Genomic DNA, 57,671 nt, shown 5'->3' with positions numbered 1-57,671 from the left:
TGAACTTAACAAAACTCACATCAAACTTTTCTAGTTGATAGCGTCTTTTCCAACCTTTCAGAGGGCCACGGATACCTTCGGGTGCATATAAGATGATTTTATCTTGGGCCATAGCTGCCTCAAAATCATCTAATTCGGCTCGCACACCACCCAAAACCTGCGACCATTTAGGCGGTAGCCACCAAATAACCCAAGGATGATCGAATAATGCTGGACTTGCTACGGGTTGTACCACCCATCCTCTAGCTTCACTTAATAAATAACCCAAAGTCAAAAAATCCCAAGGGAAACTCATCCCTGCGTGATTCATTGCCACAATCAATGGCCCTGTTTGCGGCAAGTTTTCGACTTGTTTTAATTCTCCCCGAAAATAGTATTTGACGATGGGGCCGAGAACTTCTTTGCGAAAAGCTTGTTGATATTTGGGATCAAATTCACCAAGTTCTTTTCGGGGTGAACGGAAACCAAGACGCAACCAGCGAATCAGCATCGCTAGATAAAATCCGCCAGGAATTAAAAATAATCCATATTCTAGCCAATTCCAACCGTCTATATCGGTATGATAGTGCTGCCAATGGCGGTTAAATAAAATTAGCCAGCCTGGAGGATACCAAAGACAAAACCAATCAAACCAGCTAAATATATAGCCTTCACCTGGTGCATTTTCCAGTTGAGTATCGAGGAGGTTTTGGGAGTGTTGATTAATCAAAACGGTTAAAGTTCAGGCAAACATTTGATTAAAAGTGCATTATAGCTTTATAGTTTTGCCATTGGTATCTGACTCAGGTTAAGGGCATCTCAAACACTACTGACAAGAAGGTTTAGAGAAATTATCCTGTTGGCATAAGCAAGCAGTAATTACGTTGGGAGCATCCCAATTTTTCAAAACTTCACGGAACTAAGGCACAAACCCTTTATAACTGTCTTCCCCCTGCGGTTCGTTTCTTTATTCTCTTATTGCGCTCAAGAGAATATTTATAATGTAAAAAACTAAGTTGTGTATGAAGCACAGCAATTTAACGTTCCATAAATTTGCAGGAATGCCTAATGCTTGAAAATCATCAAATTGATTGGTGATTATACTATTTTGGCATTTACATAGCAATAAAATTTAATATTTATTTTATAGTTAGCTTCTTAGGTCGCACAATCTTACAACAGTGAACATTCATCAGAACTGTGGCAGAGGAGTTAAATCAGTGAATAACAAGTAATTGAGATTAATAAATGATATTGGTGTTTCGCCAAAAGATGAAATTGATAACAACTAATGATTATTTAAATTCTTCCTCAAGTTGGAGCCAGATGGCAAGACACTTGTCCTAATCTTCCTATTATGGAACTAAAAAAGCCACTAAAAATTTCAGATTTAATCCGTGAACTTCGGCAGCAACTGGATCTTTCTCAGGAAAAATTTGCAGCCAAGTTGGGAGTTTCCCTGCGAACAGTCAATCGTTGGGAGAACGGATCTACAGTGCCTTCACAGATGGCACTAAAGCTGATTGAAGAAATGTTACAAAAGATGGGCGAACCAGGCAAAAGACTACTGAACGAGTATCTCCTGAAAGCGGAGCAACGGGAGGACTCTTAAGATGATGCTGAAAGTATCCGAAAAATTTTTGATGATGCGCTCTTGGTTACTAACTTATGGCGTGATGATTCTGGCAGTCATAGCGGCGTTGATGTTGACGCAACTATTGCTACCAGTTTTTGATCCGAGCGTATTTACATTATTTTATGCTGCTGTGGCAGTCAGCGCCTGGTGCGGCGGTATGAGACTTGGAGTATTAGCGATCGCATTCTCTGTTACAACTGCGCTGTATTTTTTGCTGGAGCCAGTCTACTCGTTCGATTTTCTCAGCTTAAACGTTTTAGTACAATTAACCACATTCTCACTAGTATCCTTCTTAATTACCGCCCTCTCTTCAGAGTTGCGAACTGCCAGACGCAAGGCTGAGACAAGCCTGAAATTGTTGCAAAATAGCGAAATGCGGTTTAGCAGACTCGCAGAATCCAACATCATTGGAGTTATTGTCACTGATATAAAGAACGGCTCCATTATGGAAGCCAATGATGCTTTTCTAAAAATGGTCGGCTATACGCGAGAAGATTTGGCGGCTAACCAAATAAAGTGGCGTGAGATTACCCCGCCTGAGTATCTTCTATCGAGTGAGCGTTCAGTGGAAGAAGTAAGAACGACCGGAGTATGTAAACCCTTTGAAAAGGAATATATCTGCAATGATGGCACAAGAGTTCCCGTTTTGCTCGGTTCTGTGCTTGTAGAAGACAGCGAAGAAACTGTCATTGGCTTTGTTGTTGATTTGAGCGAACGCAAACAAGCCGAACAAATCTTGCGGGAGAAGGAAGAACGTCTGAGGTTAGCTAACGAGCGTTTTCAGTTAGCAGCATCAGCAGTCAATTGTCTTATTTATGACTGGAATGTAGAACAGGATACTGTTGAAAGAACCGATGGGTTAACCCGGATTTTGGGCTATTCTCTCGATATTGCAGAACCAACAGGTAATTGGTGGCGTAAACTTGTCCATCCAGAGGATTTGCAGCGCGTACAAGAGGAGTCGGCGATCGCTTTGGCAAATAGCGATCGCTACACTGCTGAGTATCGAATTCGCAACCAAGATAACCAGTACATCTATGTACTGGATCAAGGAATAGTGGTGCAACGGGATGCTGATGGAAAACCAGTACGCATTATTGGCAGCACTACAGATATTAGCGATGTCTACGACGAGCTTCGCTTACGCAAGCAAGCCGAGAAAGCAGTCCAAGAAAGTGAAGAACGACTCAGGAGTTTTGTCAAAGCAAATATAGTTGGCATTATCTTTGGTGATGTGAATGGTAGTATCACTGAAGCCAACGACGAGTTCTTGAGAATTGTTGGCTATACCCAAGCAGATATCCAGGCAGGCAGACTAAAATGGAGTGATATTACGCTTCCTGAGTATCAATATTTAGATGAACTGGCTATTGCCGAGGCAACAGTAAAGGGAACCTGTACACCTTATGAGAAGGAATGTATTCGCAAAGATGGTTCTATTGTCCCAGTTGTGGTTGGCTACTCTCTTTTAGGAGAATCTGGGCAGAAATCAGTTGCATTTATTCTTGATATTAGTGACCTCAAACAAGCTAAAAAAGCGTTGAGTCAGAGTCAAGAGCAATTTCAAGCTTTTATGGACAATATTCCCGCCGCAGCATGGATTACCAATGCAGACGGGCGTATACTTTACCTCAGTCCAACTTACCTGAGTATATTTGATGTAGCAACCAAAAAAGCGATTAATAAAAACATTTTTGACCTATATCCAGCCCAAATCGCTCAACCCTTACTTGATAACATTAGAATAGTTGCCCAGACGAATCAGGTTGTTGAAACCATCGAGTCTGCTCCACGCACAGATGGGACTCTAGGGGAATTTTTGGTATATAAATTTCCCATTGCAAATGCGACAGGGCAACGTCTAGTGGGAGGGGTTGCAGTTGACATCACCGAACGCGAACGCATCCTTCGTGAACGCCAGCTTGCAGAACTTGCTTTGCAAGAGCGCAGTGAAAGACTCAAACTGCTCTCTGAAACCACCAGTGATTTGCTTTCAACCGAGCGTCCGTTGGATTTAATGAACAGTTTGTTTAGTAAACTTTCGGCGCAAATGGATTTGCATTTTTACTTCCACTATCTAATTGAGACGCACGAAAACCAGCAAAAACTTCGGTTAGTAGCTTGGAATGGTATCACTGATGAAGTATTTCAAGCAATTGAATACCTGGAATTTAATCAAGGGATGTGCGGACTAATAGCGCAAGAACACCGTCAAATTGTCGTCAATGATGTGCTGAACTCTACTCATCCAAATGCCCACATCCTCCAATCTTTGGAAATCACAGCATACGCCGGTCAACCGTTAATTGCTCAGGGAAAGCTACTTGGTGTCCTCTCCTTTGCCAGTCGCACCCGTACCCACTTTACCTCTGGGGAAATTGCGCTACTGCAAGCAACCTCCGATCAGATAGCGGTTGCTCTAGAACGCGCTGAGTTAATGACTTCATTACAGCGACGCAAAGAAGAATTGATCCAAGCGAACCGGATTAAAGATGAATTTTTGGCGGTTCTTTCCCACGAACTTCGCACGCCGCTAAACCCGATTTTGGGATGGTCAAAGTTACTGCAAACTAAAAAGTATGATGAAGCAACCACCACTCGCGCTCTCGAAACCATTGAGCGTAATGCCAAGCTTCAAACCCAATTAATTGAAGACTTACTGGATGTCTCTCGCATTTTACAAGGTAAACTGAGTCTGAATATTGCTCCTGTAAATCTGGAAACTGCGATCGCATCTGCAATAGAAACTGTACGTCTAGCCGCCCAAGCCAAATCTATCAATTTGCAATTTACGATTTTAGATTTTGGATTAGAAAATTCTCACAGAAATTTAGAATCTATCGATTTTGACAACCAATCTGATAATCTCCAATCCCAAATCCAAGTTGCGCTCCCAGCACCCCAAAGGTGCGATGCAAAATTTTTAGTAACTGGTGATTCTGGTCGATTGCAGCAAGTTATCTGGAATTTACTTTCCAATGCGATTAAGTTTACACCCCAAGGTGGAGAGGTAGAAATTAGTTTACAGTCTGTTGGTTCTCAGGTTCAACTTCGAGTCAGTGATACAGGTAAGGGAATTAGCCGAGATTTTTTACCATTCGTATTTGACTACTTCCGACAAGCTGATGGTGCAACTACCAGAAAATTTGGGGGATTGGGATTAGGATTAGCTATTGTTCGTCACATCGTCGAGCTACATGGAGGCACAGTTAAGGCAGAAAGTTTAGGCGAAGAACAGGGAGCAACTTTTACAGTCATGCTACCAACGATTAAGATTCACCCAGATAGCCACCAGATTCGTATACAACCTGATGATTTACCCAATCTAAATGGGGTAAAAGTTCTGCTTGTGGATGATGAGCGTGATACGCGAGAGTTAATTGCTTTCATTTTGGAGCAATCTGGCGCGGTGGTAAATCAAGCAGCATCGGCTGTGGAAGCATTACAAACTATGCCTCAGTTCCAACCAAATTTGCTGTTAAGCGACATTGGAATGCCCGAAATAGACGGCTATATGTTGATGCGCCAAATCAGAGCGATGTCAGCAGAACAAGGAGGGACAATTCCAGCGATCGCTCTTACAGCTTATGCTGGTGAGGCTGATTACCAACAGGCAATCGCCGCCGGATTTGGGCAGCATATCACCAAACCTGTAGAGCCAGCTAAATTAGTTCGAGCGATCGCAAACTTGATTTTTAGTCGTAGCAATCTGTAAACTAATTTATAATGACAAATATGTCTCTAAAAAGCTAAATTGGGGCAAATTCAAACTTTAATAAATCCATCGTCCTTCCTGACGGGAGTGAACTAAAGCAGTTTCCTTGAGGGTTTTCAGGTGAAAAGATAGTTTCGACTGATTTACCCCCAAGGCTTTGCACAAATCACATACACATAATTCTTGCTGTAGTAGCAGTTCCAGTACACTAATTATGAGTGGATCGCAAAGAGCATAAAAGCCAGCAGCAATTAAATGAGGAATAGTGGTAGCAGGGCTTTGCATGAATTAAATTTCGAGAAGAAATGCTATCTCTATTGTGAAGCTGAGACTACAGCTTCAGGTTGATAGCGGATACCAGCTTGCTTGAAACGATGTAAAGCTTCACCCAAGCGATCGCAATCAGCAATCAAACTGATCCTTACATAACCCTCACCCGCAACCCCAAAAGCATTACCTGGAGTCAGAACAACGCCAGTTTGTTGCAACACGTTCAAGGCAAAATCTGTGGAACCCATACCAACGGGACACTTCACCCAAAGATACATTGTCGCCTTGGTTCTGGGAATATCCCAACCCAACTCTCCTAACCCGTCAATCAGGAAATCGCGGCGGGTACGGTAGCGTTGTTGTACCTCGTGCAAATAGACATCTGGCAATTGCAAGGCGGTTTCGGCTGCTTTTTGCAAGGCGGAAAAAATACCGTAATCCAAGTTAGTTTTTAGTGTCCGCAAACCTTGAATTACATGGCGGTTCCCCACCACAAAACCAACCCGCCAACCAGCCATATTGTATGTTTTAGATAAGGTGTGAAATTCTACACCAATATCTTTCGCGCCGGGAATTTCTAGCAAGCTAGTGGGTTGATAACCATCAAAAGCTAACTCGGCATAACATAAATCATGCACCAGCAAAATTTCATATTTGCGGGCAAAAGCGACGATTTCTTCAAAGAATTCGCGGGGTGCTGTGGCAGCAGTGGGATTGCTGGGATAGTTAAAATAGAGAATTTTAGCTTGTCTTGCAACCTCATCAGGAATTGCAGCTAAATCAATTAACCAGTCATTCTCTGGTTTAAGAATCAAACTGTGGATTTTGCCACCTGCGATCGCCGGGCCGCGAAAATGGGCAGGATAAGCTGGGGAAGGAACCAGAACTAAATCACCAGGGTTAACGTAGGCGATCGCTAAATGGGTTAATCCTTCTTTAGAACCCAGCAATGGCAAAGCTTCGCTATCGGGATCGAGAACCACACCATAACGGCGATGATACCAATTAGTGATGGCACGACGAAAACTAGCAGTTCCCTCAAAAGGAGGATAACCGTGATTTGCGGGATCTTTCAAGGCTGCGATCGCCGCTTCAACAACTGGTGCTGGTGTTGCACCGTCGGGGTTTCCCATACCCAAATCAATTAAATCTAACCCTTGTTCCCGTGCTTTCGCTTTTAGTTCATCTAAACGGGCAAATACATAAGGTGGTAGTTTTTGTATACGTTCTGCTGGGACAATCCAATTTAAACTCATTCTTCAACCTCGTCACTGATTCCCTTGGGCGAAACTCGATTCATGTCTTTACTATCTATAGGTGCAGTGGTGGAAACCATTGCTGCCATCAACTGTTCTGGCGCGACTTTAAATGGTAGTCGATGGATGTCAGAATTAGGAACTAGAGCAATTTCGGCGGCTGTTTGTAACTCACCTAATGTAATATTGCCCAATCCCAAATCACTTAATTTTTGGGGTAGTCCAATTTCTGTATAGAACTTTAACAACTGTTGTCGTGCTGATGCTGCTAGTTGATTGCCTTGTAGCATTTCTTCTAAACGCAGTTGCACCAAAATTCCAAAAGCAACTTTTTCGCCATGAATACTGCTATGTCCTGAAATATGAGTTAAACCATTATGCACGGCATGGGCAGCAACTGTGCGACACTGCGCCCCTCCAAGTCCTCCAACTACCCCAGCTAATAAAACACTTGCGTCTACGACTTCTCGCCAAACTTCACTACCTGGTTCCTTCAAGGCGGCGGCTGACTTTTGCAAGAGGATATCTCGCAAAACTCTTGCTTGTTGCACCGCAGCAATAATTAAAGTGTCTTGCAAATGCCCACTGCTAACAGAGGCTTCATACCATTTAGCGATCGCATCACCAATTCCAGCTACTAATGTCCGTTGTGGTGCAGTTTTAATCAAGTCATAATCGAGTATCAGTAAATCAGGACAACGAGACAACCCGACATCGTAGAGAAATGCCCCATTTTCCGAATAAACATTCGACAAGGCACTCCAAGCTGCACAGGTAGCCCCTGATGTCGGAATTGTCACCACTGGCAACTGTAATTGCTGCGCGAGTAATTTCGCTGTATCTAAGGCTTTGCCCCCACCAACACCAATAATCACATCAGCTTTATGTTCTTTTGCCTTCTTCTGTAAAGATTTCAGGCTAGCTTCGCAGCAATCTGCACCATAAGAAGCTTGGACAGGATGTAACTGTTGCGTTTCTAAAACTGGTTGCAAATTCTTTCGACTAATGGCGAGAGTAGATTCACCTGCCACAATTAAGGGACGACTTCCCAAAGAGGCAATCTCTGCTGCGGCTGCTTGCAACACCCCAGAACCACGGATGACTTTTGCCGGGGCGACTGTGAGCGTAAATAATGAACTAGAGGTTTGAGTAGACAAAGAAGGTTGAGTATAAAGTTGATTAGACATATAATCTAGTTTGTCAAAACCTTGATATTTCTTAATCTAATAGACTTGCAACCAAAGATACTTGTTGCCATCTGGCAACAAACTTGCATCTGAGCCAACTAGGTTTTAACCGATCTAATCGCTAATTGGTTAAGCCATTTAACGACGTTGCTTGAATCTGTGATGTCCATTAGCCTGAAATTCCGAACTATCAAAGTTTTGAATAACCGTATGATTAACTAACATTACCACTCTCAGATTCTCAAGAAAAGTGATTGAGAACTGAATCGTCTGTCGATAGTCATTTCAGCTATGGATAGATGCGTTAGGGTTTACAGATCGATGTCCGCTCCCACGCCGTTTCCTTTGGCTGCAAAAAATTGTAAAAATGTCAATAGTGGCAATTACAATAACAACTGACAAATCACAACTGTTAGTATCCATTACCCGCAGGCTGATCGATCTTTTTCCACAGTAGAATCACGAAAGTGTGAATATCTTAATCTAATAATAACTATTAATGTATCGGTAAATACAAAAGAAATTATGTCATTCTGATAACAAGCATTGGGCATTGGGAATGGGGCATTGGAAAACTCTTTCCCATTCCCCATTCCCTATTAGCTTAAGCGTTAGATTTTGGCAATTGGGCGAACTTGTCTGTGTAAATTTCCACAGTCACTGGTGAATTTTGATGAGAAACGAGCGATCGCTTGGCCTCACCCAAGTAAACTGGTACAGAAACCCCTGTTTCCGGGTGGATAATCACGCGGGCGCGAACTGTCAACTTGTCGTCTTCCCGTGTACCTGAACGACCATAAGAAAATAGATTACTAGCTGCTTGACGTAAAGTTGCTTCTAATTGCGTAGGTGTAATTTGAGGTGATGTAGTAATAACCGCTTGTGTTGAGCCATTGTCATAAACTAGAGTGTACTTCGTTGCTCCTGGAATCACAGCCCGACTCAAGGGGACTATCGACAGTGCAAATAAACCACCTGTCAGCACCAGCATAAAGCCAGTCGTACCCACCAGCCGAAAGCGGATGCCCCATTTGAGAATAAAAGCCAAAACTGCTAAGGCAGCGAATGCCAAGGTAGCTATACCTGACCATTGGGTGTACTGAAGAAAGTTAGCTGTTGTGAGCATAAGGTAGGTTATGGATGCGTCTTTTTTTTTCGTCACCGACATACCCATTTTACTGAGAGCTTACACCATAAGGGTTATTGTAGTCTTTGATGGCAATCAGAATATTGGGTGCAGTATTGCCTCATCAGAGACAATATGGGAATTTATAGATGTTTGTAACTTAGTTTGAACACTATCAATAATTCCTAGCCAATCAGCATCTCTATTCCACTCAGAGCGAATCCTGGTTTTAGTTTCCGCATCGTAGAGATTGCAAAAAACCACATTCTCTTTTCCAGCAATTGCAGCGATAATCAGGGGCTTGGAAAAATTCTGGACTTGGGATATAGCTAAAAGGAAAGAAAGTTTTAGTAAAGTTCGTTTCTATCCCAGTCCTCACAACATAAATTTCATCTGCTCTCACAACGATGTGTAATTTAACGTTGTCCTTTCCCTTAAATTATGTCGTTTTTAATTTAAGTTCAGATATATAACCAATTAGCCCTGTTTTGTGGACAGGAATAGTTGTATCGTTATTGATATCGTAGTTATACCACAAGTAAGATTGCCCGTTCAATTCTCCGCTTTTCATATCCAAATAAATAGGTTCTGGCGGGTTACAAAGACCTAATTTCATTTCAGTAACCATGTTTTACATTCATTTGTGAAAGCTCAAATTATTTCAGATATTCCGTCAGATCAATAGGTTTTTAGTTGTGCTTAACTGAAGAAAAATAACAAATATACAAAAGGGCATCTACAAGAGATGCCCGTCATGCAAGAAAACCCCAAAGGGTTGTCCTTACACCTTCCCAACAATCAGCAACATCGAGTGTGACTAATTAAGTGCTAGTCACACTCACATAGTAATCTTATTAACTAAAAACTCAAAATGTCCCCAGTGCATACACTGAAAAAGAACTAATAGCTATTATCCACGTCTAACTAATTTGGATGAGATTCAAGTCTGTATTGTTGCTTATAACGATGTACTACTCCAGAAATGGCAGCCAAGATTAACCATGAGAGCGCATTCAAACGAAAATCGAAGAGGGTTACATCTACTGTATTCAATAAAACCCAACCAATAAAGGCCAGAAGATAACTGAAAAATATCAATCTATCTTCTGTATTTATATATTTAGACTTTCGTAATAATTGCACGCCTGTAATCAAAATCCAAGCAAGTAAGCCACAAAATAAAAAAGTACTAGGAAAACCAGTTTCAGCAGATAACATCAAAAACAAATTATGGGGATGACCCAAGGGAATCTGCATCTGTGCTTTGTAGAGTCCACTAAAACTGCGTAATCCCCAACCAGTCCAAGGATGTTCCTTGGCTAAAGACAAGGCAAACTCCCATTGAGTTTTTCGCATTAAAGCGACTGGTCTATCTGGATACATATCGTCATTTAACCTTGCCCAAAAAAAGGCAGGAACTACCCGGCGAAAAAATTGAGCGACTGGCGAGGGAGCAAAAGCTGCCAAAAGCACGCTAGAGACGATGGCAGCGACACCAGCTACAAGAATGCGCCAGCCTTGGTAGAGTGCATAAGCTAAACAGGCAAAAATAGCGATCGCCCAGCCATTGCGCGAGTTAGTGAAAATCAAGGTAATGAAGTTTGTAATCACCGCTACGGTTAAGAAGATCAAGGGGAGTGAATTCTTCCTAATACCCAATCCTCGATACAATTGCCATTGTTCTAGCCACAACCCTAAGCTAAGGATGAAAACTATTGTTAGATAAGCGGCAAAGGTGTTAGCGTGCAAGAAAAGTGAGGCTATGCGACCTGGTGGATTTCCTCCTGGTGCGATCGTCCAACTCAATACAACCCACAAAATCTCTAATTTCAAACTCCAGCCTAAAAATAACTGCCCCAAGCCAAGAATTATTACCGGCATGGAACCGATTACTATAACCCAAGCCATTTGCCGCAATTGGACAAAGGTTTGAATGAGAGCGCTATGGGCAACGAAAAGTAAAAAGAATGGTAATAAATTAAATAAGCCAAGGAAAGCTGCTGTTTTGTCATCGGCAAATCCAGCACTTACGATTAGCAACAGACTCAAAAGGGCAAATCCCCAGTTGAGGGGGCGGCGATTAATTTTGTGGGATTGTTTCAGCCAAGTTATTAATGAGACAAAACCAATAGTCACAGCCCCCAACAATGGACTCAATGGGAAGATTAACAATGCCCATAGAGAGTAATTCCAAGAAGATCGCCAGCGAGACTTGAAATAATCAGAAACCTTGTTCAAGCTGGCTCCCAACATTCCTCACGAGTGAGGCGAATTTGAGCTAAGGCGAAAATAGTAGGAATGATCCGACCATAGTTAGTGGCGATCGCTCTCCACCCTAAATCTGCAAAAAACCAAGTCCACATCATTGGCCCAATCACGGCAAACATCGTGCGGGCTGCCCCATAACGAGCTGCACTCACTGTCATACCCCGTTGCGCCATTTGCATAGCTACATAGCTTTGAAATTGCGTTGCAGCAGCTTCTGTGCCTGTAATCGCCGCTTGTTTTGCTACTTCATAAGTAGCAAAGTGGATGGCAAATTGACGGGCAATTTGCTTAAGTACAAGTGGTTGGAGAAGAGAAGTAACCGCGATCGCACCACTGCCTTTGAAAAGCAAACCCAAGGGGTCAGGCTGTAATAAAAGTGGTAGCGGTTCTTTTAGTTCTGATTGCACAAGGTGACGCTGCACTCTGAGAGTCAATTTTTGCTTTTCCTGTTCAGGTAATTTTTTCCATACCTGTCCTAAGAGATGCAAAAATACTTCTGCTTCTAAATCAATAGTTGGCAGCTGATGAGAATAGGGAATTTTTAGATACTTACATACTTGAACTAAGGCTTGTCGGTAAGTTACCTGGCCTGTGCGTCCTCGTAATACTGTCATCCCATCTGCCGCCAAAAAGCGAAAGCGTCCCTCTAGTGCATCTAACCAAGCTTTACGGTCTTGGCTTTGCACTTCGATGGGTTCGGGTGTGTGTACATAGTCTAGGGGATTGAACTTACGACTAAATAAAATTGCCGTTAAATCTTGCAATTCTTCTTCGGTCGCTAACTCTAGCGCCGCCCTCATTTCATCCAATTTCCCTTCCTCCCTTCCGTGCAGCTTTCTGTACCTTATTCTACTATTAGCTTTCAGCAGTCATTAGTAGTAATTTTGTCCTTTGATAATAACCTAATGACCAATAACTAATAACCAATGACTAAGGATTATGGACTCATGACTGATATTGCAGTGATTGGTGCCGGAATGGCCGGTTTAGTCTGCGCCCAGCAATTAAGTCAAGCTGGATATTCGGTGCTAGTGGTGGACAAGTCCCGTGGTTTGGGAGGAAGATTAGCTACACGCCGCTTGCATGGAACTTGGGCTGATCATGGGGCTTGTTACCTGAAGCCAAAGGGTGAATTATTTAGACGTTTTGTGGAGATATTGCGATCGCGCCATATCCTCGAAGTTTGGACGGAGGAGGTTTACGAACTCACAGCAGGCGCTCCTTTATCTGAACCCAAAAACCGTAGTCCGCGATATGTTGCACCTGGGGGAATGAGTGCGATCGCTAAATCCCTCGCCCCAGGTTTAGAAATATTACTGAATCAGCGTGTCATTGCTATTACCCCAACTCCCGAAAATAGTTGGCGGATTACTCTTGAATCTAGTAACGAAGAATTAACTGCAAAAGCTATAGTTGTCGCCATTCCTGCACCCCAAGCGGTGATGCTGTTGGAATCTTTAGGTGAAGGTGTATTAGATACAGCCTTTCTTGATAACTTGCGTTCTGTAGAATTTTATCCTTCCATTAGTGCGATCGCTGGATATCCTCTCACATCCCAACCACTCCCTAAGTGGAAAGCTCTAACTTTTGTAGATGATGCTGATTTAGCATGGATTGGTTTGGACAGTAGCAAGCGTCCTAACCCTCAACAACCACATTTTGTAGTGCAAAGTAGCGCTGATTTCGCCCAACGCCATCTAGAATCCCAGGATTTAGAACCTGCTGGAAAGCTAATGCTGCAACGAGCAGCTGAATCGTTGTCCCTTCCTTGGCTGAATACTCCCGAATGGATGCAGGTACATCGTTGGCGTTATGCCTTTCCTAGCCGTCCTTGGCACGAAGCTTTTTTGTCTGCCGAAACTCCCTTACCTTTAGTTTGCTGTGGTGATTGGTGTGGCGGCAATCTTGCAGAAGGTGCGATGCTTTCTGGATTAGCGGCGGCAGATGAAATTAATCATCAGCTGCGTCATCTACCTTTAGACAATGTGAACTTTTTCAACGTTTTTGTCTGATCATTTCATCAGTCGCTAGACTGATTTTGCGCTCTCGTGAGTCGCTATTTGTCTGACTTACTAAAGCAATGTGCAACAGATAAGTTTTTTAGATGAAACAGTAAATCTCACAGTAAAAATAAAATGTGATATAAATTACCAACAAAGCTTAACTTCATTAAAAACTTGTTCCTAATTCAAGATTTTTATTGCCGTTAATTTTGATCCCCTAGCCTTGATGCTGCGTTTTATGTAGATTTATGCCTTTTTGCCAGAAATTTGAAATAATTAGGATTATAAATATAAAATGTCGCTAACCTACCAGCATATTGGATGCTGTTTTAATAAGTCATGCTGTGAATCAGTATAAACTTTAACTAAAATAAGCAAATCCAAATGTCTGATATTAAACCAAGATAAAAGGCTAGTTACAGGGTTTATTGCATTTATCAGTTGAATTACTTTTAACTGATTTTCATCTAAAAAATTTGTTGTCTCCACCAATCATTGACTGGAATTAAAAAAGGAGTTTAAAAATTATGAAAACGGTAGTTAATTTAACACAGCAATCAGTAGTAGGAGAGATTGAAAGCGTTTTGGATACATATCCATACCATCCATATCAAAAAGCCTTTGCGATTCCTGACTTACGCCAAGAGCTAATTGCTTTCGTCCTCACCCGTCTTCCCTCTTTTGACGGCGCTATCTCTGAGGGACATATTTCCCTAGCGGAGGCTGAACAAGGAAGCTTGGCCTATTACAAATTGCCTCGTAAACCCTTAGAGCAGCAACTCCATCTACAGAATTTGATTCACCAAGGCATTTGTTTAATCGTTCAAGAAAAGTCAGATTGGATTAACGATCATGTTTGTGAAATAGTTCAGCCAGCTTGTGAAGCCTCTCACTGGTTTGGTTAATAGTTCCCAGTGAATTTTTAATTTTTGAGCTAATCTAACGGTGTTTAGTCGTGGGGTTAGCTCAATATTTTTGTAAGTATCCTGCTCTTGAGGTGTAAACTTTGACAATTAGGTTCCAAGGACATTCCCAGGACATGAGAAAAATAACTGCTCTAATGTTGGTAAGTATGACGGTGACTGTCGGCGTGGGAGTATTAACGCCCAAAGTTACTAATGCCCAATTATTTTATCCACCAGCAAGCGATCGCCATTCATTAATGGTAATCGGTCAAGGAGTAGTGAAAGTGCCAGCAGATACAGCCGATATTGAACTGGTATTCAGTAGCGAAAGTAGCAATGGTGAGTCAGAAACGCAACCATCATCTCTACCGCAAACCCGCCGCATTTCCTCACCCTCCAGTCCCTCTTTGTTGGAACAACAAGACCGGGCTGCCTCACCGACTCTACTCTTAAATTACAAAACAGTAGCAGAATCTTCACCAAGCAAAAAATCACTAACTAAAGCAACTCTCCAGCCTGTAGTTAATAGCCTAGTTGCTAAAGGGATTAGTGCTGATAAAATTCAAGTGCAAATTAACCCGAATTCCAGCGAAAATAACGCCAAAATACTGGTGAGGTTAGAAAAACCAACACGTGATCGCGTCCAGGAAATTGTTGCTACAGTGAACAAAGCAACAAGCCAACTTGACAATCTTTCCGTTAAGAGTGTGGGCGTTGAGTACGCAGTAAATGACTGTCAGGCTTTGCAGAGTTCAGTTTATCAATCAGCGATGAAAGATGCTCAAAGTCGCGCTCAGGCTTTAGCAACTGCTATGAGTGTTAAACTTGATGTTCCTTCTGTAGCCGAACCATTTTACACATTATTTTATCCCTCATGTAGTTCTAAAACTGGAGTTCCTTTACCATCATTTGCTAGTTTTTTATTATCACCGACTTATAATCCAGATGCCCCAGCAGAAGTTGAGATGAAAAAGGATATTTTTGTGACATATACAACCAAGTAAGCATTTAAATTTAAGTGTGTCGCACTTTAATTTAGTCAAGATTGATAAGTGCGATCGCTTAACTATTTTCTTCTGAGCCGAATCAATAACTCCAATAATGAAAAAACTCCAGAAATGTTTGTGACAAATCTGGAGTCAGGAAAGATACGCATTTACCTATACCAAATTTTCACCGTGAGAGTATCCTACGTCATCAGGGTATACACTCAAATACAGTAAAGAATGTCTGAGGATTAACTGCTTTGTTTACACAAATTTTCTGTTTGAATAGGACTTACGCACGAGTTACGGAATAAGGAACCGCAGAGGCGCAGAGAAGCCAGTGCGCCCTTGCGGTTCCCCGACTTGTTCGCGCAGCGTCTCCGACAGGAGAAGCAACTGGCGCGACACAGAAAAATGAGAGTTTGAAAGATGAGATTTTGCGTAAGTCTTATTGAAGTAACGCAAAACAGCCCCAGTAAATCTGAGGCTGCTTTGCGAGAGTTGTTTGCTAGGAGGGGGGTACATCAACAAAGTGATGCCCTATGTTAAATATAAATAATTCAGTATGCATCCTTATTCAGCCGTCTTTTGGCTTATCAGGATGATTTGAAAAATTGCGTAGGCGCAGCCTGTCGTAGACATCGCTTTTGCAAAAAGAAACTCCAGATGCACTTAAGGCATTCTGGAGTAGTAACAGGTTTCTAACATCAATCAATTTTTACATCTGCGATCGCCTGATGTCCTTGGGGTATATACTCAAATGTATTTATGTCTATTCATCCGCAAATAGAACAGCAAATTACCTTCTTTTACACCCATAATCTCAATGCCTCTACACAATTCTACGAGCAAATGCTGGGCTTGGAGCTATGGCTTGACCAAGGAACCTGTCGAATTTATACTGTTAGTGGTTCTGGATACTTGGGATTTTGTCAAGCAAGCGAAACATCGACTCCTCCAGATGACAAGCAATCAAGTGTCATTTTTACCCTAGTAACGCCGCAGGTGGATGAGTGGTTTGAATATCTCAAAGAACGTGGTGTCAAATTTGAAAAGCCACCTACACTAAATGAAAAGTACAATATTTACCACTGTTTTTTTCGCCATCCCAGTGGTTATTTGATTGAAATTCAACGTTTTGAGACTAACCATAATAGGACTTATGCAAGAACTCTCTGAAACTCTTATTTCTCCGTGTCGCGCCAGTTGCTACAAGTCGGGGAACCCGCCCAAAGCACTGGCTTCTCTGCGCCCTCTGCGGTTCGTTTTTTCATGATTTTGCGTAAGTCCTGCATAAAAAAAGACATAACTTATTTAGTTATGTCTAAGTATTCAATTTACAGGGCAGGATTTGTACAGATTGAACTTTTGGATTTACTGGGGTAGATGACATCGATTAATGCGGTATGACCATTATCGAGAGCTATCTACCTTTTCTTCTATCGATTTATCAGAGTGAGGCACGCGATTTATGCAGCCATCGATAATTCTTTACATTTCTTTATAATTAGCCACAAGCACTGGTGATTTTTATATAATGGTCGCTTAATCGCTGACAAAAAACTATTTGCATTAGTCCTAATAATAGGTATTTAACCGGACTTGATATTGTATAACAGAAGCTAAAATATAATCATTATCGCAAATGTATCATGTTTTTTAGCAAGATTACTTTTTAAAGTATCTTGTTTGCCAATTTTGCTATTTATATAGTTATTATTTTTAAAGTATCGATATTTAATATATCGATTCGCTAAATATTCTCTTGGGGTGACTGCATGACAACCAAAAAAGTTACATGGCTACGTACAACATTGCAATTCAAAGGTTCGGTCATGAAAGCAATCTACAAACATATTTTATTCTGCGGAGCTTTCGGATTTTTTATTTCTCTTCTTTACCATTTTGAAATCCCTGTATCCCAACCGATTTTAGGAAGTGTTATTCCTAGTATTGTTTTAGGTTTATTACTGGTATTTCGTACAAATACTGCTTATGAGCGATTTTGGGAAGGGAGAAAATGTTGGGGTTCTCTAGTAAATAATATCCGAAATCTGGCCCGGCAAATTTGGGTATCTATTGACGAAATAGCTCCAGAAGATAAAAACAATAAAATTACAGCATTAAATTTATTGGTAGCTTTTGCTGTGACAACTAAATTACATTTGCGAGAAGAAAAAGTCAATAGTGAGTTAGAAGATTTAATGCCATCTAGTAAATATATCAAATTGAAGATTATGAATAATCCTCCTATAGAGGTTGCTTTTTGGATAGGAGATTATTTACAAGAGCAATATCATCGCAAATGCCTTAACAGTTACCAGCTAACATCTATGCAAGAATTATTAAACAATCTTGTAGATAATTTAGGCGCTTGTGAGCGGATTTTAAAAACACCTATGCCATTAGCCTATGCTATTCATCTGAAGCAATTATTGTTACTATATTGTTTACTACTACCCTTTCAAATAGTGGCTACTCTGGGTTGGTGGACAGGTTTAATTTCAGCTTTAGTTGGTTTTACAGTATTTGGGATTGAAGCAATCGGCTTGGAGATAGAAAACCCTTTTGGTTATGACCCTAACGACTTACCTCTAGATACGATTTGCGCCACAATGAAACGGAATATAGACGATTTAATTACTCTGACTCCAAATGCGCGTAGACGCGAAGCGGCTTGTCGTCAGACATCGCACCCAGGTAATTTGACTTATGAGAAAAGTTGAGACTGTTTATAAAACAATTAGAATGTTTACTTAGGAATTTTAATATTCATGAGATTCATCTGTTAAGCTTTTTGATTTGCTGCTGCAAATAGTCTCGCCAATCTATAGGTAAAGCCTCAACTTTTACGGCGCGGTGTAATAGTTCTAAGTCGTCTATCTCGCGTGCATACAATCGGGTAATATCGGCAATAGTGACATTATTTGAGTCTCGACAGATTAACTCAAAAGTATCACCATTCCCTATTTGGCCCTCTTGTAGCACCGAAAAGTAAAATCCTGTTAGGCGGCTGTCTAAAAACTGTTTAACTATATCAGCACGTCCAAACTTGATTCCCAATTTATAACAAGGCATTCGAGGTTGAGTCACCATTACTTCTGCGCTACCAATCTGGAAGCGATCGCCAATATTAATGTCATCTTCTAACAGCCCGACTGTAGTCAAGTTTTCACCAAACATTCCCCAGGGCAAATCTATATCAGGTAACTTGCGCCGCCAATAGTCGTAATGCTCGAATGGATAAGCATAAACTGCTTTGTATTTGCCTCCGTGGACACTCAAATCAGCTTGTCTATCTCCATCTAAGTTGAGCGATTGCATCATTACCCGTCCCTCAACTGGTTCTTTAAAAATCCCCGTTGTAACTGTTTTGCCCTTCCAAAGTACTTCACGGGGAAGCCCTACATTGACTGAGATAACTTGCATAAGTTAATATCTCCTTTTGCAAAAATTGGATTTTTAATTATATAAAGCAAACTGTACAAAACTCAGCACTCTTCATTTTCCACTTTCAGGCTAGGAATTGTTGGCAAAGAGTTAATAATCTTATAAGTAGCGCTACGCCCAGTCGTAGGTGTAGCACAATACTTTTCGGTTAAGGGGGAAAGGGGAAAGGGAAAGGGTTTGAATTTCCCTTTCCCCATTGCCCTTTAACCTTTCCCCAGACCAAAAGAGAGATTGATTGGGTTTAACCGAAAAGTATTGGGGTGTAGCACATCGCATCGACTCATTCCTCCCTACCCTCCAGCTTGTTTCGCAGTACTATATAAACGCGAAACTATCTCTTCATTGGTGGATGTGCAATGATGCCTGTACGTCAAACTTTATCAAAGCCTGATATTCAACTTTCTTACTTAGAGTGGAACCAAGGTCAAGAACCCTTACTGCTGTTACACGGGTTAGGCGACCATGCTCTAGTGTGGTCTAGCTTAGGAGATTATTTAGCAGCAGACTACCACATAATTGCACCAGATATGCGCGGACATGGCGAAAGTACCAAGCCAGAGAGAGATTATACTTTTGAAAGTGCGATCGCAGACCTCGAAGCACTTATGGATCATCTAGGATGGACATCTGCCCAGATTGTAAGTCATTCGTGGACAGGTAAATTAGCCGCTATCTGGGCAAGGCAAAACCCAAAGCGTTTGCGGAGTATAATTCTCGTCGATCCCATTTTCATCTGGAAAATGCCCAGCCTTCTCAGGCTAACTTTTCCGATGTTGTATCGCTTCTTACCTTTTCTCAAAAGCATGGGTCCCTTTGCCAGTCATGAAGAAGCCGAACAACAAGCACGGCAGTTAAAGCAATATCAAGGATGGAGTTCCTTGCAGCAGCAAGTTTTCCAAGCAGGGATAGAACAAAAACCCGATGGTAGTTGGGGTAGCAAATTTACCATCGCTGCCCGCGACGGGATTTTTGAAGCAGTTATGCAAGTGCCTGGTTTTACAATCCCCCTTGATACCCAAGCCCTCTTTATCCAACCAGAACAAGGACTTAATCGCCAAGATTGGCAAATCCAGCCCTACAAAACCTATCTCAAAAAACTACGCGTCTGCCAAGTTCCTGGCAATCACTGGCCGTTTTTGACACAACCAAAGGCATTTAACCAAACTGTTGCAGCTTTTTTGGCAGAACACAGATAGAAAATCTCATGATTATTAGACGGGATTATCATCCGGCAACAGAAGAATGAATAGGAAGGATGTCTAGCGATAAGCGGCTATGCATCTGCACTCCCTTTAAATCAGTTATTAGTTATCAGTCATCAGCGTTCAGTGATTATTGATAACTAATTAGGACTTACACCAAACTACAATGCTGTAGGGGTAATATCCTGCGGCGGGTACTCCGTTGGAAAACTCGTAGATTAGCCACTTTGCGTCTACATGAATTGCCCCTAGCTGAAAATAAGGGTTTTGGCTATTGTTTGCGTAAGTCCTACTAATAACTGATAACTGTTAAAGTACGGATAAGCCACTCATGAGCCTTTGTATCAATCCCGTTTGCCCTACACCAAATCACCCAAATAATGAACAAAACCGCTTTTGTCAAAGTTGTGGTTCCCATTTGGAATTGCTAGGGCGTTATCGGGTGACGCGCCTGTTGAGTGACAAAACAGGGTTTAGTAAAGTTTATGAAGCATACGAACAAGATACTCCTAAAATCCTCAAAATACTCAAGGAGGATTTATCAGGTAACGCCAGAGCTGTAGAACTATTTCAGCAAGAAGTAACTGTGCTGGAACAACTCAACCATCCCGGCATTCCCAAACAAGATAGTTACTTCCAGTATCAAACCCGACATGGTTTAGTGTTGCATTGCATTGCAATGGAAAAAATCGACGGGTACAACTTAGTACAGTGGCTAGAGCAGCAGCAGAATCGCCCCATTTCTGAAGACCAAGCTGTAGCTTGGCTAAAACAATTAGTGGAAATCTTGGATTTAGTGCATCGTAAACAATACCTGCATCGAGATATTAAGCCATCTAATATCATGATTAGATCCCCCCTTGGGAAGGATTGGGGGGAATTGGTACTGATTGATTTTGGCACAGCCACTGAAATTGACAGAACCGACCCATACCAACTTAGCAATGGCGACGGGATGACAGCACTTATGTCATCTGGCTACAGCGCTCCCGAACAAATGAATGGTCAAGCAGTACCGCAATCAGATTTCTTTGCTTTGGGACGCACCTTTATATTTTTGCTAACGGGACACCATCCCTTAGATATGTATGATGTCCAGCAAAATGTATTGCACTGGCAAAATCATGCCATCGATATCTCACCCTTACTATTAAATTTAATTGATTGGCTCACGGCAGCAGATATAAAAAAGCGTCCTGCTAATGCCCAAGAAATTTTGCAGCGCCTAGAACACATTGAAGAAGGCAAAAAGTTCTGCTCAGATGAGGATTCAACCCCACCTGTTGCGCCAGGTTCTCGCAGAGTAGAGGAGCCACTTGCAGAAGTGGAGGATTCAGAGCCAATCTCACTGTTGTCGGAGCAGGAACCAGAAAATAGTATTCCTCCTGCCTCTGTTGTTGAAACGCAGCTAACAGAAACTACTCCTGAAAATATTAATTTAGTAATTGATTTGAACACAGAAGAGTTGTCCCCGCAAATTCCTAAAACTTTATCATCGCCAGAGAAAGAGCCAGAAGAAGTACCACTACTAAAATTTTTTGCAGGGTTGCTAGTGATATTAGGATTACTTAGTATAGTGGCTTTAGCAATGCGAAACTCAAAATTTTTGGTGAATTCAAATTATGGGCAATCTCCTGAAAGGAGAGGTAAAATTGATTATTTTTCTTATCAAGAAGGTAGAGATAGCCAGGGGAGGAGAGCCGAATTTAATATAGCTGTTTTATCACTAGAATATAAATGGCTTTTAGGTAGCAATTTTCAAATTAAATATAATGATGAAATTATTAGTATAGACCTTTTAAAGTTGAACTTAGAACAAGAAGGCATACAAAAGATAATGGATGAACCCAGAGAAATTATCTCTGTAGGTACAGTTGCTTGTAAAGGTAATATAGCAGTTCAACAGCGAATGGCTCTAGAACGTTCTAAACAAATTCAATTTTTAGTCAAAAAATTATTTATTAATACACCAAGCGTCAAAGGTTATAGAATATTAAATTTAGGACAATTTCAACGGAGTAATTGTCAGTCAAATCAGGATTTAACTACATATCAGAGAAGTATTATAATTATTGGCGTGAAAAATAAATCCGCAGGTGTCATTCTTGATGAAGCACTACGGGATAGGTTAGAAAAGAAACCTTTTGCTGATTTTAAGTTAGAAGATTATTCCTTGGGGACGGCAGAAAAATTTAGGACGATACCAAGTAATTTATTACAGTTCAGATAAAACCAAAACACTTGTAGAGACGGCGATTTATCGCGTCTCAAAACCCAAAATTTTTGCCAGTTGCCCTTAACCCAACGTGAGTTCGACAAGTCTTATTTGACCTCTCCCCCAACCCCTCTACGTGTCGGAGAGGGGAGCAAAAAGTTGAATTTTTCATTGCTCCTCCCTTTCCGTTTTCCAGAGGCAGGCTGGGAGTGAGAGGTTCATCGAACTCACGTTAACCCAAGCGTATTGATTTATATTTATAAAATAAATAGCATAGCAAAGTATATAAATGTATAGATTTAGCCAATCATAATATATCGCCACTTTAGTAATGATGAATCCTTTATGCTCCCATCCCAGAATACCTCTTCAAACCCGCACGCCAAAGTAAGCGATTCAGACCCAAAAACACTAATATCCAACCAAACATTGACCAAAATCCTCGCCCTATATCCACAGGTAGCCCTACCAAAAGACTCGCAGGAAAATCAATCAAATACGGAAAAGGCGTAAACATTACTATTGCCCGCACAGGTTCTGGAAAAACCTCTAAAGGTGCTATCAAACCAGATAAAAATAGATAAAACAACAACCAAAAGTTTTCTAAAGCACTAGCCCGTTCTGTCCAAAAAGCGAACATGGCAAAGGTGTACTGAATCGTAAACCGCAAAGTAAAAGCTAGCGCCACCGCCAATGTGAACAGCAAAAATCTACTCAAACTTGGTACCCAAAAAGCTTGGGGATAAAGAATAAAAAATAATGCCACTAATAAAAAGGCAAACGATAGCCTAGCAAATCTTTCAGAAATATGTCCTGCAACATGATGCCATACTGGGTCGAGTGGTTGTAGCAACTTGGGCGAAAGCTTGCCTTCCACGACTTCTTTTTCAAAGTCCCAAATTACCCAAACAACTGTTAATTGTCTAACGATGAAGACCGTGATAAAGTAACGGGCAAAATCTACAGGTGATAGCCCAAACTGCCCGCCTTGTGCTGCCTGTATCCAGATACCCATGAGGATAATCGGCAAAGACCCAGCCAAAACCCATAAAACTAGTTCTGCTCGATACTCAACCATATAGGCGTAGTATACAGACAGCAAAGTTAGGGCTTTTCTAATCATCTTTTTCATTTATAGTGCATTCTCCCCTCGGCAACTCTATATTCTGGCAGCGATCGCTACACAACACCTGCCTGAAAAACTCGCCCAATTACTTCTTCGACAGGCGGTTCAGTGACAGTTAAATCAATTACCTCCAAATCCGTCAAAATCTTAGATACTGTGCGGGTAAGCGCCTCTCTAGATACCATAAAATGCACCGATCGCCCTTCTAAGAGTTGCACATCCCCGTATGTCATAAGTTTTTCCATTGGTAGAGGTTGGGCTAATTCTATATGGACTTCTCGGTAAGGAGCAAAACGTTCTAATAGTCCATCTAAACTACCGTCATACATCAGGCTTCCTTGGTGAATCAACAGCACTCGTTGACACAAAGCTGTAATATCAGCCATATAGTGACTCGTCAACAACACTGTAGCCTGATAACGCTGATTGTAGTCGCGCAAAAAATCGCGTACCGCCACCTGAGCATTTACATCTAGTCCCAGAGTCGGTTCATCTAGGAACAATACGTGGGGACGGTGCAAAAGTGCTGCTAGCAATTCTGCCTTCATCCGCTCACCCAAAGATAGCTTCCGTACTGGTTGGGTAAGTTTGCCTTCTAAGGAAAGCATCTCTGTTAATTCTCCTACCCGCCGTTGAAACTCTTTATCAGAGATGTTGTATACAGCAGCATTAATTCTCAAAGAATCCAGCGCGGGTAAGTCCCAAATTAGCTGCTGCTTTTGCCCCATCACCAAGGTAATTTTTTGCAAAAATGCTTCTTTACGCTGAAACGGAATTTGTCCAGCTACTTGAACTGTACCGCTAGAGGGATGAATCAGCCCCGTGAGCATTTTTAGTGTGGTGGTTTTTCCAGCACCATTTGGGCCCAAAAACCCCACTACTTCACCGGGGGCAATTTCAAAGGAAACATCCTGCACTGCTTTAATTGAGCGGTAGGTACGGCGGAAAAGATGGGTGATTGTTCCTTTAATACCTGGGCTTTTAACTGCGACTGGATAAGATTTACTCAGATTTTTAGCAACGATGATTGACATATTTTTTATATTAGAACCACGGATGTATACAGACACACGTAAATCATCTGTGTTTAACTAAGACTGCTTGCAGCGAGGCACAAGGTGTCAATACTCAAGCCCCTACTTTTAAGGTTTGCTCCCCCTGCTCCTCTTCTCCCCCTGCTTCCTCTGCTCTCTTCGTTGACTTCTGGATTCTTCTACTGTGGTTCCAAATAGGAAAGCAGGGATTTTCGGCACTGACATATCATGATTGACTGTGATGAAGAAAGGGAAAAGGGGAAAGGGAAAGGGAACCCCATACTTAAAAGCAGAGGTTTCAAATATAGACACTGCTAAGTTATCGCACTACGTGCCTTAAAAATCTTGTTTTTTTATTCTCCATATTTAAAAATAGGGGCTTCATACCTTTTGAGGAAAAGAACATTAGTGTATTGCCTTTCCCCCTTCCCCTTTTCCCCTTTTCCCCTTCTTGGTGAGCATTACGCACAACAAATAGACTTTACCGCAAACGTCCCGATCGCAATGTACTGATAATTAACCACAAACCCAATAAGCTAGCAACGGCAAAAAGGGAGGTGCTTAAAAAAGATAGCTGACTTGTCTGCGCTCTAGTGGAAATAATTGCTGCACCCATAATCAGCGAACCTACTAGTATACTAAAAGATAGTCGGTTAGCCGCATCGTCCATAGTGCGCCGCACGCCATCTAAACCCCGCAGCGATAGATTCCACTGTAAGGTTTCTGAGGTAACTCGGTCTAATAACAGTTCTATTTGGCGAGGAGATTGGAGAGACAGACTTTTAATATCTAAGGCTGTCCGTAATAGCGATCGCACTGGATTATCGCCCAGTAATTGCCGACGAAACAAGTCTGTAATTAATGGTTTAACTTCATCGAAAAAATTAAGCTCTGGGTTGAATGTCCGCGCTACACCCTCTAAATTCGCTAGGGTTTTGGCATACAAACCCATATTGCTAGGTAATCTAATTTTATTGTTACGCGCAACTTGTAAAACCTCATAAATTATCTGACTGAAGTTGATTTGCGTTAAGCTGACATTGTGATACTTTCGCAACATGCGATCGTAATCATTTTCTAACCGTGACAAAATAACTGGTTGAGCAGAATCTGATAACTGCAAAGTTAACTGAGCGCACCTTTGAGCATCTAAATCAACGATCGCTAACAACATCTCTGTTAATATCTGCTGTGTGCGGGGATCAAGTCTTCCCACCATGCCACAGTCTAAGAGAGCAACTCGCCCATCTTTAAGGTAAAACAAGTTTCCCGGATGGGGATCAGCGTGAAAAAAGCCATCAATATATAGTTGCTGAAAAAATACCCGAAATAACAAAGTAGTTATTTCTTTACGCTCTACGGCGGGGTCTTTACCATTATTGTTATTGTTTAAATCCGCCGCCAAGAATGGTACTCCATCTAACCATTCCATCACCAGTAATTTTTCTGTGGTCAATTCCCAGTTAATCTCTGCAACCACTATTTGCGTGGGATCAAACCAGCGACTTTTAGATAAGTTGCGCCGCAGTTGGTCTGTAAAACCCGCTTCCCGTGTAAAATCTAACTCGGCTTCTAGGGCTTTGGTAAATTCTTCAGCGATGGATTTGATTTCGTAGGTTTGCCCAAATTCAGTCCGCGCCACTAAATCGGCAATACCTTGAATTAAAGCAATATCTTGAGCAATAGTCAGATCGATTCCCGGACGTTGTACTTTTAGAGCCACTTCTCGACCATCTGCTAATGTAGCGCGATGTGTCTGGGCAATTGATCCCGCCGCTACGGGGATCGGGTTAACTATCTTGAAGGTTTCTGCTAGTGGACGTTTTAATTCTTTGCGAAGGATTATTTCTATCTCTGACCAAGGAACTGGTGGTACTTCGTCTTGTAGGGTTGATAGTTCCTCAATGTAGGCAGCGTTCAGTAAATCTGGACGTGTAGACATTAGCTGGCCAAGTTTGACGTAAACTGGCCCCAAGTCTACCAAGATATTTTTTAAAACCGCAGGTGTAGGTAACTGTGGTTCATCAGCTTTGCCACCAGTGAGTAACCTTCGCATATAGTCCCAACCATTGCGAAGGAATACTTCCAGAATTTCTCGTTGACGGGGAACAGTTTGGGTGAGGAACATTTTTGTAAATAACTGCAAAGACGCAGGGAGTTAAAGAGGTAAACAACAGGGGATGACAATACAACGGAAGTTGGCTTTAGCTTTTAAAGTTTTGCTAGCTGCGCCACAGTCTTGGAATCTTTTTATGGATGATTGTATAGCTTCGTGGAGTTTCTGTTCACTCAGCATTCGTTTGACGTAATTAGAGCAGGAATCCCCACCGTGTAATAAGCGATGGGAACAACTAAATCCTTTGGAAGGAGAAATATATTTTTGATAGGCTGTAATAGACTCGATTGCCATTGTCTTGGCGAGAGGCTTAAAGCTAATAATGTTCATAACTGTCAGATAAAATAACAGACAGTCAAGTTATAATAGGAAAACAGACTTTTTAGCCTCTGCCAAGGGTTCTAACTTTCTTTTACAGCAGGTCAGTAAATCGAGAATCGCTTTGGATAATTTTAAGGATCTGCTTAATTTCCTGGGTACGTTCTTTTTTAACAACGAGGGTGACATTGCGATCGCGCACAATCACCACGTCCTCTAAACCAATTGTAACAACTACATCCTCTGGATTTGAGGCATAAATAATCGCCCCCTGCGTATCTAGCCCTACGTGGGTAGCGAGTTCCACATTGGGATTCTCTTCTGTTTTGAGTAACCGCTCGATCGCATTCCAATCTCCTAAATCATCCCAACCAAAATCAACTGGCAAAACGTATGCTAGAGTTGTCTTTTCCATTAGGGCATAGTCTATACTCTTCTTAGGCAACTGGGGATAGATATCAGGACCCTGTTGTTCTAAAGGTTCGATAATTTCTGGAGCATGGGTATGTAGTTCCTTGAGAACAACCCCTGCCCGAAAAACGAACATTCCACTATTCCAGCTAAAGCGCCCCGTAGATAAAAAAGTCTCTGCCGTTTCGCGGTTGGGCTTTTCAGTAAAGCGGTTGACGTGATAAGCTGGCAACTCATTAAAGCTACCTATCTTTTCACCTTGTTCAATGTAGCCGTAACCGGTTGATGGAAAAGTAGGCTTGATCCCCAGTGTAACGATCGCTGCTGTGCTTGCTGCCAGTTGCGTAGCCGCGCTTAATGTGTGTGCAAACGCTTCTTCGTCAGCAATCCAGTGGTCAGCAGGGAAAAAGCCAATAACAGCGTCTTCTCCATAGCGCTGTTTGATTTCTAAACTTGTCCAAGCAACGGCTGCGGCTGTGTCTCTGCCTTCCGACTCAATCAGTAAGTTTTCAACTGGTAGATCGGGTAGTTGTTGTCTTACCCCTTCAGCTATCTGACTAGAAGTTACGACCCACAAGGAATCCCAACTGCCACCGAGTTTTATCAATCGATCGGCGGTTGCTTGTAATAAACTTCTAGAGCTACCATCAAGACTTAAAAATTGCTTAGGTCGGTCTTTGCGGCTCAGGGGCCAAAAACGTTCACCTTTACCACCAGCTAGGATTACGGGGAACAATAAAGTATTCATGTTGTCATACACGCCTACCGAAGAACATTATAAGTTTACAGTGAGCCTTTCCACTGGCAATATCTGTAGCTTGGATTAACATACTTTTAGGGAGTGGTTGAGTGGGGAGATAATTGTGATAAAACAAGTCGAATGGTCGGAAAATCCGGTTACATCTCAGCAAGTAATAGAATTCGAAACGGAGATGCGATCGCAGCAAATTCAACGCACGGAAAATCAGGTAACGCCTGTACCAGTAGCCGATTCAGAGGAGGAGGATGTCGAACTAAACCAGCGAGCCAATCCGAATCGTAGCGTCGTCGAATCTGTGGGCGCGATTCCCAATCAGCTTTACGAGAGACTGGGCTTAACCATGCCTCGTTGGTTGTTGTGGATCATGACGGTTGTCATCGGCATCATCTTATCTGGGCTGCTAATCTCGACGTTAGCACTGTGGACTCCTTTGTGGAGCAATCTCGATCGAACAGATGAAGATTTAGGAACCAATATTAAAGATGAGTTAAAAATACCTTTACCAGGGGAGTTGTGGAGCAAACTTTCCCAGTATCAGCTTTCACGACCCATGAATATCTTAATTATGGGGATTGAACCAGTTAACGGTACTGTAGATGGTTCACCAGAAAGCTTTGCTGGCAAAAGCGACTCCATGCTGTTAGTACGGCTTAACCCTGGTGAAAAATCTGTAAGGGTGCTTTCCATTCCTAAAGATACGATGATTGCCATCCCCGAAAAGGGAGAGAAGGGATTAACTAAGGTATCTGATGCCAATGCTAAAGGCGGCCCAGTCTTGGCAGCACGGGTAGTTAGTCGTACCTTAAACAACGCCCCAATCGATCGCTACATCCGTATTTCTACTAGCGGCTTGCGGCAGTTAATCGATCAGTTAGGTGGGGTAGAGGTCTTTGTTCCCCAATCAATGACGTATAAAGACTCCAGCAGTCGACTGTCAATTAATTTAGTCAGTGGCTGGCAAACCCTCAACGGGGAACAAGCAGAACAGTTTGTGCGGTTCCGCGAACCAGGTTTGGGAGATTTGCCAAGAGTGCAGCATCAGCAAGCACTAACCGCAGCATTGCTGCAACGCTTAAATAGTCCTACCATCTTACCGAGGTTGCCTCAATTAACTCGCTTAATGCGAAAATACTTTGATACCAACCTGAAGATGGAAGAAATGATGGCGTTGGTGAACTTTGGTCTCAACCTAGATCGAGATAATTTCCAAATGACGGTGCTGCCTGGTACGTTTAGCCGCTTTAGCAAAGACCCTGATAGCTATTGGCTAAATATGACTGGACAACAGAGCCTGTTGAATGATTATGTTGGGGTAAATGTACCTGGTCTGAAACCAGATATGCGTCAGGTTCCTAACCTCAAAATTGCTATTCAAAATGCCTCCAATCAACCTCAGCTAACTGAAAAAGTTATTGCTTATCTGAAACAGAAAGGCTTTACTAATATTTACAAAGTACCTGATTGGCCAGATACCCAACGTCAAACTCAGATTATTGTCCAAAAAGGCAATCGGCGAGTTGGTGTTGATTTGCAAAAAGTCTTAGGCTTGGGTCAAATTGAGGTGTCAGCGATTGGTGATTTAGAATCTGACCTCACAATTCGGATTGGTAAAGATTGGAAATAGTCATTGGTCATTAGTCATTGGTCATTAGTCATTAGTCATTAGTTAAATGACAAAGGACTAATGACAAAGGACAAATAATAAAGTTATGAAAAAGATTTTACTACGCTTTTTGGGTTGGATTGTAATTTTGATACTAGCATTTTGCTGGATAATACTTAATCCCAAACCGGCTTTTGCTCAACTCAACACAATTAACTACAACAATATAAATTTAGAAAATCGTGATTTTTCTCATGCTGATTTGGCAGGAGTGACTTTTGTAGCAGCAGAAATGCGGGGGACAAATTTCCAAGGAGCGAATTTAACCAACGCAATTCTCACTAAAGGAGTTTTGTTAAAAGCAAATTTGGAAGGCGCGAACTTGAGCGGCGCTTTAGTCGATCGCGCCACTATGGATGGTGCTAACCTGAAAAATGCCATCTTTACTGAAGCAACTTTGACCCGCAGCCGCTTTTTCGATGCCGAAATTACAGGTGCTGATTTTACCGGCGCTTTGATTGACCGTTATCAAGTATCGCTAATGTGTGAAAGAGCCGATGGGGTAAATCCGGTTACGGGTATGTCAACGCGAGATAGTTTGGGTTGTAAGTAAAGAATCTCAGCGTTGAGCATAAAAAAGAGATATTTTACCGATTGAGTGAGAATTGTCAAAAACCGTCGTCTCTAATTACTGCTAGGAATTTCAATCAAAAACTCTGTTCCTTCTCCCGGCTTAGAAGAACATTTAATTTGACCATGATGTTTTTCAACTACTATTTGATAGCTGATAGACAATCCTAACCCAGTACCTTTACCTGGTGCTTTAGTAGTGAAGAAGGGATCAAACATGTGCGATCGCACTTCTTCTGGAATTCCCAGACCATTATCAGCTATTCTAATTACAATCTGGTTATTAACGGTTTGCGTACTAATCCAGATAGTCAAAGGTATCATTGGACACCGTTGAGATAACTTCAAATACCTTTGGTGTATAGCTTTAAACTTTTCCTCTAATGCATCAATACTGTTACTCAACAGATTCATAAACACTTGATTTAATTGTGAGGGATAGCATTCGAGCAAAGGTAAAGTAGCATATTCTTTAACAATCTCAATAGCTGGGCGTTCATTATTGTTTTTGAGCCGATGCCCTAAAATCAGCAAAGTACTATCTAATCCCTCATGAATATCTACTGCCTTCAATTCAGCTTCATCTGTACGAGAGAAGTTTCGCAGTGATAGTACAATATCATGAATTCGCTCTGTTCCTATTTTCATTGAATCAAGAGTTTTGGGTAAATCTTCGATGATAAAATCCAAATCATTATTGTCAATTTTTTCTTGAACAGTTGGCGGTAGAGAGGAGTTTTGACGGTAAATTTCCACTGTATTCAGTAGTTCTTGAATATATTCATTTAAATGTATAAGATTGCCAAAAATAAAACTCACAGGATTGTTGATTTCATGAGCGACTCCAGCAAGTAGTTGCCCTAAACCTGCCATTTTTTCACCCTGAATTAACCTGGTCTGAGTTTGTTTTAATTCTTGCAGGGCTTGAGTCAGTTCTAAGGTTTGACGTTTGGTTTGTTCTAGTAATTCTGCTTGCTGAATAGCAATTCCAAATTGCACAGCTACTTGAGCTAGTAAATTGATTTCTTCCTCTTTCCAGTAGCGCGGTTGCGAATTTTGATAAGCAACTAATAATCCCCATAATTTTTCGCCTTGTCGAATGGGAACAAAAGTTTCGTTGCGCGGCAGTTCATTATCATCGTCTGTGCCCTCAAAGGTTTTTAGAATCATTGGTTGGGCTTGTGCAACAGGTTTCCAACCATCTTTAAAGGAATCTGCCACAAATTTACCGCTCCAATCTGCGTTGAAGCGGTAGATTGCAACTCGCTCGACTTCGAGCAATTCTCGCACTGCTTGAGTAGTGGTTCTAAAAATAGTTTTAATATCAAGTGACTGGCGGATTTTATCAATAGTTGCAGCCAACAATTCTTGCCGTTCCATTGCTTTCTCCCGTTCATTAGCTTCTGCTAACTGGACAACCTGCATTTGAACTTGCTTTAAATAAGAATCCTGTTTTAATGCGACTCCCAATTGCTCGGCTATTTGACTGGTAAATTCAATTTCAGAGGGTTGCCAGTAACGAGAAGCGTTGCATTGGTGAATACACAGCAATCCCCAAAGTTCACCTTTTTTCAATAGAGGTGCGACCAAATTTGCCCGCACTTGAAATTTTTCTAGAATTTGGATGTAGCAACCTGGAAACTTTGCTTGATAAATATCAGCGATCGCATTTACTCGACCCTGTGCATAAAGGGATACAAAATTTTCACCAAAGCAATAATCATAAACTTTTTCTGCTATTACCGAGTTACACTCAGGTACAACATCCTCAGAAATAAATTCTCCTTCCCAATCTTTTTGTGGGTCAAACCGAAAGACTGCCACTCGGTCTGCTTGCAGCATTTTCCGCGCCTCGGTGACAGTTGTTTGGAAGATTGTATCTAAATCTAGGGACTCTCGAATTCGAGTAATCACGCTAGTTAATGTCTTTTGTTGCTCTGCTTGGTACTGAGCGTGTGCCAGCAACTTATAGTGTCGCAGTGCCACACCAATTTGTGTGCCGATTTTGGTCAGTGATTCGACTTCATAAGATTGCCACTGTCTAGGTGAGACATTTTGGTAAGCAGCAATGACTCCCCAAAGTTGATCTCCTTGGAGAATAGGGGCAGTTGCAAAGGCTTTTGCCTGGAATTGCTCCAACAAGGTTACATGACAGTCTGTTAATCCGGCTTGGTAAATGTCATTGACTGTAAATGTCTCGTTGTCAACATAACGTCCGCCTTGTGTCTGTTGTAAATAAGTATCAGCGATCGCAGGCTCAATACCAACTAAGGGAGCCCAACCTTCAGCAAATGATTCAGCAACAAAGTTACCACTCCAATCGGCATTAAAACTAAATATGGCAACTCGGTCAGCTTGCAGTAGCTTGCGTATTTCTTGAGTTGTGGTTTTAAAGATGGTTTCAATATCAAGGGGTGAGCGAATTTTATCGACAATCTGAGCAATTACTTGGTCGCGTTGAACCGCTTGAGCCAATTTTGCAGCTTGTAATTGCACTTCGTGAAGATGCTTTGCTTGTTGAATCGCAACTGTCAGATGGTCAGCAATTTGACGAATAAATTCAATTTCCGATTCTTTCCAGTTACGAGCCTCACTGCACTGATGAATGCAAAGCAATCCCCACAGTTCTTTCTGGCGCGATAAAGGGACAACAAGATTGGCCTTGACCTGAAATTTACTCAAAATTGCGGCATGGCAATCACTCAGTCCGGCATTATAAATATCGGCTACTGCTTGGACTCGACCTTGTTGATAACTGGAAGCAAATTGTTCTCCAAAGCAATGGTCGTAAACTTTTACTTCTAACGCCGAAGTCCAACCAGGCGCAACATCTTCAGAAACAAATTCTCCTTCCCAGTCTTTTTCTAGGTCAAACTGGAAAACAGCTACACGGTCAGCATTGAGCAGTAGACGCACTTCTGTAGCGGTAGTTTGAAAAATCGTTTCTAAGTCAAGAGACTCCCGAATTCGCACAATTACACTCGCTAGAGCCTTTTGTTGATCTAGTTGCTCTTGAAGTTGAGCGCTTGACAATAGAAGTTGATTTTCTGTGAAATTTGAATTGGGTTCCATTGCTCTGGATTTTATCGTTTTTATACAAGGGTTCCTAATACCAAACTTCATGAGTCAGAAACAGTTCAAAACTGCAAATTTTTACAGTTTTAAACTATTTCCTAGAAGCTGGCTATTGTTATAGTTCCCCTTTCTGGATCTATCCTCGTAATGGTTTAAAAAATAATTTTGGCTTGTAATACAACGAAATATATGACTAATTCAAGGTTTTTAGTTAGCGGCTCTAGCCTGTACTAAGAGATAATTCGATTAATTTCCCATTGCGATCGCAGGCATCGCACTTAAAATAACTATAAACTAATGACTGATTTGCCAAAATTTACCTGACAGACTGCGGAATTTCAGGTTAAATGTTTTAAAGTATGCACTCTGTAAGAGTTGTCGGGTATTATTCGTGACACAACAAGACCAAAAACCCTCTCGTTCTTTCGCTGGAATTGCTGGCATTGTTGCCGCAGCCACATTAATTAGTAAAGTCTTCGGTTTAGTGCGGCAGCAAGCGATCGCTGCGGCTTTTGGTGTTGGTGCTGCTGCTACCGCCTATAGCTACGCCTATATTATCCCTGGCTTTCTATTGATCTTACTCGGTGGTGTCAATGGGCCATTACACAGTGCAGTTGTCAGCGTTTTAGCCAAGCGACGGCGAGAAGAAGCGGCTCCCCTTGTGGAAACCGTGACAACGCTGGTGGCTGGATCGCTGTTGGTGGTGACAGTTGCTCAAGTTTTATTTGCGGATGCGATCGTTGATATAGTCGGTCATGGTTTGGAAGAGACAACCAGAGCGATCGCTATTCAACAACTCCGCATTATGGCACCAATGGCTTTATTTGCCGGTTTAATTGGCATTGGCTTTGGTACTCTCAATACAGCCAATCAATATTGGTTACTTTCCATTAGTCCTTTATTATCGAGTATTACCGTTGTTGCCGGACTTGGTATCCTGGCGATGCAACTGGGCAAGGACATTATTAAGCCGGAGTACGCTTTAATCGGGGGAATGGTCTTAGCTTGGGGAACTTTGGCAGGAGCCATTCTCCAGTGGTTAGTGCAGCTAATTGTCCAGTGGCGGTTAGGATTAGGCACATTACGCCTGCGGTTTGATTTTAAATCCCCAGGCGTTCAAGAAGTCATTAAAATCATGACTCCGGCAACAGTTTCCTCTGGAATGATGCCAATTAATGTCGCCACTGACCTTTATTTTGCTAGTCCTATCCCTGGTGCTGCGGCAGGATTTAACTATGCGAATCTATTAGTTCAAACTCCGTTAGGGATTATTTCTAATATCATTTTACTGCCTCTGTTACCGATATTTGCCAAACTTGCTGGCCCCGAAAATTGGCCAGATTTAAAATTACGCATTCGCCAAGGACTGCTACTCACTGCCTTTACCATGCTACCGCTAGGGGCGCTGATGGTGGCATTATCTGTACCTATTGTGCAGATGGTATATGAACGCGGTGCTTTCAAGCCAGAAGCCACAGAGCTAGTTTCATCCTTGCTAGTCGCTTACGGGATTGGAATGTTTGTCTATTTGGGACGTGATGTTTTGGTGCGGGTGTTCTACGCTTTAGGCGATGGACAGACACCTTTTCGCATTAGTATTTTTAACATCTTGCTCAATATCTTATTAGATTGGTTTTTCGTTAAACCTTTTGGCGCTCCCGGTTTGGTATTAGCAACAGTGGGTGTAAATTGTAGCTCAATGCTGATGCTGTTGTGGTTGCTCGATCGCAAACTCAATGGTTTACCTTGGCGTGAGTGGGGTTTGCCGATTTTGGGTTTGGCTGCTGGTAGCGTGGTAGCTGGGGTAGCAAGCTATGGGACATTGGTTGGTTCTCAGCAATTACTGGGTAAAACGGGTTTACTGATTCTGGTATTGCAATTGTGTGTATCTGGCTTTGTGGGGATTGCGGTGTTTACTGCGATCGCTTCCTGGATGAGAATACCAGAGGTGAATATTTTTATATCTCGCCTACGTCAACGCTTTTTGAAAAAATAACTGTTATTTAAATAGAATTCAGGAGTCAGGAGTCAGAATGGGCTAAACCCTAGCTATCCGCTAACAGCATGAACTTGGAGTCAGAGAAAGCGGATAGCGCAGCGTAAAGACAACAGGGTAGTGGATCTGAATCTTCCACTTTCTTGTTCTGAATCCTGAATTCTGACTCCTAAATTCTGAATCCTGTTAGCGGTAGCGAGGGCGTTTAGCCCATTCTGAATTCTTCAATTAAATATTTCAGTTGTTACACCCAAGTGGGTGAGAAATAATTCAGCCATTTGGGTGAACCAGGTGTGCGAGGTTACATTTTGTAAAAAAAGAGATTCTAGTACTAGAGAACATTGATTTTACCTAACTCTAGTGAGAATAATTCTATGAAACTTACAAAATTAGCTGCCTCTGCACTTGCTGTTGCTTCCATTGTCCTCTCCGCAGGAATTGCTTCTGCTCAAACAGCTGGTACAAACGGTAATTATATTGGTGCTGGTGTTGCAGTTGGTGCAACCAGTGGCGGACAAGGAAACGATGAATCACAAATTGGCGGTAATATTCAAGGACGTTACGCCCTTCCCAATGCACCTGTTTCACTGCGGGGTTCTGTACTGTATGGTGGTGATGCTGCTGCAATTATGCCCATCGTGACTTACGATGCGCCGATCGCCAGAAACACTAACGTTTACTTCGGTGGTGGTTATTCTTTTGTAACTGACGAAGGTCAAAAAACCCCATTGGGCAATCAGAATGCACCTGTAGTTACCCTTGGTATTGAATCAGAAGTTAGCAATAATGTCATTGCTTATGGCGATACTAAATGGGGCATTGATGCCTACAGAAATAGTGATGCTGATGCTGTCAGCTTCCAAGCTGGATTAGGCTATCGCTTCTAGTGATTACGAGCTAGGAGACAGCCTATTCGCAAGCTAAAGGAATGATGTTTACCAGCCGTAATAGAATTTATTCTGTCATATCTGAGCATCCATACTCAGATATGACATATTTTTAATCATTTTTATTTATGATTTTGATAACCAATTATATTGGCTATTATCAATAGTTTTTCTTAAAGTTAAATGGCCAATTTTAAATATGCCTAAAAGATATTACTCATGGAAAAGATTAATGCCATTCCAGAAATACTGGGTGAAACAACTGATGTAGAATCTTGGCTAATTCGGGCTGGGCTAAGATTTTCAGACTTAGGTAACGATGCCGCCAGTATTGCCATCCGTAAGCAATGGCGAGAATATCAAGCCGCAGTTCAAAGATGCTGTGCTGTCCTACACCAACCACCTTCACGTGTTCAATTAAGCGGCGACTATGCCAACCTGAGAATACCTGGGGGTGCATCAACCCATTGTGCGATTCCTCATACCGATTCTATGTGAGGCTGCACTTTAAATTCGATGCGGATTTATTCTTCCACAAGCAGAAATTTTAGCAACTTGATGATGGTTATTCAGGAGTCAGAATTCTGACTCCTGCTTATTAATTATTCTGTTGCACACCGTTTACTACTGGCTTAACTTCAGAAAATGGATCAGTGCCGCCACCCCAGTTAAAATCACTAATTCGGATGCTAAAGCCGCCTAATTCCAACACTGGATTGTAACGCAAGGTGATGCCATAGGTGCGACGGCTATATTCTAAAATGTAGTCGGTACTAGTTTCTCTACCAGTATCCAAGTTAACAGATGTTTGAAAGCCTAAGCGAAAAGGGCCGTAGATTTGCTGTGATATCCCAGCAGTCAAAACTTTGTTATCAACGGAGCGATCAAACAAAAAGGGTGATAATCCGTTATTTAAGCCTTGAGAGAAACTAATATTAAAAGCGGTATAGTCGAAAAAAGGGCGAGAAAAATGACCAACTTGTCCTTGTAAACCAATTCTCGCAGTTAGGGTGCTTTGGTTATCACCATTGCTGTAATAACTCGTAGTGCCCGTAAGTCCAGCGATCGCTTGCAAGTAAGGAACTACAGGGTTAGCCGTGTATCGTAATCCCTCTGTGGCAGTGGGCGGTAATGGTTTTCCCTGCCACAGTAACACCCCAGTACTGAGGTCAGCACTAGCTTGGAAACGACCTAGTGAAATGCGATCGTTTTCGCGTATGGGTTCTAGTAAGTCTTGGCGATCGGTATTGGCATCGATATACTGAGCGCTTCCCTGATAGGTGAGGTTGATGCCACTTTTTCCTAAAGGAATCACAGGAGAGGTAATAATACCCCCAACACTGCTCTGGACAGTTTGAAAGCCGAGAGTACCGTTGTAGAGGCGATCGCGGTAATTATATTGCACATTCAAGAGATGGGGAAGGGAAGTGCCTATTATCTGACGCAATCCCAAATTCACCCGCAAATTGTCTTCCACCTTGTCTAAGTCAAAACTGGTTAACTCCCCAGTTCCTTCAATTACTGCTCGTGGACTCAAAACAGAATTTATCTTTGTCTTGACAGCAAACAATGAGCCTAAGTTACCTATACCTTCTTGCACACCTCTCTGTACTAGTAACTGAGGCGTGATTGTCCAGCTTGTCTTCTCTGTATCGATCACTGGAAAGCCACGCTCAATATACAAACCACCCCGCTTATCTCCATCATAGCCGGGAGAAACGATTGCAGGTGTAACATCCCGCTCCCGGCGGTCAATCGTCTGCTGATTCACCGGAATTGGTAAGGAGATTCTTTGATCCAATACCAAACGCTGTCGCTGTGTTCTAATGCGGTCTACCAAGGGTGTTTCTCGTGTCAGAGTTACTGTATCTGCGCGTAACTCTAGTTCTGGAGGCGAAAAAGGATCGTTGGTGATACGGACATCCCTTGCTTGCCAGCCTTGCGGATAGAAGTCAATGTGTTCAGCTTCAAATCTGAGCCGATTGACTACACCTCCTGTTTTCGGGGGTGAGAGGTTGCTAGCATCAGCCTGACCCCCGACTGTAAAATCAATTCCTCCAGGGCTGCTTACACCAGAAAGGGGCTGATTGGCTCTAATGCGATCGCTAGGCGGACGTTTTGTTACTCCACCAGCAGTTGCATCTATGGGTGAGAAAGCAAAATCTGTTTGTGCTGAGGGCACATAAATTTCTCCTCTACCATTTAAGAGTTCTCCATTATCTTGAACAAAGTTATAGGTAAAGCGTTGTCCACGCAGTATTTGATCGCCCCTGGTTAAAGTTACGTTGCCTTCCCCGGCAGCAATTAAGTTGTCTAAATTAACTTGCAAGCGATCGGCATCCACCACCGCGCCATCAAATCGCACAACGACATTTCCAACAGCTGTAATAATTCGCCGTTGCTCGTCATACTCTTGCCGATCTGAAGTGACTTCTACAATTCTCGGTTTGGCTGGCGGTTTGCTAGTTGGTGCTTGTGGCTGATTGGTGGTATTTACTGGTGGTGTAGATGTTGGCGCTTGAGTTTGTGGTTGGACTTGGGAACTGAATTCTACAGTGATGGGCGTTGAAAGTTGCTTTGTCGGATTACGAGACTGGAATTTTATAAAATTTTGTACTGATTGAGAACTTGGTGCAAGATCGGCAGCAGATAGAGAGATACTGTCTCTTTGGGAAGACTGTGACGCAGTAATGTCACTTAGCTGTTTTTGCTGGGCTAACTTCTTAGCTAAAATTTCCGCCTTGGATTCGACTAACTTATTGCTGGTTGTAACCTTTGGGACAACTGGAATAGAAGGCGGAGATTGGGCGACGAGGGGACTTGGAGAAACCCTATAGTTAAATCGTAGAGAGTCCAAAAAGGTTTGTTTTTCTCTAGCAATAGAATTGGGATTTAGCGTAGACCGAAAGCGGCTTGTCGTTAAACCTCGCTCACCGAGTTTTTGAGAAGGTTCAAGTTTTGCATTTAGGGAAGGCTCCACTCCAACTTTTTTTGGCAATGCAGTGGCTTCTGTTTGCGTCTCCCGTTTGCGTAATGCCGCTCTTAGGAGAAGCTCTGAGCGGCGGCCTTCGACGCTCGGATGGCCATTAGAGGTTTTAATATCCTGCGTTGGATAACCAACCAGCAGCGATCGCCCCAACGCAGCACTTCCTGAGTCGGTAATGGGGGAAATTTCTGGTGGGAAAGTTTCTGGTGGATGAGGTACAGAGGAAGTTTTGGCAACTACAGAGTCATTCTGAGTTGAATTGATGGGAGTTGGCAATGGCGAATTACTTTTGGTGTCACCCGCAATCGACAACTCAGGCAAATCCTTAGACTGCTTGGATTTGTCTGTCTTTTCCTGCATTCCAGTTTCTACAACTGAAAGAAACTTTGTATGACTAGCAGATGAGGTGGGATTTACAGGTTGTAAAGATTCGAGGATAGGAGGCGGATTGGGTGGCAGAACTGGATGAAGCATATTTGAGCAAAATCGGGCTAACAAACAGCCAAATGACGGACGGAAGGATAAACATACATTCTGCCTTCCGACTGTCGCCTTCTGCTACCTACAGCAAGCTAACTGGAGGAAGAAACTTACTAAATTTTGCTTAGTAAGTTTCTGTGGCGTTTAGTATTTTCCGCCTTCCAAAGTCGCGGATGATTTATCGCCCTTTTACTCTAAGTCCCGACGGCCGGGGTTACGAGCAGGATCGTTCGACAAAAATCCGAAGATGAAGATAGTTACGAAGAAGGCAACAACAATATAAACAGCGATTTTTAAAGTCAGCATAGAAATATCTCCAACGGGTAAAACAAAGAAAGCTTTTCTTTGAGGATCTGCCATGCAGAAAAGATAGCTACTTTATATTACCCAAATCTCGTCCCTTTTTTAGAGGACTGTGGGGACATGGGACTGGGCACTTAGAGACTAGGGACTAGCAGTACCTACTCTACAGTTATTGAGAATGGTGCAAAATGTCAGTTGTCTGACTTTTAGATGCCCTTAAAAATAACTCAGAAACTGCTTACTCCAGTACGTGACGTTAACTGACAGCAAAAGTTTCTTCCCAAAGGCAACATATTAAAGGTTATGGGACAATACAGTACGGATAAGCATTTTTCACTTTCCTTGTGGTCTGAGGAATAGGGTTGCAGGTATTGGGTAAGGGATGTATTCAAAACCTTTCCCCTTTACCCTTTCCCCTTTAACCAAACCGTATTGGGTTATAGGAAATAGTTACCATGCCCAATGCCCCATGCCCCATGCCCAATGCCCCATGCCCCATACCCTATTTCTCAGTTTGAACTTTTGCTAGGTCTTTATCAATTCGGTTTTTGACTACTCGTGCAGGTATACCTACAGCAACGGAGAAAGGAGGAATATCTTTATTGACAACTGCTCCCGCACCAATAACACTACCTTTGCCAATGGTAACGCCATCTAATACCGTTACTCCATGACCTAGCCAACAGTCATCTTCAATCACAATTCCCTTGCGAGTAACACCTTGGTATTTAATTAGCTCCATCGGATCGGCAAAATTATGATTATTGGCATATATTCCGGAGTGGGCAGCAATCATGCAGTGTTTGCCAATTTTAATGTCTCCTGGCCCCTCAATACACACGTTGGGAGCAATGAAGGTGTCTTCATCAATATGTATACACGTATCTTCCAAACATCCTATATCAACGTTACGCTCAATAGCGACTCTATTGCCTAGATGAATTTTATTATTTTTGTGTCCTCTAGCATCCATGCGTACACCCTTGAAAATATAGACTCCACTGCCTATTTCAATACAAGAAGCACCGTTAAATTCAACACCATTTTGAATATAAACTGGGCTGCCTATTTGGGCAAAAATACTCCGATATCCTAAACTACGCAACTTTGGCCCCAAAAGAAGTGTAGGAAGATCCCCTAACACAGTAGTTACTACAAGTTCTTGCACACGCTGCAATTTGGAAAAATATTGCTCGTTAGGCATGGCTACATATCTCTTCAATTAATTGTTGTTGACAGTATTGAAAGTTTTTTGCCTGTATCCTAATCTTCTGCCAATACTAAGAGATATCGTATTTCTTAATACATTAAACTTAGTTGGCAGTATTACCGAAATTTACCCATATTTTTAAATGATTTTCCAAAATTTGGAAAACCTCCAGTCTGGCTTTAACTAGGTGAGCAATTCTTGAAATTATGTGTGTTAGAATTACCCACTTAATATGCACAACTACCTTGGATGTCACAGAAGCTTTTGTACCAGTCAAGGCATGTAAAAACTTTGCTTCTTTTTCGCCAGAGCAATTAACAAAAAATCTTAGTGCATTGCAGGGTCAAACCCCAGACTATGAATTTATCTGATGGGTAAAATGGTTGGTTTAGATAGGATACTGTTTTGGTTATCTGGCAAATTTGCAAAGCTTGTTACGCAACTAGGGATTGAGTTGTTTGCCTTGAGGCTACTTCTTATCAGGCGGTTTTAGTCTTTTAAAACAACTCAGTTCCACAAGCTATGTTGCAACAAAAAATACATTTAACTAGACTATATTCAAAAATTTAGATAAAATTTCTGCCTAGCATAACAATGTAATTATTGTTGGGTCTAGTTGGGTATTATTGCCCCAAAAAGCCCAATTAGGGTGGATTATCCCCTACATCAGCCATCACATTGAAGTTGACCATCGGTGCAAACAAGTAAGCGCTTCCCCGACTGCTATGACGGCTTTCTTGCAACGAATTTCTAGAGTATGCTGCTCCAATCATGTTGCACACAGATGATTTACAGACTAGCAAATTCATGTTTGTAATTACATGAATCGTTTTTAATAACAGTTGCTTTTAACAATAACACATTTTATTTTTAGTGGAACACTCTTAATAAATAAGTTGATTGGTGATGAGAATATTGTAAATTAGCTAACTTTTTTTATGGAGCTATCGCTACTCTTAAATAATTTTATACACTTAGATAAAATTTCTTGATGACGGTAATTTTAAAAATAATCACGGATGTTAATTGTCTTTTAGTCTATATTTCTACCTTTGTTTGTCCAAGTAATTTTATAATTGGGCGTTAAATTCAGAATGATATCTACTATACTGATGACACCCTCTTCGTTCAAAAGCTCAAAATTTTCTTCTTCCCTATTACTTGTATCTAAAAATTTGTAAATCACCCATTCGGGTGAGCCAAGCGGGTGATGCGTGCTTGGTGTTACTCATTATAAATTTTATTGTAAAGAAAGCTAAAACTTAGCTGAGTTTTCAGGAGAAGTCCACAAAACAACATCAAATTGACCACATTGAGGTATCGGTTTTAACTCACACACTTGGTTCAAATTATGGCTTTAATTAAAGAAATTGTCCAAGAAGCTCTAAATAGCGGCTATCTGAGTGTTATAGCCGAAGAACAACTGCGATCGCAACTTCAAAGTAATTATGACTCAGAAGACCTAGATGCCTGGATCATTTTACAGCGAGCTATTGTAGCGGGTGATGTCAAACAAGAGTCGCGCCGAAAAAAAGCTTCTCTTTCTCCTAAAGCCAAGGACGCTTCATCAAGTATCAAACTTGCTTATCAAATGGCAGCGGAGATTGCTTATGCAGCTGCTGTAGCTTTGTCAATGACAAAAAATACCAAAGACCAACCTTCACTAGGTTCATAAGATTACAGGCTAAGAAGTTATTTTCCTGATTTAGTATCCAAAATTTATACCAAGTAGTTTGCGACGCTTTTCTAGTTAACTCCTTGGTATTATTTTTACGCCTTCCTCTTTTAAGTGATGTCTACATGGGTTATTTTGTATCACATCTTCTCAAACTAATCCTTAATCTAAGAATCATAGCTGATTATTTCCCAGCACAATTTTATTAAAAAATAATTAAAAATTTAACCTTTGTGGAAACAGCTACGGGGAAATTTCACCTTTAGCCAAGACAGTAGAACTGATCCCCGGAAGCAATACTAAAAAAAATATAAATTATTTATTCAAAACTAGATTTTTTTAAGTGATACATACCACTCAATGATTAAATCTTAATATACCAAGTATATGGCTGAGAGTAATGCATAGAATTAGAAACACCTTGGTGTAAACTTTAGCAACGATGTTAAAAAGAATTCTCAATGCTTAACAAAGTCATCGCTTCTTCACAAACTACAGTATAAAGAATTGGCAACATTGGTAAAGACAGTAAACAATAACCATAACTAAACTTGGAGTTTTGCCAACCTATGCAGCCAATTCGCACATTTAACGTATCCCCTTCACTACCGCCGCGACTCGAACCACTGCGGCGGCTAGCATATAACTTGCACTGGGATTGGAACGTTGAGAGCAAAGATTTATTTCGTCGCTTAGACTCTGACTTGTGGGAGTCTAGCCATCACAATCCAGTGTTGATGCTCGGTACTATCTCTCAATCGCGGCTTTTGGAAGTTGTCGAAGATGAAGGCTTTCTCGCGCAAATGGATCGAGCTGACCGTCAGTTAGACGATTATTTGCAAGAACGCACTTGGTATCAAAAACAACGGGAGCAAAAACCAAAAGAATGCTACGCCTATTTTTCGGCGGAATTTGGACTTGTTGATTGTTTACCCGTCTATTCTGGCGGCTTAGGCGTTCTGGCGGGGGATCACCTCAAATCTGCTAGTGACTTGGGGCTACCACTTGTCGGTGTAGGTTTGCTGTATCAGCAAGGCTACTTTGCCCAGTATCTCAATGCTGATGGTTGGCAGCAAGAACGCTATCTGCTCAACGATTTCTATAATATGCCCTTGCATCTAGAGCGCAATGCCGATGGTTCAGAACTACGGATTGCGGTAGATTATCCAGGACGCAAGGTATACGCCAGAGTTTGGCGCGTACAAGTGGGAACCGTTCCCTTGTATCTGCTAGACACCAATATTGAACCCAACAACACTTACGACCACGACATTACAGATCAACTGTATGGTGGCGACATCGATATGCGTATCCACCAGGAAATCATGCTGGGGATCGGTGGTGTGCAAATGCTCAAAGCTTTGGGGCTGAAAGTCACCGCTTACCACATGAATGAAGGCCACGCCGCCTTCTCTGCCCTAGAACGCATCCGCTTGCTGATTCAGGAAGAGGGACTGGATTATGCCCAAGCTAAACAGGTGGTGGCTTCCAGTAATATCTTTACTACCCACACGCCAGTACCAGCAGGGATTGACTTATTCGCTCCCGACAAAATGCTGCACTACTTGGGGTACTATGCAGAGATATTTGGGTTGCCCAAAGAGCAATTTTTAGGACTGGGACGCGAGAATACAGGCGATTTATCTGGGCCTTTCAGTATGGCGGTGCTGGCGTTGAAAATGGCAACATTTTCTAACGGTGTCGCCCAACTGCATGGGGTAGTGTCGCGGCAAATGTTCCAGGGCTTGTGGCAAAAAGTACCAGTAGAAGAAGTGCCGATCGCAGCAATTACTAATGGTGTCCATGCTCGCAGTTGTGTGGCGAAATCGACTCAAGAATTGTACGATCGCTACCTCGGCCCAAATTGGTCATCAGCACCACCAGATAGCCCATTATGGGAGCGGATGGATGCCATACCCGATGAGGAATTGTGGCGCAATCACGAACGCTGCCGCTTAGATATGATTTTGTATGTGCGGGAGCATTTGGTCAAGCATTTAACAGATCGCGGCGCTTCGGCTTCAGAAATTATCCAAGCTCAAGAAGTTTTAGATCCTTACGCTTTCACCATTGGCTTTGCCCGTCGCTTTGCCACCTACAAACGCGCCACCCTCTGGATGCGTGATTTGGATCGCATTAAGCGGCTTCTGCTGGCTAACAAAGACCGGAAAGTGCAATTTGTGATTGCTGGTAAGGCACATCCTAAAGATATCCCCGGTAAAGAACTGATCCGCGAAATCAATCACTTTATCCGCGAACAACATTTAGAAAAACAGGTGGTGTTTGTTCCCAATTACGACATTCACATTTCTCGGTTGATGGTTGCGGGTTGTGATATCTGGTTAAATACACCGCGTCGTCCACGGGAAGCCTCTGGTACCAGTGGCATGAAAGCCGCAATGAATGGCTTGCCGAATTTAAGTGTACTAGATGGCTGGTGGGATGAAGCTGATTACGTCCGCACGGGTTGGGCGATTGGACATGGAGAGAATTACGACGATCCCAACTATCAAGATGAAGTAGAAGCAAATGCTCTCTACGAGTTGTTAGAGAAGGAAGTTGTACCGCTATTTTATGAGCACCGGGATACTGATGGCTTACCCCGTCCGTGGGTTGCCAAAATGAAGGATGCAATTCGATTGAATTGTCCTTTCTTTAATACAGCGCGGATGGTAGGAGAATATGCACAAAGAGCTTATTTCCCAGCTAGCGATCGCTATCATACCCTGACTGTTGATAACTATGCCCCAGCGAAAGAACTAGCTGCTTGGAAAGAAAAATTGGGCGAACACTGGTTCAACATCAGAATCAAAGATGTTGATGTATCGGCAGCTTCAGACATTGAAGTTAACCAAACTGTTGCTGTCAAAGCCAAGGTTGACTTAGCAACCTTGACCAATGATGATGTGCAGGTGGAGTTATATCAAGGTGCGATCGATGCCAATGGTGAGATTGTCAACGCTGTAACAGTGGTGATGGATTACCAAGGTGAGGATTCACAGCAATTGAGCATTTACACGGGTAATATTACTTATACCGCTTCTGGTTTACAGGGCTTGTCTTTGCGTGTATTGCCGAAAAATCCAAATCTGGCTAATGCTTATGAACCAAGGTTGATTGCTTGGGCAGAGTAAGAGTGCTGAGTAGTTATTAAATACTCAAGAATAGGCGTTGCTAACTTAAATTAGCAACGTCTTTTATATTACAAGTTTTCAGGTAAGTAATTAATATCTAGTAGCTGTTCTAAGGTATAGGTAGAATATTCAGGTAAGTTATCGAGTTTGCCTTCAGTTTTATCAATTACATATCCTAAAGCATCATTATAAATTGATGCTAATTCTTTTTCTAAAAATTGATATAAATTCGTTGTTAACTGACGTTTTAATTGATTCCTAAAACCTCTAATTTCTGCTTTCCAATGTCCAGAATTATATTGAGATTCCTCTGTCCAGTATTGCAATAGCAAAAGATGTCTAATAATTTGTTCTAATAAACTAGCAACCTTGGCTTTGTCTCTACGACCCAAATTTTCTAGCTCCTCAATTAAATTTTCTAAATCTAATTCTTCTAAATGGTTAGCTTTCAAGAGTTTGATTGTTTCCTCTAACCAGAGATGCTCGTCAATTTCATAAAGTTGTTTCAAACTCAAATTAGAACTAACTCCTTGCATAAAAACTCCTTGAGTTAAATCTTACGACATTACAATTTTAGGCTAATATTCTTTGGGGGATGATAATGTAGCCAGTGGTGCGATCGCCTAATACTAAGTTACGTTGTTCTCCCCAATACCACCAATAAGCGGCAACATAAGCGCAAATTAAGCTATCTAGTTTATCTTCGGTTGCTTTGAGGGCTGCGCCTGTGGTGGGGATTTCTAGGAGGAACGAACCGCAGAGGCGCAGAGGTGGAGAAAGGGAGGGGAGGATATCGAGAAGATAATTTTGGAGTTTGATTAGTTCTAGGCGGCGCTCAGTGAGTCTTCCTTTTTTGTATTTGAGGATGCGTTCTAAGTTGAATAGGTTAACGATTGCTGGGTGGGGAAAGACTTCTATTTGATATCTGCTAAGTTTTTGCGGTTCTATGGTGGGTGCGTGGGCAAAACCACGTGATTCTAATTCTAAACCAAAGTTGATGGTGCGATCGGCGAAGGGTAGGTTTTGATTAGCTGGGTAGCAGCCTGCATGATATTTGCCAAAGTACTTGTGGCTGAGTTTGTCAGGGAGGCGACTCCCGCTAGCGTTGGGTATGAGAGTAGGTGCATCTACGGCGATGATTGCTGGTTCGTCTGGTTTGACGCTTTGCTCGATCCAGGTAAGGATGTCTGCAATAGCTTCTTTGCGGTCTAGATCGAGTAGTTGCAGTTGTCCATCTATCCATTCTAAACAGCATAGTCCACTTGGTTGCGATCGCCAGCCTAAATCAATGCCAATAAATTTCATTGTCATAACATGAATTTGCGATTATTTTCGCATTTTCAGGCTACCATTTACCTAAATTTACTTGCTAAAAATTGTGAGAAATAATCTTATAATCTGAAATAGCTTGTCTTAATTTATTTTATCTGGCAATAAATTAATCAAGATTATTCCAATGAAAATATTATTTTTACATCCCAATTTCCCCTCACAATTTCGCAACCTAGCGACAGTTTTAGGTAAAGATCCTAATTGCAAAGTCGTCTTTGGAACAAATCGTCGTGAAGGCGAAATACCTGGTGTTTATAAAGCTATTTACACTCCTTCTCGTGAAGCTGCTCCCCAAACCCACCATTACGTTCGCAACCTAGAAAATGCTGTTCTCACCGCGCAGGCTGTCTATCGCGTGTCCGAAAAATTAAAAGCCGAGGGTTTCTTTCCAGATATAGTTTATGGTCATTCTGGTTGGGGCCCGACTTTATTCATGAAAGATGTTTTTCCCAAAGCAGAATTATTGTGTTATTTCGAGTGGTTTTATCACGCTCACGGTTCGGATGCAGATTTTGATCCCAATGAACCATTGAATGCTGATGATGAATGCCGTATCCGCGTGAAAAATGCACCGATTTTGACTGATTTATATAGCTGCGATCGCGGGCTTTCTCCCACTAATTGGCAGCGTTACCAGTTCCCCAAAGAATATCATAGCAAAATCACTGTACTTCATGATGGTATTGATACCAATTATTTTGTTCCCAAGCCAGACGTAAAGTTAATTTTACCAAGAATAAATCTTGACCTTTCTTATGTCGAAGAGTTGGTAACTTATGTGGGACGGGGAATGGAACCTTATAGAGGATTTCCACAGTTTATGGAAACGGTGGCACTAATTCAACAGCGAAGACCTAAGTGTCATGTAGTAGTTGTGGGAGAAGATAGGGTGGCTTATGGGAAGAATCTTCCCGATGGTCAGACTTATAAACAATTAATGCTAGAAAAATTAAAATCATCTTTAGATTTATCGAGGCTGCACTTTACAGATAGACTACCTTACAATGAGTATCTTCAAGTTTTGCAAGCTTCTTCTGCTCATATTTATTTAACCCGTCCTTTTGTTTTATCCTGGTCAATGTTAGAAGTAATGGCAGCAGGATGTTTACTCATAGCTTCTAAGACTCCGCCAGTCTTGGAGGTCATCCAGGATGGGGCGAATGGACTGTTGGTAGATTTCTTTTCTCCCCAAGATATTGCTAATCGGGTTGAAGAGGCGCTGAATCATCCTCAAGAGATGAAAAAAATTCGTGCGAATGCGCGAGAGACAATTTTGAAGCGTTATGATTTAGCCAAACTGTTACCACAGCATTTGCAATGGATGTTTGCTGGTAAAAATTCTGATAGTTTAAAAAAGCGCTCAGTTTCTAAGGGATTTGGAAGAAATTAGATGTTATTGGTCATTGGTCATTTGGCATTTGTCTCTTGCATAAATATTTTTTTGTCTCACGCGAAGGCTCGACGAAGATCGTGAAAATAACGATTTTTACAAGATAGTTTAATTTTATTGTGCCAACTTAACTGATCAAAGGAATTAGCGATCGCTAATTCCTTCCCGACAATTTACCTTGTGAGGATGGTTACTATAGTTACAACTGGGAAAAAAGTAACTTACCAGCCCAAGATTACCTATAATCTTTATGACAAACACTATTTCAATTAACGATTCCCTGGTTCCTAATTCTCTACCGAAACCAGCAATCATTCGACTAGAAAACATTTTCAAGATTTATGGTAGTGGCGAAACAGAGGTACGAGCGCTGAATGATGTCAACCTAATTGTGGAACAGGGCGAATATTGTGCAATCATGGGCCCTTCAGGTTCTGGTAAATCCACAGCCATGAATATTATCGGTTGTTTAGACCGTCCGACAACGGGACATTATTACTTAGATAATCTTGATGTAGCTCAAATGGACGATCGCTCATTGGCGCACATCCGTAATAAAAAACTGGGGTTTGTGTTTCAACAATTCCACCTATTGCCCCAACTAACAGCATTAGAAAATGTGATACTGCCAATGCTGTATGCTGGTGTGAATCCAAAAGAAAGAAGCGATCGCGCCACAATTGCATTGACGCGAGTCGGTTTAGCAAATCGCCTCAACAACAAACCAACTCAACTATCTGGGGGGCAACAACAAAGAGTAGCGATCGCACGAGCCATTGTCAATCGTCCTGTAGTACTCCTAGCCGATGAACCCACAGGCGCACTTGATTCGCGCACAACCCAAGAAGTCTTAGATATCTTTAGCGAACTCAATGCCAGTGGAATCACCGTTGTCATGGTGACACATGAGCCAGAAGTTGCCCGTCAAACCCAGCGCATCGTTTGGTTCCGCGATGGTCAAGTGGTACACTCTAACCTCACCCCAAGCGACTTGAATAACCTTACTGTGTCATAGCTTAATAAAGTCAGAATTCGCCCTTGGCGTTTGGTAGGTGGACGAAAGTTTGTATCTAGTCGCCAAGGCTGATAAATGCGGTTTTGATATGATTACAAACTCGATGTTTTACCAGTTTCTGCTTGTGTTGCGATCGGCTTGACATCGGTGTAACCCATTTCACCAGCTATTGTCCGAAACACCGAAATTTGCTCCTCAAAATCTAGTCCTTCAATTTGGGAAACCAGATCATTAATTGCCTTACTTGGTTGGTAGCTAGCTGGTAAACCAACCACCTGATTTCCCATAGCTACTGCCCAAGCATACCAAACTAACAACTGATTATTTTCTTTTATCGACCCATAAGCACGAGAGTATTCTGTATCTTTGCGGTTAACAATATCCCGCATAATATCTAGTTGCTGCTCATCTGATAATTCAAAATAGTCTCCTAACAGAAGTGGTGCTAATTCTGGTTCAGCCGCAGCAGGTACAGCTGGCGTAATTGAATCACCCATTTTTTTATAAACAAAATAGAACCAGGCTAATTTGGCATCGGTATCTAAAGCATTAAACGCATCCACTAATTTTTGAGTTTCATTGCTCTGGGCTTGAGAAATAGTTTTGTCGTAACTTGCAGTCATAATTTTGTCCCAAAGTAAATTTAATAGACCAAACTAAGTGTTACCAGAGTTTTCTTATCAGATTCTAGTACCGATAGAAGGAGTTAACTTTATTGCAAATTGCAGCTTTTATCTATCTTTTAATAGAGGTAAAAGTCTCTCCCAAGGAAGCAACGAAGTGGCATATTGACTTGTTACAATCGCCCTAGTAATAAAAATTTACCTTAAGGTTTTTAATTATGCCTGATGAAGTAAAGCCCAATGTTAATGAAGCTCCCACCCATGATGCTCAATTAGCTGCCGAAAGCATAGCTAGTGGTGAAGAACAAGCGCCAAAGGTCGATTTTGATGCTGATTATGCAGCTGCACAGCAATTTAGCGTTAGTGAAGTTGATCGCACTGGTGAAGGTTCAGCAGCAGCCGAAACAGCTACAGCACCTAAATATCAAACCTCTAAGCCAGAAGAGACAAAAATTCAAGCGCAGTCAACTGGTAATCCTGACGATTATGCAGAATTAGCCAAAGAAGTTGGGAATTCTAGAACTGAAGGTGTAACTAATGTCAGTGATGAACTAGTACAAAAAGCTTTGGAAAAGGGTCAACCGAAAAAGTAAATTTTCCTAATCCAACATTTAGACATCTGGTGAAAAAAATGTAGAGACGTAGCATAGCTATGTCTCTACAATGGTTATGGATAACGCATATTTAATTTATGGAGATGTGTATATAATTAATAACCATTCATCACTTCTAGCAGTTCGCTAGGTTGGTGAATCAAATAATCTGGATTTTGTTTAGCTAGTACTTCCGATGAGTTAAAGCCCCAAGCTACTGCAATTACTTGGATATTTGCTTTCTTTGATGCTTCTATATCTCTGGTTTCATCACCGACATAAATAACTTCTTGGGGTTTGAGTTGCTTTTGCCTCAATACATTATTGATTATGGTTGTTTTGCCAAAAATTGTAATTCCTGAGTAGATGAAATCAAACAGGTGATTTAAATCATTGATTGTGAGAAATTGGGTAACGTTATCTTTAGAATTAGAAGTGATAATACCCAGTTTATATCCTTGATTTTGTAGTTCTATTAATGCTTCTTTAATTCCCGGAATTGGTTTTAATTCAGGAATTTTGTCTTTTAATTCTCCTTTAACTTTTTTAACTAAAAAAGGTATTTTAAATAGAGAAACTCCTGAGAACTTAATAATTTCCCTAGATGTTAAGTTTTTAAGGAGGGCTAATTGCTCTGGGCTGATGTGTCTATAACCAAAGTCTACAGCTAGACGATTGGCAATACTTACAAGGGCATCTACTGTATCAGCAATTGTGCCATCAAAATCAAAAATAATTACTTTCGGGGTCATTATTTGCCTGGATGCGTCAAGATTAGCTAGGGCGTTGCGTCGTAACATTTCTGGCTTAATCCGCCGCAAGGCAGATGCTGGAAATCGTTTATCCCACTCCTGGTCTGAGATTTGGGCTAATTCTAGCAGTTTGGGAGCAATATTCCCAGGATAAGGCTGAAACTCTGGAATATCAGTTGTACTGGCAAAACGTTGATTCCAAGGACAAACATCTTGGCAAATATCACAACCAGCAACCCAGCCTTGCAAATGGGGTGTGAGTGTCTGTGGCAGTTCTTCGTCCCGATTTTCAATTGTATGATAGGCGATGCAGCGATTAGCATCCACAACAAAAGGCTGAGTAATTGCACCTGTAGGACAAGCCTGAAGGCAACGAGTACAGCTACCGCAGTGTTCTGTATGCGGGCGATCGCTCTCTAGCTCCAAATTGGTCAACACTTCTCCCAAAAATACCCAAGAGCCATATTCTCGTGTAATCACATTACCATTCTTGGCAATCCAACCAATTCCGGCAAGTTGAGCCAATACTTTATCTTGTACTGGGCCAGTGTCTGCATAATAACGAACTCTTACACTTTCATCTAGTGATTCCAGCCATGTAGATAGCTGCTTGAGTTTCTTATGCATCACCTTGTGATAATCTCTTCCCCAACCATAACGGGAAATTTTGGCATATTCCTCGCCTTCGGGACGTTGATGTGATGTGTAGTAATTTAGCGCCACACACACTAGCGATCGCGCTTCTGGCATCACTAAGCGGATATCTTGACGTTTTGGGTTAGCCATCCATTCCATATCCGCGTGATAACCCAGTTCAATCCATGCTTGTAACCTCTGCGCTTCTGTGGCATCTATGCTATCTACAGCAGCAATCCCAACTTTGTGAAAGCCCAACTCGCTGGCTTTTTCTTTCACCACACTACTGCTTGTTACAGAATACTGACTCATTTTTTTATTTGGATTTTGCCTAAATAAAGGCAAATAAATTATACATTACCTAGTCAATACCTTTGATGAATATTTGTTGCTTTCCCTACGGATCAATTTTATCGAGAAAGGAAGAAGGCAAGAGGGTAGTATTCCTCCTGCCTTCTGCAATTTTTGCAACACCAATGTAGAGACATTCCATTGCAACATCTCAACTTCCATCGTGAGGAAGATTTAGCAATATGTAGCAATCTATCTCAAAAGCAGCTTTCTTTTGAGCGATTTTTGTATTGAAATGAATATTCAGTTAGCATAATACAGAGAATTTTATGACTTCTGCTGAATTTATATCCCCAGCACAGTTGAAAGAAGAATTCCAGATTGAGGGAATTACAGAAACAAGTGTACTGCGTTATTTTCAAACCTTAAATGCGGGAGAATTTGAGGCAACTGCTGCCTTATTTGCGGTAGATGGTGTGATGCGTCCACCCTTTGAATCTGATATTGTGGGGACAGATGCGATCGCAGCCTACTTAAAACAAGAAGGACAAAACGTTAAAGCTTACCCCAACACGGCAATCGCCGAGACTTTAGAAACCGGTGAGATTGAAATTCAGGTAGCAGGCAAAGCCCAAACTTCCTGGTGTAGTGTGAATGTCTTGTGGCTATTTATCCTCAACCAACAACGGCAAATTTTCTATACTAGAATCAAACTTTTAGCTTCTCCCCAAGAGTTACTTTCTTTACGCCGTGACAAGTAGTAAATAAGTATAATTGTTGAGGAAATGTTTGATATTACCCAAAACCAAATTTAGGCATCAAAAATTCCTATAAATAACTTTTGTCTATTTGACTAATTCGGGTAAAGTAGCTTGTAATTTGAGACAGTTTGCACCATCAATCTGCAACTCATAGTCTACTTTATCCATCAGACGATTCATAATCAGCCAACCATAACCACCTTCTTGTTTTTCCAGAGGGTTGGGTGCGTAGTAGTTAGACATATCAAAGCCTTCGCCGTAGTCCCAAACTTCTAAGGCCAAATCCCGGTCTTTCACTTCCAAACGCAGTAAAATTGGTAAATTTGGTTTATCCTTGTGGGCATGACGGACTGCATTTGAGTAAGCTTCCACCAAAGCCAGTCTCAAACGACTTGATTGCCGTGACCAATCCACAGATTCTCCTAGCTGAATTTTCAAACATCCCAGTAACCAGTTTTCGACAATATTCAGAAAATTCAAGTCACTTGGTACATGCAGCTCACTTTTCATCACTTATAAAATCTCCAGTGAAAGTATAGTTTGATCGTCTTCTTGAATGTGGTTATCTGCCTGGATGCGAGCTAGTAAATGGTTGAGAGAAAGTGGTTGTTCTTCTTGTTGTAACAGTTGCCAAAGACCATCTTGGTTCAGCATAGAACGATTAACTGCCTCAGCACTAGACCCATTTTTTACTGTTAAATCAGAATCATTTGAGATCGTTGCTTCTGTAATACCATCACTAGCGAGTAACAATGTGTCTCCAGTAGCGAGAACCAAACGACCAGACTGTGCCTGCCACTTGGGTAAGATTCCCAAAGGAACGCTGCGGACTTTCAGGTAATTAGGATTGTCGCCTAAAGCGTCTTGGCGTGACCATAACAGTGGATAAATATGACCGGCATTCGTGTAGACGAGTTCTTTAGTACTAGGGGTATAACAGGCTAACACAAGAGTAATGAAATAATTGTTGCTAATTAAATCTTCACTCAGAGCATGATTGAGGTTTTGCATAACCACATTCGGCTCGGCTGGTGTTTCTTGAGATAATTCCCGGCGTAAAACTGAAATAATACTAGCCATAAATAAAGCAGCTGGGACACCCTTACCAGAGACATCACCTACTGCTAACCACAAGTCCCCTTTGGGATGAACAAACACTTCAAAAAAATCGCCTCCTACTTCCCGCGCCGGGTAGCAGCAGGCTTGCACTTTTACACCTTTGATATCAGGTAAACTTTGGCGTAGTAAGTTGTATTGAATTTGCCGAGCCACCTCCAACTCATTATGAATCTGCTGTTGCTTTTCTTGGAGACGCTGGTAAAGTTTTGCTTGCGAGAGAGCTAAGGCTGCTTGTTCGGCAACACCTGCAATTAGTTGGATGTCTTCGTCTTGCCAGGGGCGATCGCGTCCCCATTGGTGGAGGGCCAGCACAGCCAACAAATGCTGCTGGTAGCTAAGTGGCACAACCAAATGGTGACAGGGGTTGCCCTCGTATATTTCTTGAGTAAGTTGATAATGACGAGTTTCCAGCACTTTTTCAATTAAAATACTGGGATCGAAGAAGCAATCTAATACATTGGATTTAGGATCGTAGTATGAAAACTCATCTTGGATCAGGCGATCGCCCTCTACTGGTCTGAGCAAGCAACTGCTAGCATCAAATGTTTGTCCAATGGTTGCGACAATTTTTTGCAGCATACTATCGTAGTCTAAAGACTCCCGAATTGCGGTTGTTACGGCATTAAACAAAGATTCTCGCCGTAGGGCCCGACGCAACTCTTGGGTGCGCTTCTTGACTACACGATATGTATCAGTCGCTTGCTCAACTAATGCCCTGAGTTTATCTGGATTCCAAGGTTTGGTAATATACTTGAATACCTGACCAGAGTTAATGGCATCTACTAAATCTTCGACATCAGTAAAACCAGTTAACAAAATCCGGATCGTGTCAGGAAAGCGCTCTACTGTCCGACTAAAAAATTCCGTTCCATTCATTTCTGGCATTCTTTGGTCAGAAATAATCACCGCCATTTCGCCAAATTGATCTAAGATTTCCAGAGCGCCAAAGGCATGATTGGCTTTATATACTTGAAAATCTCGTCTAAAAGTGCGGTAGAGTAAATCTAGGTTATCTGGCTCATCATCTACCACCATGAGCTTAAGTTTTTCGACCCCTGTCTCAGCCATATTTGACTTTACTTTTGAGATGTTTGAATGGCGATATAGTGTGATGTTTATCCCACATAATAAATCACAGAAAATCAGAGAAGCCATTCACTTTGAAAATATCACTTTCTCAAAGTTATGAGTTTCCCTTGATCGTTCTCAATTGCTCCACATTAAAATTACCTTTACCCAACTAAACCAGAACGCAGGGCGCGGACTGCTGCTTGGGTACGGTCATCGGCACATAGCTTATTCAAAATATTGCGAACGTGAGTTTTAACAGTCCCAACAGTGATGTAAAGTCTTTCCGCAATTAGTGCATTACTACAACCTTCGACAATCAACTGTAGCACTTCTAATTCCCTTTCTGTCAGGGTGTAAGGTTGAATTCCTTCCAAATTCTCGACATAATCAGGGTTAGAGGCAATAGTCTTGGCATCTACAAAAGCCGATTCCAACTTTTGAGGATTTTGTTGTGCTTGTTGTAATACAATTCGAGCGATCGCTGGATCGATCCAGGCGTTGCCATTGTAAGTTACTCTCACTGCTTCCAGCAAATTATCAAATTTGATATCTTTCATACAGTAAGAATCTGCACCAGCAGCAAAAGCTGCCAACACAGCTTCTTTGTTATCCCGCAGCGTCAAAATTAACACTTTTGTGGCTAGCTGCTGCCCATTTGCAGTAGATTTTACCTCCCGTGTTAGTTCAATACCATCTTTATCTGGTAAACCAATATCTACGATCGCAATATCAGGTTGTACCATTTTTAACATCTTTAGCCCCTCGGCAGCATTGGCAGCTTCACCTACAACTTCAATCTCATCCTTTTGGATGAGCGCTGTCCGAATACCCACGCGAGTGAGGTCATGATCTTCAATTAAAGCAATACGAATTTTACTCATAGCCAACTTCAGCCCGTTACACTACCTTAACCATAAAGTCGAGTTTCGTGACATACTCCCACACTAACTGTAAGCAGTATAGTGGGAGCTTCTGTTCCCGGAACCAGAGTTGCGAGTTGAGCTTTTTTATACTGGGTTAATATTACACTTTCACAATAAAGTTTGCACTGATCCAGTCCAAGTACAAGCGCTCTGAGAAATCCCCACTCTCAATACTTTTCGGTTAAGGGGGAAAGGGGAAAGGGAAAGGGTTTAAATTTACCTTTACCCCTTACCCTTTCCCCAGACCAAAAGAGAGATTGTTGGGTTTATTCGAAAAGTATTGGGATCTTTTCTGCCTAAGTTCTAATATAAAAAAATTTGATAAACTTAACATTCAAGTAAATCTGGCGTGAGGGTTACTCAAGAATAGGCTATGTCTAAAGGCAATCAAGCATTTTCAGTATTGGGAATACCAGTTCATGTGATGGCTAACTATCCAGGCTGGTTGTTAGAAAGCCTAGAACAAGGCAGAGGAATTCATGTAGTAACGCTCAATGCAGAAATGACTATGCAGGCAGAGCAGAATGAATTACTTGCTCAGATAATTAAAAATGCTGAACTAGTTATTCCAGATGGAGCCGGGGTTGTTCTGTATTTACGGTTATTATTATGGCAAAAAGTTCAGCGTTTTCCGGGAATTGAATTAGCAGAAAAACTTTTGCAAGAACTTGGACAACAGAAGACAGGGGCAAAAGTGTTTTTTTATGGAGCAGCGCCTGGGGTGGCCTCAACTGCGGCAGATTTTTGGCAGCAGCAAATTCCAGACTTGAATATAGTAGGTACTCACTCAGGCTACCATTCCCCAGAAGAAGAAGCGCAATTGCAACAAACTCTTGCTCAATTGCAGCCACAAGTGATTTTTGTCGGTTTGGGAGTGCCACGTCAAGAGTTATGGATTGCCGAAAACCGCCATTTGTGTCCTCAAGCAATTTGGATTGGCGTTGGTGGTAGTTTTGATATTTGGTCGGGAACTAAAACTCGCGCTCCCGCCTGGTTAGCAAATAATAATTTGGAATGGTTGTATCGGCTATATCAAGAACCTTGGCGTTGGCGGCGAATGTTGGCTTTGCCTGCTTTTGCTGTAAAAGCTTTTGTTTATCGTTTGACAGCGAAAGATGCAATTAGTTAAGTAGGTTGGTGCAATTAAAGCTAACTTGCAAGGACTGTCATTTGTCCTTTGTCACTTGTACTGAGCGTAGTCGTACCACTTCGTGGAAGCAAGC

At 41.8% G+C, this 57,671-nt stretch carries 46 protein-coding genes and 2 pseudogenes (1 of these 48 only partly in view); 21 read left to right on the top strand and 27 right to left on the bottom strand.

Features of this window, described 5'->3' with window-relative positions; all coding sequences use genetic code 11:
- On the bottom strand, positions 1–709 hold the 5' portion of the coding sequence (locus H6G86_RS12055; protein ID WP_190934503.1) for a 1-acyl-sn-glycerol-3-phosphate acyltransferase. Its footprint begins 332 nt before the window's first position; 709 of the gene's 1,041 nt are visible here — the first part of the coding sequence; its start codon is at positions 707–709; its stop codon lies beyond the left edge, outside the window.
- Between the two features lie 627 nt (positions 710–1,336).
- On the opposite strand from H6G86_RS12055, the gene relB reads away from it, so the two are divergent.
- Together relB and H6G86_RS12045 are read left to right on the top strand one after the other, a co-directional pair.
- Complete coding sequence (relB, locus tag H6G86_RS12050; protein WP_114082362.1) at positions 1,337–1,591, top strand: type II toxin-antitoxin system RelB family anti-toxin transcriptional regulator; 255 nt, start codon at positions 1,337–1,339, stop codon at positions 1,589–1,591.
- A gap of 1 nt (position 1,592) precedes the next feature.
- Positions 1,593–5,330 carry a PAS domain S-box protein gene (locus H6G86_RS12045; RefSeq protein WP_190934501.1) on the top strand — a complete coding sequence of 1,246 codons (3,738 nt, stop codon included), beginning with the start codon at positions 1,593–1,595 and terminating at the stop codon, positions 5,328–5,330.
- Positions 5,331–5,390: 60 nt separating this feature from the next.
- Here H6G86_RS12045 and H6G86_RS12040 read toward each other — a convergent pair.
- The 7 genes and pseudogenes from H6G86_RS12040 to H6G86_RS12010 all read right to left on the bottom strand — a co-directional run.
- A pseudogene (locus H6G86_RS12040) lies at positions 5,391–5,615 on the bottom strand (ArsR/SmtB family transcription factor); the annotation flags it as partial.
- Between the two features lie 29 nt (positions 5,616–5,644).
- A complete protein-coding gene (locus H6G86_RS12035; RefSeq protein ID WP_190934498.1) occupies positions 5,645–6,856 on the bottom strand; it encodes an aspartate aminotransferase in 1,212 nt (403 codons plus the stop codon).
- Positions 6,853–8,043: an iron-containing alcohol dehydrogenase family protein gene (locus H6G86_RS12030; protein ID WP_190934497.1), complete on the bottom strand. Its 1,191-nt coding sequence runs from the start codon at positions 8,041–8,043 to the stop codon at positions 6,853–6,855. Before H6G86_RS12030 ends, H6G86_RS12035 begins: the two co-directional genes overlap by 4 nt.
- Positions 8,044–8,647: 604 nt before the next feature.
- Positions 8,648–9,169, bottom strand: a complete 522-nt coding sequence (locus H6G86_RS12025; RefSeq protein WP_190934548.1) for a Ycf51 family protein — start codon at positions 9,167–9,169, stop codon at positions 8,648–8,650.
- Positions 9,170–9,265: 96 nt separating this feature from the next.
- Complete coding sequence (locus H6G86_RS12020; RefSeq protein ID WP_190934496.1) at positions 9,266–9,433, bottom strand: hypothetical protein; 168 nt, start codon at positions 9,431–9,433, stop codon at positions 9,266–9,268.
- A 660-nt stretch (positions 9,434–10,093) separates the two neighbouring features.
- On the bottom strand, positions 10,094–11,422 hold the full coding sequence (locus H6G86_RS12015; RefSeq protein WP_190934495.1) for an O-antigen ligase family protein: 1,329 nt from the start codon (positions 11,420–11,422) through the stop codon (positions 10,094–10,096).
- Positions 11,404–12,246: a YaaW family protein gene (locus H6G86_RS12010; protein WP_190934494.1), complete on the bottom strand. Its 843-nt coding sequence runs from the start codon at positions 12,244–12,246 to the stop codon at positions 11,404–11,406. Before H6G86_RS12010 ends, H6G86_RS12015 begins: the two co-directional genes overlap by 19 nt.
- Before the next feature lie 138 nt (positions 12,247–12,384).
- On the opposite strand from H6G86_RS12010, the gene H6G86_RS12005 reads away from it, so the two are divergent.
- From H6G86_RS12005 to H6G86_RS11985, 5 genes are all read left to right on the top strand, one after another.
- A complete protein-coding gene (locus tag H6G86_RS12005; protein ID WP_190934546.1) occupies positions 12,385–13,449 on the top strand; it encodes an NAD(P)/FAD-dependent oxidoreductase in 1,065 nt (354 codons plus the stop codon).
- Positions 13,450–13,967: 518 nt separating this feature from the next.
- Positions 13,968–14,345, top strand: a complete 378-nt coding sequence (locus tag H6G86_RS12000) for a hypothetical protein (RefSeq protein WP_190934493.1) — start codon at positions 13,968–13,970, stop codon at positions 14,343–14,345.
- A gap of 101 nt (positions 14,346–14,446) precedes the next feature.
- Positions 14,447–15,349, top strand: a complete 903-nt coding sequence (locus H6G86_RS11995) for an SIMPL domain-containing protein (RefSeq protein WP_190934492.1) — start codon at positions 14,447–14,449, stop codon at positions 15,347–15,349.
- 750 nt (positions 15,350–16,099) lie between these two features.
- Positions 16,100–16,510, top strand: a complete 411-nt coding sequence (locus tag H6G86_RS11990; RefSeq protein WP_190934491.1) for a VOC family protein — start codon at positions 16,100–16,102, stop codon at positions 16,508–16,510.
- Between the two features lie 599 nt (positions 16,511–17,109).
- The gene (locus H6G86_RS11985) at positions 17,110–18,057 is read left to right on the top strand and encodes a bestrophin family protein (protein WP_190934490.1); all 948 of its coding nucleotides are present in this window, start codon (positions 17,110–17,112) and stop codon (positions 18,055–18,057) included.
- A gap of 55 nt (positions 18,058–18,112) precedes the next feature.
- Here the strand turns inward: H6G86_RS11985 and H6G86_RS11980 are convergent, their stop codons facing one another.
- A complete protein-coding gene (locus H6G86_RS11980) occupies positions 18,113–18,760 on the bottom strand; it encodes an MOSC domain-containing protein (RefSeq protein WP_190934489.1) in 648 nt (215 codons plus the stop codon).
- A 380-nt stretch (positions 18,761–19,140) separates the two neighbouring features.
- Between H6G86_RS11980 and H6G86_RS11975 the strand changes: the two genes are divergently transcribed.
- Both H6G86_RS11975 and H6G86_RS11970 read left to right on the top strand, forming a co-directional pair.
- On the top strand, positions 19,141–19,977 hold the full coding sequence (locus H6G86_RS11975; protein ID WP_190934544.1) for an alpha/beta fold hydrolase: 837 nt from the start codon (positions 19,141–19,143) through the stop codon (positions 19,975–19,977).
- Between the two features lie 337 nt (positions 19,978–20,314).
- A complete protein-coding gene (locus tag H6G86_RS11970; RefSeq protein ID WP_190934488.1) occupies positions 20,315–22,213 on the top strand; it encodes a serine/threonine-protein kinase in 1,899 nt (632 codons plus the stop codon).
- A 328-nt stretch (positions 22,214–22,541) separates the two neighbouring features.
- Here H6G86_RS11970 and H6G86_RS11965 read toward each other — a convergent pair whose 3' ends face one another.
- The 5 genes from H6G86_RS11965 to H6G86_RS11945 form a co-directional block, all read right to left on the bottom strand.
- Positions 22,542–23,330, bottom strand: coding sequence for an ABC transporter permease (locus H6G86_RS11965; RefSeq protein ID WP_190934487.1), 789 nt, complete (start codon positions 23,328–23,330; stop codon positions 22,542–22,544).
- Positions 23,331–23,377: 47 nt separating this feature from the next.
- Positions 23,378–24,358, bottom strand: a complete 981-nt coding sequence (locus tag H6G86_RS11960; protein ID WP_190934486.1) for an ABC transporter ATP-binding protein — start codon at positions 24,356–24,358, stop codon at positions 23,378–23,380.
- Between the two features lie 481 nt (positions 24,359–24,839).
- The gene (locus H6G86_RS11955; RefSeq protein ID WP_190934485.1) at positions 24,840–26,486 is read right to left on the bottom strand and encodes an ABC1 kinase family protein; all 1,647 of its coding nucleotides are present in this window, start codon (positions 26,484–26,486) and stop codon (positions 24,840–24,842) included.
- A gap of 30 nt (positions 26,487–26,516) precedes the next feature.
- Positions 26,517–26,804 carry a membrane protein insertion efficiency factor YidD gene (gene yidD, locus H6G86_RS11950; RefSeq protein WP_190934484.1) on the bottom strand — a complete coding sequence of 96 codons (288 nt, stop codon included), beginning with the start codon at positions 26,802–26,804 and terminating at the stop codon, positions 26,517–26,519.
- Positions 26,805–26,886: 82 nt separating this feature from the next.
- A complete protein-coding gene (locus tag H6G86_RS11945; RefSeq protein ID WP_190934483.1) occupies positions 26,887–27,951 on the bottom strand; it encodes a mannose-1-phosphate guanylyltransferase in 1,065 nt (354 codons plus the stop codon).
- Positions 27,952–28,066: 115 nt separating this feature from the next.
- On the opposite strand from H6G86_RS11945, the gene H6G86_RS11940 reads away from it, so the two are divergent.
- Together H6G86_RS11940 and H6G86_RS11935 are read left to right on the top strand one after the other, a co-directional pair.
- The gene (locus tag H6G86_RS11940) at positions 28,067–29,587 is read left to right on the top strand and encodes an LCP family protein (RefSeq protein WP_190934482.1); all 1,521 of its coding nucleotides are present in this window, start codon (positions 28,067–28,069) and stop codon (positions 29,585–29,587) included.
- Between the two features lie 85 nt (positions 29,588–29,672).
- Entirely contained in the window at positions 29,673–30,179 is a 507-nt protein-coding gene (locus H6G86_RS11935; protein ID WP_190934481.1) for a pentapeptide repeat-containing protein, read from the top strand.
- 71 nt (positions 30,180–30,250) lie between these two features.
- Here H6G86_RS11935 and H6G86_RS11930 read toward each other — a convergent pair whose 3' ends face one another.
- Positions 30,251–33,268 carry a GAF domain-containing sensor histidine kinase gene (locus H6G86_RS11930; RefSeq protein WP_190934480.1) on the bottom strand — a complete coding sequence of 1,006 codons (3,018 nt, stop codon included), beginning with the start codon at positions 33,266–33,268 and terminating at the stop codon, positions 30,251–30,253.
- A gap of 394 nt (positions 33,269–33,662) precedes the next feature.
- Between H6G86_RS11930 and murJ the strand changes: the two genes are divergently transcribed.
- From murJ to H6G86_RS11915, 3 genes are all read left to right on the top strand, one after another.
- Positions 33,663–35,267, top strand: a complete 1,605-nt coding sequence (gene murJ, locus H6G86_RS11925; protein WP_190934479.1) for a murein biosynthesis integral membrane protein MurJ — start codon at positions 33,663–33,665, stop codon at positions 35,265–35,267.
- Between the two features lie 374 nt (positions 35,268–35,641).
- Positions 35,642–36,154, top strand: coding sequence for an outer membrane beta-barrel protein (locus H6G86_RS11920; RefSeq protein WP_114083513.1), 513 nt, complete (start codon positions 35,642–35,644; stop codon positions 36,152–36,154).
- Between the two features lie 219 nt (positions 36,155–36,373).
- The gene (locus tag H6G86_RS11915; RefSeq protein ID WP_190934478.1) at positions 36,374–36,652 is read left to right on the top strand and encodes a hypothetical protein; all 279 of its coding nucleotides are present in this window, start codon (positions 36,374–36,376) and stop codon (positions 36,650–36,652) included.
- A gap of 100 nt (positions 36,653–36,752) precedes the next feature.
- On the opposite strand, the gene H6G86_RS11910 is transcribed toward H6G86_RS11915, so the two are convergent.
- From H6G86_RS11910 to H6G86_RS11895, 4 genes are all read right to left on the bottom strand, one after another.
- Positions 36,753–39,614, bottom strand: a complete 2,862-nt coding sequence (locus H6G86_RS11910) for a DUF3769 domain-containing protein (protein WP_190934477.1) — start codon at positions 39,612–39,614, stop codon at positions 36,753–36,755.
- A 195-nt stretch (positions 39,615–39,809) separates the two neighbouring features.
- Positions 39,810–39,926, bottom strand: a complete 117-nt coding sequence (locus H6G86_RS11905) for a photosystem II reaction center protein I (protein ID WP_041566417.1) — start codon at positions 39,924–39,926, stop codon at positions 39,810–39,812.
- A 499-nt stretch (positions 39,927–40,425) separates the two neighbouring features.
- Positions 40,426–41,127, bottom strand: coding sequence for an acyltransferase (locus tag H6G86_RS11900; RefSeq protein ID WP_190934476.1), 702 nt, complete (start codon positions 41,125–41,127; stop codon positions 40,426–40,428).
- A 650-nt stretch (positions 41,128–41,777) separates the two neighbouring features.
- Entirely contained in the window at positions 41,778–41,942 is a 165-nt protein-coding gene (locus H6G86_RS11895; RefSeq protein WP_159402498.1) for a hypothetical protein, read from the bottom strand.
- A gap of 542 nt (positions 41,943–42,484) precedes the next feature.
- Between H6G86_RS11895 and H6G86_RS11890 the strand changes: the two genes are divergently transcribed.
- Together H6G86_RS11890 and glgP are read left to right on the top strand one after the other, a co-directional pair.
- Positions 42,485–42,808 (top strand): hypothetical protein, encoded by a 324-nt coding sequence (locus tag H6G86_RS11890; RefSeq protein ID WP_190934475.1) that lies wholly within the window; start codon positions 42,485–42,487, stop codon positions 42,806–42,808.
- A 569-nt stretch (positions 42,809–43,377) separates the two neighbouring features.
- Positions 43,378–45,942: an alpha-glucan family phosphorylase gene (glgP, locus tag H6G86_RS11885; RefSeq protein ID WP_190934474.1), complete on the top strand. Its 2,565-nt coding sequence runs from the start codon at positions 43,378–43,380 to the stop codon at positions 45,940–45,942.
- A 68-nt stretch (positions 45,943–46,010) separates the two neighbouring features.
- Here glgP and H6G86_RS11880 read toward each other — a convergent pair whose 3' ends face one another.
- Positions 46,011–46,478, bottom strand: coding sequence for a DUF29 domain-containing protein (locus H6G86_RS11880; RefSeq protein WP_190934473.1), 468 nt, complete (start codon positions 46,476–46,478; stop codon positions 46,011–46,013).
- 37 nt (positions 46,479–46,515) lie between these two features.
- Positions 46,516–47,247, bottom strand: a complete 732-nt coding sequence (locus H6G86_RS11875; RefSeq protein ID WP_190934543.1) for a DUF429 domain-containing protein — start codon at positions 47,245–47,247, stop codon at positions 46,516–46,518.
- Positions 47,248–47,398: 151 nt separating this feature from the next.
- Here H6G86_RS11875 and H6G86_RS11870 point away from each other — a divergent pair, with 151 nt between their 5' ends.
- Together H6G86_RS11870 and H6G86_RS11865 are read left to right on the top strand one after the other, a co-directional pair.
- Positions 47,399–48,664, top strand: coding sequence for a glycosyltransferase family 4 protein (locus tag H6G86_RS11870; RefSeq protein WP_190934472.1), 1,266 nt, complete (start codon positions 47,399–47,401; stop codon positions 48,662–48,664).
- Positions 48,665–48,914: 250 nt separating this feature from the next.
- Positions 48,915–49,679: an ABC transporter ATP-binding protein gene (locus tag H6G86_RS11865; protein WP_199338242.1), complete on the top strand. Its 765-nt coding sequence runs from the start codon at positions 48,915–48,917 to the stop codon at positions 49,677–49,679.
- Between the two features lie 92 nt (positions 49,680–49,771).
- On the opposite strand, the gene H6G86_RS11860 is transcribed toward H6G86_RS11865, so the two are convergent.
- Positions 49,772–50,302, bottom strand: coding sequence for an orange carotenoid protein N-terminal domain-containing protein (locus tag H6G86_RS11860; protein WP_163927660.1), 531 nt, complete (start codon positions 50,300–50,302; stop codon positions 49,772–49,774).
- Positions 50,303–50,520: 218 nt separating this feature from the next.
- On the opposite strand from H6G86_RS11860, the gene H6G86_RS11855 reads away from it, so the two are divergent.
- Positions 50,521–50,895 carry a hypothetical protein gene (locus H6G86_RS11855; RefSeq protein WP_190934471.1) on the top strand — a complete coding sequence of 125 codons (375 nt, stop codon included), beginning with the start codon at positions 50,521–50,523 and terminating at the stop codon, positions 50,893–50,895.
- 116 nt (positions 50,896–51,011) lie between these two features.
- Here H6G86_RS11855 and H6G86_RS38635 read toward each other — a convergent pair whose 3' ends face one another.
- Together H6G86_RS38635 and queG are read right to left on the bottom strand one after the other, a co-directional pair.
- Positions 51,012–51,647, bottom strand: coding sequence for an HAD-IA family hydrolase (locus H6G86_RS38635; RefSeq protein WP_242064783.1), 636 nt, complete (start codon positions 51,645–51,647; stop codon positions 51,012–51,014).
- Positions 51,622–52,595, bottom strand: a pseudogene (gene queG / locus H6G86_RS38630) (tRNA epoxyqueuosine(34) reductase QueG). Before queG ends, H6G86_RS38635 begins: the two are co-directional and overlap by 26 nt.
- Positions 52,596–52,903: 308 nt before the next feature.
- Between queG and H6G86_RS11845 the strand changes: the two are divergent.
- Positions 52,904–53,335, top strand: a complete 432-nt coding sequence (locus H6G86_RS11845) for a ketosteroid isomerase family protein (RefSeq protein WP_190934469.1) — start codon at positions 52,904–52,906, stop codon at positions 53,333–53,335.
- Between the two features lie 84 nt (positions 53,336–53,419).
- Here the strand turns inward: H6G86_RS11845 and H6G86_RS11840 are convergent, their stop codons facing one another.
- The 3 genes from H6G86_RS11840 to H6G86_RS11830 all read right to left on the bottom strand — a co-directional run bounded on the left by H6G86_RS11840 (position 53,420) and on the right by H6G86_RS11830 (position 56,406).
- Complete coding sequence (locus H6G86_RS11840; RefSeq protein WP_012411419.1) at positions 53,420–53,845, bottom strand: ATP-binding protein; 426 nt, start codon at positions 53,843–53,845, stop codon at positions 53,420–53,422.
- A 3-nt stretch (positions 53,846–53,848) separates the two neighbouring features.
- Positions 53,849–55,522, bottom strand: a complete 1,674-nt coding sequence (locus H6G86_RS11835) for a SpoIIE family protein phosphatase (protein WP_190934468.1) — start codon at positions 55,520–55,522, stop codon at positions 53,849–53,851.
- Positions 55,523–55,686: 164 nt separating this feature from the next.
- On the bottom strand, positions 55,687–56,406 hold the full coding sequence (locus H6G86_RS11830; protein ID WP_012411421.1) for a response regulator transcription factor: 720 nt from the start codon (positions 56,404–56,406) through the stop codon (positions 55,687–55,689).
- Positions 56,407–56,821: 415 nt separating this feature from the next.
- Between H6G86_RS11830 and H6G86_RS11825 the strand changes: the two genes are divergently transcribed.
- The gene (locus H6G86_RS11825; protein WP_163927654.1) at positions 56,822–57,577 is read left to right on the top strand and encodes a WecB/TagA/CpsF family glycosyltransferase; all 756 of its coding nucleotides are present in this window, start codon (positions 56,822–56,824) and stop codon (positions 57,575–57,577) included.
- Positions 57,578–57,671: the final 94 nt, after the last annotated feature.

It is taken from the genome of Nostoc sp. FACHB-133 (genome assembly GCF_014698055.1).
GTDB lineage: Bacteria > Cyanobacteriota > Cyanobacteriia > Cyanobacteriales > Nostocaceae > Nostoc.
The sequence above is the reverse complement of the archived record's forward strand: the minus strand, read 5'-3'. Positions and strand labels throughout refer to the sequence as shown.

Excerpts from the sequence above, each read along its gene's own strand:
- relB (WP_114082362.1), top strand. The coding sequence starts at position 1,337 with ATGGAACTAAAAAAGCCACTAAAAATTTCAGATTTAATCCGTGAACTT.
- H6G86_RS12045 (WP_190934501.1), top strand. The coding sequence starts at position 1,593 with ATGATGCTGAAAGTATCCGAAAAATTTTTGATGATGCGCTCTTGGTTA.
- H6G86_RS12035 (WP_190934498.1), bottom strand. The coding sequence starts at position 6,856 with ATGAGTTTAAATTGGATTGTCCCAGCAGAACGTATACAAAAACTACCA.
- H6G86_RS12030 (WP_190934497.1), bottom strand. The coding sequence starts at position 8,043 with ATGTCTAATCAACTTTATACTCAACCTTCTTTGTCTACTCAAACCTCT.
- H6G86_RS12025 (WP_190934548.1), bottom strand. The coding sequence starts at position 9,169 with ATGCTCACAACAGCTAACTTTCTTCAGTACACCCAATGGTCAGGTATA.
- H6G86_RS12015 (WP_190934495.1), bottom strand. The coding sequence starts at position 11,422 with ATGTTGGGAGCCAGCTTGAACAAGGTTTCTGATTATTTCAAGTCTCGC.
- H6G86_RS12005 (WP_190934546.1), top strand. The coding sequence starts at position 12,385 with ATGACTGATATTGCAGTGATTGGTGCCGGAATGGCCGGTTTAGTCTGC.
- H6G86_RS12000 (WP_190934493.1), top strand. The coding sequence starts at position 13,968 with ATGAAAACGGTAGTTAATTTAACACAGCAATCAGTAGTAGGAGAGATT.
- H6G86_RS11990 (WP_190934491.1), top strand. The coding sequence starts at position 16,100 with ATGTCTATTCATCCGCAAATAGAACAGCAAATTACCTTCTTTTACACC.
- H6G86_RS11985 (WP_190934490.1), top strand. The coding sequence starts at position 17,110 with ATGACAACCAAAAAAGTTACATGGCTACGTACAACATTGCAATTCAAA.
- H6G86_RS11980 (WP_190934489.1), bottom strand. The coding sequence starts at position 18,760 with ATGCAAGTTATCTCAGTCAATGTAGGGCTTCCCCGTGAAGTACTTTGG.
- H6G86_RS11975 (WP_190934544.1), top strand. The coding sequence starts at position 19,141 with ATGCCTGTACGTCAAACTTTATCAAAGCCTGATATTCAACTTTCTTAC.
- H6G86_RS11970 (WP_190934488.1), top strand. The coding sequence starts at position 20,315 with ATGAGCCTTTGTATCAATCCCGTTTGCCCTACACCAAATCACCCAAAT.
- H6G86_RS11965 (WP_190934487.1), bottom strand. The coding sequence starts at position 23,330 with ATGAAAAAGATGATTAGAAAAGCCCTAACTTTGCTGTCTGTATACTAC.
- H6G86_RS11960 (WP_190934486.1), bottom strand. The coding sequence starts at position 24,358 with ATGTCAATCATCGTTGCTAAAAATCTGAGTAAATCTTATCCAGTCGCA.
- H6G86_RS11955 (WP_190934485.1), bottom strand. The coding sequence starts at position 26,486 with ATGTTCCTCACCCAAACTGTTCCCCGTCAACGAGAAATTCTGGAAGTA.
- yidD (WP_190934484.1), bottom strand. The coding sequence starts at position 26,804 with ATGAACATTATTAGCTTTAAGCCTCTCGCCAAGACAATGGCAATCGAG.
- H6G86_RS11945 (WP_190934483.1), bottom strand. The coding sequence starts at position 27,951 with ATGAATACTTTATTGTTCCCCGTAATCCTAGCTGGTGGTAAAGGTGAA.
- H6G86_RS11935 (WP_190934481.1), top strand. The coding sequence starts at position 29,673 with ATGAAAAAGATTTTACTACGCTTTTTGGGTTGGATTGTAATTTTGATA.
- H6G86_RS11930 (WP_190934480.1), bottom strand. The coding sequence starts at position 33,268 with ATGGAACCCAATTCAAATTTCACAGAAAATCAACTTCTATTGTCAAGC.
- H6G86_RS11920 (WP_114083513.1), top strand. The coding sequence starts at position 35,642 with ATGAAACTTACAAAATTAGCTGCCTCTGCACTTGCTGTTGCTTCCATT.
- H6G86_RS11915 (WP_190934478.1), top strand. The coding sequence starts at position 36,374 with ATGGAAAAGATTAATGCCATTCCAGAAATACTGGGTGAAACAACTGAT.
- H6G86_RS11910 (WP_190934477.1), bottom strand. The coding sequence starts at position 39,614 with ATGCTTCATCCAGTTCTGCCACCCAATCCGCCTCCTATCCTCGAATCT.
- H6G86_RS11905 (WP_041566417.1), bottom strand. The coding sequence starts at position 39,926 with ATGCTGACTTTAAAAATCGCTGTTTATATTGTTGTTGCCTTCTTCGTA.
- H6G86_RS11900 (WP_190934476.1), bottom strand. The coding sequence starts at position 41,127 with ATGCCTAACGAGCAATATTTTTCCAAATTGCAGCGTGTGCAAGAACTT.
- H6G86_RS11895 (WP_159402498.1), bottom strand. The coding sequence starts at position 41,942 with ATGAATTTGCTAGTCTGTAAATCATCTGTGTGCAACATGATTGGAGCA.
- H6G86_RS11890 (WP_190934475.1), top strand. The coding sequence starts at position 42,485 with ATGGCTTTAATTAAAGAAATTGTCCAAGAAGCTCTAAATAGCGGCTAT.
- glgP (WP_190934474.1), top strand. The coding sequence starts at position 43,378 with ATGCAGCCAATTCGCACATTTAACGTATCCCCTTCACTACCGCCGCGA.
- H6G86_RS11880 (WP_190934473.1), bottom strand. The coding sequence starts at position 46,478 with ATGCAAGGAGTTAGTTCTAATTTGAGTTTGAAACAACTTTATGAAATT.
- H6G86_RS11875 (WP_190934543.1), bottom strand. The coding sequence starts at position 47,247 with ATGAAATTTATTGGCATTGATTTAGGCTGGCGATCGCAACCAAGTGGA.
- H6G86_RS11870 (WP_190934472.1), top strand. The coding sequence starts at position 47,399 with ATGAAAATATTATTTTTACATCCCAATTTCCCCTCACAATTTCGCAAC.
- H6G86_RS11865 (WP_199338242.1), top strand. The coding sequence starts at position 48,915 with ATGACAAACACTATTTCAATTAACGATTCCCTGGTTCCTAATTCTCTA.
- H6G86_RS11860 (WP_163927660.1), bottom strand. The coding sequence starts at position 50,302 with ATGACTGCAAGTTACGACAAAACTATTTCTCAAGCCCAGAGCAATGAA.
- H6G86_RS11855 (WP_190934471.1), top strand. The coding sequence starts at position 50,521 with ATGCCTGATGAAGTAAAGCCCAATGTTAATGAAGCTCCCACCCATGAT.
- H6G86_RS38635 (WP_242064783.1), bottom strand. The coding sequence starts at position 51,647 with ATGACCCCGAAAGTAATTATTTTTGATTTTGATGGCACAATTGCTGAT.
- H6G86_RS11845 (WP_190934469.1), top strand. The coding sequence starts at position 52,904 with ATGACTTCTGCTGAATTTATATCCCCAGCACAGTTGAAAGAAGAATTC.
- H6G86_RS11840 (WP_012411419.1), bottom strand. The coding sequence starts at position 53,845 with ATGAAAAGTGAGCTGCATGTACCAAGTGACTTGAATTTTCTGAATATT.
- H6G86_RS11835 (WP_190934468.1), bottom strand. The coding sequence starts at position 55,522 with ATGGCTGAGACAGGGGTCGAAAAACTTAAGCTCATGGTGGTAGATGAT.
- H6G86_RS11830 (WP_012411421.1), bottom strand. The coding sequence starts at position 56,406 with ATGAGTAAAATTCGTATTGCTTTAATTGAAGATCATGACCTCACTCGC.
- H6G86_RS11825 (WP_163927654.1), top strand. The coding sequence starts at position 56,822 with ATGTCTAAAGGCAATCAAGCATTTTCAGTATTGGGAATACCAGTTCAT.